Here is a 56541-nt window from a genome sequence, read left to right as displayed (position 1 = left end):
GCGCCCCGCGGCCTGATGGTCAGCTTCGGCAACGCCTCCGGCGCGGTCACCGGGGTCAACCTGGGGATCCTCTCGCAGAAAGGCTCGCTCTATGTCACCCGGCCGACCCTGGCCACCTACGCCGCCTCGCCCGAGGCCCTGCAGGATATGGCCGATCAGCTGTTCGAGCTGATCACCGATGGCCGCATCCAGGTGGACATCGGTCGGCGCTATCCACTGGCCGAGGTGCAGGAGGCGCATCGGGCGCTGTCGGGTCGTGAGACCAGCGGCTCGACCATCCTGCTGCCCTGAGGCAAAACGCCCGCACGCCTGGCCGGGAAATCGTGACAGCCATTAAGTTTCCTGCAGCCAGGCGGCACGACGGGGGTAAACGCCGGTCTATGTCGGACAGTCAGGTCGTCACGGCCTTGACGTTCTTTCAAGAATCGGCCGGATCGCTGCCCTTGTCATGCCTATCTCCAGCCCCCTCGCCAGCCTGCTCGACACCGCCACGGACACGGCGCTGATCACCCTGACCGCCGACGGGCGGATCGGGCAGTGGTGCCCGGCCGTCGCCCGGCTGCTGGGCTGGACGGCGCAGGACTGGCTCGGTGAATCCATCGTCGGCCTGCTGCTCCCGGAGCCGCCGGCCGACGGCTGGCTGACTGCCCTCGAACGCTGCCAGACCCAGGGCCTGCGCCACCGCGACGGTCACCTGGTACGCCTCGACCTGCACCTGGTGCCGCTGCGCCGGGCGGATGTCCCCGTGGGCTGGCTGCTGCACGTCTGGCAGGCCCCGGCGAGCCGGGCCCGGTTTGCCGCCCGGCGCAGTGCCGAGCGCGACCTGCCGCAACGCCTGCAGGCGCTCGGCGAATGGTCACGGCGTCTCAGCGGCACCACGGATCTCGCCGCCCTGCGGCTGTGCGCCACCCAGGCCCTGCGCGACCTGACCGACGATCCCCAGGCGCGGCTGCTGTCCGTGGCCGAGGCCGGCAGTCCGCCAACGGGTCAGTTGCTCATCCCATTCGGCCCGGCCACTCAGCCCCTGGGCTATCTGCAGCTGGGCAGCGCCGTCGAGGCGGACACCCGGCTGCTGCTGGATCAGTTGGCCCTGCTGCTGGGTGCCCTGCTGGTGCGGCAGCAGACCCAGGATCAGGCCCGACACCTCGAACGGCGCCTGTCGCTGGAACAGGGCCTGTTGGCCAGCGTGCTGCAGCAGGCACCCCTGGGCATCTCCATCACCGAGGCCGGCAGCGAAGAAGCGGTGATGCTCAACGACCGAGTCGACATCCTCCTCGGCAAGCGTCCGGCCGGCGAGACGCTGGACGAGCGCTATGGCGCTATCGGCGCCCTGCACGCCAATGGTCAGCCCTATGCGGTGGACGACTATCCCACGGTACGGGTGCTGCGCAGCGGCCAGGCAGTGGCGCCGGAGTTGATGCGCTATCGGCGACCCGACGGCAGCATCCGGCTGCTGGAAGTATCCAGCGCACCGGTCCGCTCGGCCACCGGCGAGGTGATCGCCTCGGTCACCCTGTTCGATGACGTCCAGCAGCGGGTCGATGCGGAAACCGCCCTGCGCGAACACAGCGCGCGCCTGGCCAGCCTGATCAACCAGGCGGCGGTCGGCATCTGCCAGACCGACGCCCGCGGGCGCATCCTGCTCGCCAATCGACGCTATTGCGAATTGCTCGATCGCAACGAGGTGGGGGTGCTGGAACAGACCCTGCAGGCCCAGACCCATCCCGAGGATCGGGCCGTCCTGGAGCGCCATCTCGACACCCTGCGCGAGCGCGGCGACAGCTTCAAGCTGGACCAGCGTTTCCTGCGCCCCGACGGTTCGGTGGTCTGGGTCAGTCTGCATGGCTCGCCGCTGCAATCGGAAATCGGCCAGGAACTGTCGGTAAGCCTGGTGGTGGTCGATCTCACCCAGCGCAAGCAGGCCGAAGCCGCGCTGCACCTGTCCAACCAGCGCTTCCGCAATGCCGTGGAGGCGGTGCAGGGGGTGGTCTGGACCACCAATGCCCAGGGCCATCTGCTTGGCGAACAACTCGCCTGGAGCACCCTGACCGGGCAGAGCTATGCCCAGTATCAGCAGGACGGCTGGGCCGATGCCCTGCATCCCGAAGACTCATCCCGCACCCTGCGTCGCTGGCGCCTGGCGGTGCAGCAGCAGGTGGACTTCCACGACGAACACCGCCTGCGCTGTCGCGACGGCCAGTGGCGCACCTTCAGCGTGCGCGCCCTGCCGGTGCGGGAGAACGGCGTGGTCTGCGAATGGGTGGGCGTGCACACCGACGTCAGCGAGATCCGCATGGCCGAGCACCGCCTGCGGCGCCTGGCCGAATTGCTGGAACAGCGGGTCCACGAGCGCACCGTCGAGCGTGACCGCATGTGGCGCGTGGCCGACGACCTGCTCGGCGTCATCCAGGGACAACGCTGGCTCAGCCGCAACCCCGCCTGGGGCCGCACCCTGGGCTGGGACGACGAGGAATTGCGCCACCAGCCGCCGACCTCGCTGGAGCATCCGGACGATCCACCGGTGTTTCCGCGTCTGGCCGCCCTGCGCCACGGCGAGGTGCTCAGCGATCTGCCCGGGCGCCTGCGCACCCGCGACGGCGCCTGGCGCCACATGATGTGGAAGGCCACCGCCGATCACGACGGACGCATCTATGTCTTCGGCCGCGACGTCACCGTCGAGCACGATGCCGCCCTGGCCCTGCAGAATGCCGAAGCCGCCCTGCGCCAGGCGCAGAAGATGGAAGCCATCGGCCATCTCACCGGTGGCATCGCCCACGACTTCAACAACCTGCTCACCGGTATCAGCGGTTCCCTGGAGTTGCTGCGCCGGCGTCTCGACCAGGGTCGTCACGACAACCTGCAGCGCTACCTGGACACCGCCGAGCAATCCGCCACCCGCGCCGCGGCCCTGACCCATCGGCTGCTGGCCTTCGCGCGCCGGCAGACCCTCGACCCGCGGCCGGTGGACGTCAACGACCTGATCCTGTCCCTGGAAGAACTCTTCCAGCGCACCCTGGGCGAACGCATCAGCCTGCGCAGCAGCCTCGCGCTGCAACTACCGCCGGCGCGCACCGACACCAACCAGCTGGAAAACGCCCTGCTGAATCTGGTGATCAACGCCCGCGACGCCATGCCCGAGGGCGGCCAGCTGACCCTGGAAACCGCCCTTGATCACCTCACCGACCTGGCCGCCGAACACGACCTGCCGCCGGGCGACTATGTGCGTCTGACCATCGCCGACACCGGCAGCGGCATGCCCGCCGAGGTGGTGGACCGCGCCTTCGATCCCTTCTTCACCACCAAGCCCATCGGCCAGGGCACCGGCCTGGGCCTGTCGATGCTCTATGGCTTCATCAAGCAGTCCGGTGGCCACGTGACCCTGGAGAGCGAATTGGGCAGTGGCACCCGGGTCAGTCTCTGGCTGCCCTGTGCCCAGCCCGAGCGGCCGGCGGCGAGCGCGACGCCCCAGGCGGCCATCGCCCAGAGTCGGGGCGAACGCCTGCTGCTGGTGGAAGACGATGTCTCGGTGCGGCTGCTGCTGCGCGAGATGCTCACCGAGCTGGGCTATCGCGTGCGCACCGCGGCCAGTGCCTCGGCGGCGCTCACCCTGGTCGACGGCGACCTGCCCTGTGACCTGCTGATCACCGATCTCGGCCTGCCGGATCTCGATGGCGCCGAGCTGGCAGGACGCCTGCGCGAGCGCTGGCCGGAGCTGCCGGTGCTGTTCGTCAGCGGTCACGCCGAGCGCCCGACGCCGAACGGCGAGCCCTCGCTGGCCAAGCCGTTCCAGATCGATGCCCTGGCGCGGTTGCTGCGCCAGCTGCTGGACTGACCTAGGGTCGGAAGACCTTGCCGGTCACCAGGTCGCGAATCACGCTGGGATTTTTGCGCCCGCCCAGTTCACCCGTGAGGATGCCGTCGAGGCCCTTGGGAAAGTATTGCTGAACCCGCAACCGCGTGCGGGCGGCCGGGCGACCGGCGGGATTGGCCGAGGTGGAGATCAGCGGCCCGGTCAGGGCGCAGAGTTCGCCCACCAGGGGATGCTCGGAGACTCGCAATGCCACGGTGGCGTGGGCGCCGGTCACCCAGCCGGGCAGGCGATTGTGGTGCGGCACCAGCCAGGTGTTGGGCCCCGGCCAGGTGCTGGCCAGCTTGGCCAGGGACTCTTCCGGCAGATCGTGCAGCAGGAAGTCGAACTGGCGGATGTTGTCGGCCACCAGGATCAGACCCTTTTCCATGGGCCGATGCTTGAGCATCAGCAGGCGATAGACCGCGGCCTGATCCCAGGGATCGCAGCCCAGGCCCCAGACGGCCTCGGTGGGGTAGGCCAGGACGCCCCCCTCGCGCACGATTCGCGCCGCCTGCCGCACTCGCCAGCTGTTGTGCATCGCCTTGCCTCCGCCAAATCCCTGAAGTCTACCCGAGCGCGCCGCCGATGCCAGTCATCCCCCGCTAGCCGAGGCGACACCAGCTGCCCTGCTGCGCCACGATCCGGCCTTCCAGCTCCAGCTCGGTCAGCTGGACCAGCACCTCCGGCAGCGACAGCTCGCAGAGCCGCGCCAGTTCTTCGCTGTTGAGCGGTCCGGCGGCCAGCTGGCGCAACAGGGGATGCTCCTCGACCGCCGCGGTGGTAGCGAGCGGGGCCAGGCTGCGCCAGCCCTGCAGGGCTTCGAGGATGTGTTCCACGCCTTCCACCAGCTGCGCGCCCTCGCGGATCAGCTGGTGACAGCCGCGAGCCCCGGGATGATGAATGGAGCCGGGCAGGGCGAACACCTCGCGGCCCTGTTCGGCGGCCAGGCGCGCGGTGATCAGCGAACCGCTGGAAGGACTGGCCTCCACCACCAGGGTACCCAGGCTGAGACCGCTGATGATCCGGTTGCGCCGTGGAAAGTTGCCGGCCTGGGGCGTGCAGTCCAGTGGCAACTCCGAGACCAGCACGCCGCCCTCGGCCAGCAGGCGCCGGGCGAGCCCCAGGTGCCGGCGCGGATAGAGCTGCCGCAGGCCGGTGCCGAGCACGGCGACCGTGCCGCCGCCGGCGTCCAGGGCGCCCTGGTGCGCCGCGCCATCGATGCCCAGCGCCAGGCCACTGGTGATGCAGAAGCCGGCCGCGGCCAGGCTGTGGGCGAAGCGCCGGGCATTGTCCAGTCCCTGGGCGCTGGCCTGGCGACTGCCGACCAGGGCCAGTTGCGGCCGTTCGAGCAACTCGATCCGTCCTTCGACGAACAGCAGCGGGGGTGGATCGGCGATCTCGGCGAGCAGCGCCGGATAGCGCTCGTCGCCCAGGCAGAGCAGGTGGCGTTCGGGGCCGTCCAGCCAGGCCAAGGCCTGGTCGACCCGTTCGCGGGTGGCGGGGCTGCGGCGGGCCTCCGCGGCCACCGCCGGCAGGCGCAGGGCGCGCCAGGCGGAGGCCGGGGCACTGAGGGCGGCGCTGGCGCTGCCAAAGGCGTCCAGCAGCAGGCGCTGGCGCACGGCGCCGAGTTCGGGGAGTGCGTGCAGGCGCAGCCGAGCGTCCAGCTCGGCAGGGGAGAAGCTGGCCATGGTGTCGTCCTTGAGGGTGGCCGGTCGCCGTCCTGGCGACCCGGGAGGGGGTTAGGGGTTGCGCACCTTGTCCATGATCGCCAGCTGGCGGGTGGCGGTCAGGATCAGGCCGTAGCTGATCTTGTCGTAGGTGCGAAACACCATCAGCAGGCCGGCGCGCTCGTCGGGGATCTTCACCAGCTCGCCGGTGATGCGATCACGCACCGTCTCGCCGGTCTTGTAGACCGCCAGCACGTTGCCCTCGGCCAGGCCGTCACGAGCGCCCTTGTTGAGGGTCACCACATCGAACTGGCCGACCTGGGTGACGCCACGCGGCACATCGAGGATCAGGCCGTTGATGTCGCGGGCCGGGGCGCTGGGCATGAAGGTGGAGTTCACCAGCCGCTCCTCGGTGGGGAACAGCCGGTCGCCCAGGCGCACCTCCTGGGTGGTGCGGGTCAGGCGCAGGGTGGCGATGTCGCCCTCCTGGGCGACCAGATCGGCGCTGCCGATGAAGTCGCCATTGATGCCGAGGAAGGCGCCGGTCTTGGGATCGACATAGGTCTTGCCCTGGCGGTAGATGCCATAGGCCGAGACCCCCGGCTGCAGCTTGCCGCGCACATAGATGCGATCGCCGGCGCCGCTCACCACCCGCTCGGCGTTGCCGGCCACCACATAGGGCGCCGCCTGGAACTGTTCGGCCGAATCGATGGCGCGATTCTGCAAGAGGAAGCTGTTGACCGCTTCCAGCGGAATGGCCGGGATGGCTTCGGCGATGGGCGTGCTGCGCACCGTGGGCGACAGCTTGACCGTGCCGCGCGAGGCGCCGCGGTTGAGCTGCAGGCGCGGCTGACCGTCGACATAGCTCAGTACCAGGGTGTCGCCGGGATAGATGAGATGGGGATTCTTGATCTGCGGATTGGCCTGCCAGATCTCCGGCCATTCCCAGGGTTTGCTGAGGAATCTGGCGGAGATGTCCCAGAGGGTATCGCCGCGAACCACGGTGTAGCTTTCCGGGTGATCCTGACGCAGGGTGACCGCTGCGTACGCCGACTGCAGGGCGCCCCCTGCAACCAGCAGCAGGGCGAACAAAGATTTCCTCATGCGTCGAATCCCTTTACACTCTTGGCCTTGAAGAACCGTCTTCACGCAAACGTCGGGGAATCGCCCCAGTCGTGCCCTGATCGCCACCTTTGTCGGCACCGGGCAGCGCAGGCGCTCATCCCCGTCGACCGACGTCATCCACCACTCGGGACCAGCCCGAGCCGGGTGGAAACAACGCTGCGGCATCTTAGCAGCGCCCCTTGACTGTATTCCACAAGTGCCCTCAACGCCATGGCGATCCTAGACATCCTCGAATTCCCCGATCCCCGCCTGCGCACCGTCGCCAAGCCCATCGACACGGTGGACGACGCCCTGCGCCAGACCATCGACGACATGTTCGAGACCATGTACGAAGCGCCCGGCATCGGTCTGGCCGCCACCCAGGTCAACGTGCATCGCCGCCTGGTGGTGATCGACGTCAGCGAAGACAAGAGCGAGCCGCTGGTCTTCATCAATCCCGAGGCCGAGCCGCTCACCCAGGAACTGGGCGAGTACCAGGAAGGCTGCCTGTCGATTCCCGGCTTCTACGAAAAGGTCTGCCGCCCCGAGCGCGTCCGGGTCAAGGCCCTGGATCGCGACGGCAAGCCCTTCGAGCTGGAATGCGACGGCCTGCTGGCGGTGTGCATCCAGCACGAGATCGATCACCTCGACGGCAAGCTGTTCGTCGACTACCTGTCGCCGCTCAAGCGCGATCGCATCAAGAAGAAGCTCGAAAAGCAGCAGCGCCACAAGGCCTGATCGCCCTGGCGGACGGCGTCTTCGGCGTCCGCCGCTCGCCCTTTCCGCCAGGTCCGCCATGTCCAGATCCCTCCGCCTCGTCTTCGCCGGAACCCCGGAATTCGCCGCCGTGCACCTGCAGGCGCTGATCGATGCCGGTTATCCCATCGCCGCCGTCTATACCCAGCCGGATCGCCCCGCCGGGCGTGGCCAGAAACTGGCCATGAGTCCGGTCAAGCAGCTGGCGCTGAGCCACGGCATTCCCGTGCAGCAGCCGCCGACCCTGCGCGATCCCGCGGCCCAGGCCACCCTGGCGGCGCTGGAACCCGATCTGCTGGTGGTGGTGGCCTACGGCCTGATCCTGCCCCAGGCGGTGCTCGACATCCCGCGCCTGGGCTGCATCAACAGCCATGCCTCGCTGCTGCCGCGCTGGCGCGGCGCGGCGCCCATCCAGCGCGCCCTGGAGGCCGGCGATGCCGAATCCGGGGTCACCGTGATGCGCATGGAAGCCGGTCTGGATACCGGTCCCATGCTGAGCAAGGTGAGCACACCGCTGACCGCCGACGATACCGGCGGCAGCCTGCACGATCGCCTGGCCAGCCTGGGCGCCGCCGCCGTGGTCCAGGCGCTGCCGGGTCTGGCCGACGGCAGCCTGGCGGGCGAGGTGCAGGACGATGACCTGGCCACCTATGCGCACAAGCTCAACAAGGACGAGGCCCGGCTGGACTGGGGCCGTCCGGCGGTGGAACTGGAGCGCCGTATCCGCGCCTTCGATCCCTGGCCGCTGTGCCACACCGCCCTGGCCGGCGAACCGCTCAAGGTCTGGGCCGCGGAGCTGGCCGCAGGCCAGGGCGTTCCCGGCATGGTGCTGGATGCCGATCGCTCCGGCCTGCTGGTCGCCTGCGGTGAAGGCGCCCTGCGCCTGACCCGGCTGCAGCTGCCCGGGGGCAAGCCGCTGGGCTTCGCCGATCTCTACAACGCCCGTCGTGAGCGCTTCGCCCCCGGTCAGGTGCTGGGTCTATGAATCCGCGGCTGGCAGCTACCCGCGCCCTGGCGGCGGTCCTCGCCGGCCGCGCCTCCCTCGGCAGCAGCCTGCCCGAGCAACTGGCCAAGGTCGATCCGCGTGACCGCGCCCTGGCCCAGGATCTGGCCTTCGGCACCGCCCGCTGGCAGCCGCGCCTGTCGCTGCTGGCGGAAAAGCTCATGGATAAACCCTTCAAGGCCGGCGACCGCGATCTCGAAGCCCTGCTGCTGATCGGGCTCTACCAGCTGTTCCATACGCGCATCCCCGCCCACGCCGCCATCGGCGAGACGGTGGGCTGCGTCGACAAGCTGAAGAAATCCTCGGCCAAGGGCCTGCTCAACGCCGTGCTGCGCCGCGCCCAGCGCGAATACGACAGCCTGCTGCCGGCCCTGGAGCATGACCCGGCGGCGCGCCTGGCCCATCCGCGCTGGCTGCAGAAAGCCCTCAAGGCGCGCTGGCCGGAGCACTGGGAAGCCATCGCCACGGCCAACAACCTGCACCCGCCGCTGATCCTCAGGGTCAATCGTCGCCAGGGCAGTCGCGATGCCTATCTGGCCGAGCTGGCCGCCGCCGGTATCGACGCCGTGCCCTGCGCCTTCAGCGCCGACGGCATCCGCCTGCTGCAGCCCCAGGACGTCACCGCCCTGCCGGGTTTTGCCGCGGGTCGCTTGAGCGTGCAGGACGAAGCCGCGCAGCTGGCGGCCGAACTGCTGGAACTGGCGCCCGGCCAGCGGGTGCTGGACGCCTGCGCCGCGCCCGGGGGCAAGACCTGCCATCTGCTGGAACGTGAGCCGGGGCTGGCCGAGGTGGTGGCGCTGGACGCCGATGCCGGCCGCCTGCAGCGGGTCGAGCAGAATCTGGCGCGTCTGGGCCTCACCGCGCGCACCCTGGCTGCCGATGGCCGTGCCGTGGCCGACTGGTGGGACGGCACGCCCTTCCAGCGCATCCTGCTGGACGCCCCCTGCAGCGCCACCGGGGTGATCCGCCGCCATCCGGACATCAAGCTGACCCGCCAGGCCAGCGACATCGCGCCCCTGGTGCAGCTGCAGGGCGAGTTGCTGGACGCCCTCTGGCCGACGCTGGAGGTGGGCGGCATCCTGGTCTACGCCACCTGTTCGGTGCTACCGGAAGAAAACAGCAGTAACCTCGCCGCCTTTCTCGCCCGCACCCCTGGCGCCCGCGAACTGGACATCCCCGCTACCTGGGGCCTTGCCCAGCCCCATGGTCGCCAGCTCCTGCCGCAGCCCGACGGCCATGACGGCTTCTACTACTGCAAGCTGATCAAGATCGCCAAGTAGGAGACCTCGCCATGCTCGAATCCCTGGAGAAGATGCTCGCCCGCGGCCAGGACAACGCCCTGCTCAGATTCGGTCTGGGCAAGGGCTATCTGGATGCCGGAGAGCCGGCGCGGGCGATCGAGCACCTGGCGCGCTGCGTGGAATTCGATCCGGCCTATTCGGCGGCCTGGAAACTGCTGGGCAAGGCCCATGAGGGGAGTGGCGACCTGGCCAGCGCCGAGGCGGCCTGGACCCAGGGCCTGCAGGCGGCGCAGGCCAGGGGCGACAAGCAGGCGGAAAAGGAGATGACGGTGTTTCTCAAGCGCCTGGCGCGCCGCGCTCAGTCCTGATCGCGCAGGAATCTGAGGCCCGCGCCGTCACCGTCGGTGCGCATGACTTCCATGGTCACCTTGGGCGCTTCGATCGGCAGGTCGAGCACCTGGCCGACCACGCGGGTGCCCTGCGGCAGCCGGGTCAGCTCGGGGTGCACCACATAGACGCCGCCATCGGACAGGTCGCGGGTCTCGCCGACGATCTCGCCATCCGGATAGGCGATCCACAGCCGGCACTTGAGCGGGGTACGGGTATGCTGGCGCTGATCGCGCGAATTCATCGCCTGACTCCCTGGCTTAGGCGCTCCCTTGAGGTCCTGGCAGCTTCCGGCAAAGCCCGGCGCCTGTCAGCCGCGCACCGACCGAACGGTGCTGGCGAAGCGCCGAGCGATAGCTCATGGGATGACCGCTCGAGGTTCAGCGCCCGGGCATGACCCGGGCTGGCAAACGGCCTAGTACCACTTCTCCTCGCCATCCGGGCGATTCTTGAACCTCTTCATGCTCCACATGTACTGGGTCGGATAGCGCCGCACGTAGCCGGCCAGTACCTCGCTCATGGCGGCCACCGAGACCTCCGGATCCGGGTCGTACATGGCCGCGGGCGCGGCTTCCAGGATCACCTTGTAGCCGCTGCCGTCCGCCAGGCGCACGGCATGGAAGAACACCCCACGGGCCTTGCCGCGCGCCAGCAGCGAGGGCACGAACTTGCTGGTCAGGGCGGTGGTGCCGAGGAAGGGCACGAAGAGGCCGGCGCTGCGACTCGGCTCGGGATCGGCCGGAATGCCCACGGCGCCGCCGCGCCGGACTTCCTTGATCACGCTGATGATGCCTTCCGGGGTGGAGGGCGCCACCCGATTGCCCAGCTGTACCCGCTGGCGCTTGAGCAGCTCGTCCACCGCCTTGAGCTTGGGCGGCCGGTAGAAGATGATCGGCTTGGCGTGGGAGCAGTAGAAGTGGTTGAGCAACTCCCAGTTGCCCAGGTGGCTGGTGATGCCCACCACGCCATCGCCGGAGGCCAGGGCTTCCTGCAGGACGTCCATCCCTTCCACCTCGCGCACCAGGCGCAAGGAACGCTGCGGCGACCAGATCCAGGCGCAGGCGCTTTCGGTCAGGGTCTTGCCGATGCCGCGCAGGCACTCGCGCGACAGCCGTTCCAGACCGGCGGCATCGAGTTCGGGAAAACAGTGGGCGAGGTTGATGCGGGTGACCTTGCTGGCGCGGGTCGGCAGCTTCCACATGCACCAGCCGATGAATCCACCCAGGCGCTGCACCAGCGGCCAGGGCAGCAGGGCGAAAAGGCGCAGGAAGGCGATCATCAGCGCGCCTTTGAATCTTTCCAAAAGAGGGGCTCCTGTCTGAATGCCCAGACAGTTTACCGTCTACAGACCCCGGAAACGTTAAGAAAACGTAAGGTTCGCGCCAACTGGCAGCTATACATTCGACTTTTCCTGCAGCTCTGCCGACGCAGACGCCAATTCGCCATGGCGGTCGCAGTCGAGGGTATGGTCCATGACCAGGCCCATGGCCTGCATGAAGGCATAGCAGATGGTCGGCCCGACAAAGGTGAAACCGGCCCGCTTGAGCGCCTTGCTCATGGCCTCGGCTTCCGGGGTGATCGCCGGCACCTCGCTACGATCACGGAAACGATTGATGCGCGGAGTACCGCCGACAAAGGACCACAGCCAGCCGGCAGGGTCTTCGAGGCGCAACCAGGCCTGGGCATTCTGACGAGCGGCGCGCAGCTTGGCGCCATTGCGGATGATGCCCGGGTCCTGCATCAGCACCGCGATCTCGGCATCGCTCAGTTGCGCCAGGCGCCTGGGATCGAAGCCATGCAGCACCTGACGATAGCGCTCGCGCTTCTTCAGCACGGTGATCCACGACAGTCCGGCCTGGAAGCCCTCCAGCAGGAGGAATTCGAAGAGCACCGCCGGATCGCGCTGGGGCACGCCCCATTCGTGGTCGTGATACTCGATGTACAACGGATCGGCGGTGCACCAGAAGCAACGCGGCATGGCAAAGACTCGGTCGAGGAGGGAAGGCCTCACCTTAGCGCAATTGCCCGACAGCGGAGGCGAGTCATAACCGCCTCTGGAATGGGTAGTATGGCGAATGCTCTGAACGCACGTTTCTAACAGGCCGCAGGCGCTGCTACCGTAGGAGCAGCTACCTTTATCGCGGCCATGGGCCGCTCCTACAGGCCAACCCGTATCTGTAGGAGCGGCCCATGGCCGCGATAAAGCGCGCAGCCGGCCATCCCCGCCAAATACCGCCGGGCAGCCCTACGAGCCCATGCGGTCCCTCCCGGCTTTCGGCTATACTCCCCGGCTTTTCGTCGCAGCCGAACGGGTATTTTTCGTGAGCCAGTCCAAGCCCACCGTGCGCACCTTCCAAGACTTGATCCTGGCCTTGCAGCAATACTGGGCCGAGCAGGGCTGCGTGGTACTCCAGCCCTATGACATGGAAGTCGGCGCCGGTACCTTCCACACCGCCACCTTCCTGCGCGCCATCGGTCCCGAGACCTGGAACGCCGCCTATGTGCAGCCCAGCCGCCGCCCCACCGACGGCCGCTACGGCGAGAACCCCAATCGCCTGCAGCACTACTACCAGTTCCAGGTGGTCTTGAAGCCCAACCCGGACAACTTCCAGGAGCTCTACCTCGGCTCCCTGGCCGCCATCGGCCTGGATCCGCTGGTGCACGACGTGCGCTTCGTTGAGGACAACTGGGAATCGCCCACCCTGGGCGCCTGGGGTCTGGGCTGGGAAGTCTGGCTCAACGGCATGGAAGTCACCCAGTTCACCTACTTCCAGCAGGCCGGCGGTCTCGAGTGCTATCCGGTGACCGGCGAGATCACCTATGGCCTGGAGCGCCTGGCCATGTACCTGCAGGGCGTGGATTCGGTCTATGACCTGATCTGGGCCGACGGCCCCTTCGGCACCGTGACCTACGGCGACGTCTTCCACCAGAACGAGGTGGAGCAGAGCACCTACAACTTCGAGCACGCCAATGTGCCCAAGCTGTTCGAACTGTTCGACTTCTACGAGTCCGAGGCCAATCGCCTGATCGCCCTGGACCTGCCGCTGCCCACCTACGAGATGGTGCTCAAGGCCTCCCACACCTTCAACCTGCTGGACGCCCGCCGGGCCATCTCGGTGACCGAGCGCCAGCGCTACATCCTGCGCGTGCGCACCCTGGCGCGCAGCGTCGCCCAGGGCTACTTCAAGGCCCGGGCCCGGCTGGGCTTCCCGCTGGCCAGCCCCGCGCTGCGTGACGAGGTCCTGGGTCGCGACGATGTCCAGGCGCTGCTCAAGGAGGGCGAATGATGAGCACCACTCTGGATTTCCTGGTCGAACTGGGTACCGAAGAACTGCCACCCAAGGCGCTCAAGACCCTTGGCGACAGCTTTCTCGCCGGCATCGAGAAGGGTCTCAAACAGGCCGGTCTCGGCTATGCCGGCGCCCGCGCCTATGCCGCGCCGCGCCGTCTGGCGGTGCTGGTCGAAGCCCTGCAGACCCAGCAGCCCGAACGTAGCGTCAACCTGGACGGCCCGCCGCTCCAGGCCGCCTTTGGCGCCGATGGCCAGCCGACCCAGGCGGCCCTGGGTTTCGCCCGCAAGTGTGGCGTCGACATCAGCGCCATCGACCGCAGCGGTCCCAAGCTGAGATTCTCCCAGAGCATTCCCGGTCAACCGGCGGCCAGCCTGCTGCCCGGCATCGTCGAAGCCTCCCTGGCCGAGCTGCCGATTCCCAAGCGCATGCGCTGGGCCGCCCGCCGCGAGGAATTCGTGCGCCCGACCCAATGGCTGGTGATGCTGCTGGGTGACGAGGTCATCGACTGCGAGATCCTGACCCGCCGCGCCGGCCGTGAGTCCCGTGGCCATCGCTTCCACCATCCCGACGCCGTGCGCATCAGCGCGCCGGCCCACTATGCAGCCGACCTGCGCGCCGCCCATGTGCTGGCCGACTTCGCCGAACGGCGTCAGCTGATCGAGTCCCGCGTGGCCGAACTGGCCGCGGCGGAGCAGGGCAGCGCCGTGGTGCCGCCCGCGCTGCTGGACGAGGTGACCGCCCTGGTGGAATGGCCGGTGCCGCTGGTCTGCGCCTTCGAGGAACGCTTCCTCGAGGTGCCCCAGGAAGCCCTGATCACCACCATGCAGGACAACCAGAAGTACTTCTGCCTGCTGGACGCCCAGGGCAAGCTCCTGCCGCGCTTCATCACCGTGGCCAACCTGGAGAGCAAGGATCCGGCGCAGATCGTCAGCGGCAACGAGAAGGTGGTCCGCCCCCGTCTCACCGACGCCGAATTCTTCTTCAAGCAGGACCAGAAGCAGCCGCTGGAAAGCTTCAACGAGCGCCTCAAGAACGTGGTCTTCCAGGCCCAGCTCGGCACCGTCTACGACAAGGCCCAGCGCGTCGCCGCCCTGGCCGCCTTTATCGCCGAACGCATCGGCGGTGATGCCGAGCGCGCCCACCGCGCCGGTGTGCTCGCCAAGTGCGACCTGGCCACCGAGATGGTCGGCGAATTCCCGGAGATGCAGGGCATCGCCGGCTACTACTACGCCAAGAAGGGCGGCGAGGCCGACGACGTGGCCCTGGCGCTCAACGAGCAGTACATGCCGCGCGGCGCCGGCGCCGAATTGCCGCAGACCCTGACCGGGGCCGCCGTGGCCCTGGCCGACAAGCTCGACACCCTGGTCGGCATCTTTGGCATCGGCATGCTGCCCACTGGCAGCAAGGACCCCTTCGCCCTGCGGCGTCAGGCCCTGGGGGTGCTGCGCATCCTCATCGAGAAGGGCCTGGAGCTGGATCTGCCGGCCGCCGTCGCCTTCGCCATCGCCGGTTACGGCGAGCGGGTCAAGGCCGCGGGGCTGCAGGAGCAGGTGCTGGACTTCGTCTTCGACCGGCTGCGTGCCCGCTACGAGGACGAAGGCGTCGACACCGCCGCCTACCTGGCGGTACGCGCCCTGCGTCCGGCTTCGGCGCTGGACTTCGATCAGCGCGTCCAGGCCGTGCAGGCCTTCCGCCGCCTGCCCGAGGCCGAAGCCCTGGCCGCCGCCAACAAGCGCGTCTCCAACCTCCTCGGCAAGTTCGAGGGCACGGTCGCCACCCAGGCCGATGCCGCTCTGTTCGAGACCGACGCCGAGCGCACCCTGGCCGCGGCCATCGCCGATGCCGAGCGAGAAGCCGCGCCCCTGGCCGAAGCCCGCCGTTATCGCGAAGCCCTGGAGCGCCTGGCCAGCCTGCGCGCCCCGGTGGATGCCTTCTTCGACGAGGTGCTGGTCAACGCCGAGGACGAGCGCGTCCGCGCCAATCGCTATGCGCTGCTCGCCCACCTGCGTGGCCTGTTCCTGGGCATCGCCGACATCTCGGTGCTGGGCTAGGGCATGAAGCTGATCGTGCTGGACCGCGATGGCGTCATCAATGTCGATTCCGATGACTACGTGCGCAGCGCCGAGCAGTGGCAACCGCTGCCCGGCAGCCTCGCCGCCATCGCTCGCCTGAACCGGGCCGGTTGGCAGGTGGCCGTGGCCACCAACCAGTCCGGCCTGGCCCGCGGCTACTTCACGGAAGACGACCTGACGGCCATGCACGAGAAACTGCAGCGGCTGCTGGCGGAGGAGGGCGGTCGGGTCGACCTGATCCTGCACTGCCCCCATGGCCCGGAAGCGGGCTGCGACTGCCGCAAGCCGCTGCCCGGCCTGTTTCGCGCCATCGCCCACCACTATGGCCGTGCCGACCTGAGCGGCGTGCCGGTGGTGGGCGACAGCCTGCGCGATCTGGAAGCCGGCGTGGCCCTTGGCTGCACGCCCTGTCTGGTGCGGACCGGCAAGGGTGAACGCACCCTGGCCAAGCCTTTGCCAGCCGGCACCCGGGTCTTCGTCGACCTGGCCGCGGTGGCTGATCACCTGCTCGAGGAAGCGCCCTGATGCGGCTCTTGCGTACCCTGTTGTTCTATGTGCTGCTGGGAACCAGCGGCATCCTCTGGTCCTGCGTCAGCCTGCTGATCGCGCCCTTCCTCGCCTATCGCGCCCGCTATCGGCTGGTGGTCAAGGCCTGGACCGGTTTCGCCGTCTGGCTGGCCAAGGTCATCTGCGGCATCCGCTACGAGATCGAAGGCCTGGAAAACGTCCCGGCGCAGCCCTGCGTGATCGTGGCCAACCACCAGAGCACCTGGGAAACCTTTTTCCTGTCCGCCCAGTTCGAGCCCACCTCCCAGGTGATCAAGCGCGAATTGCTGCGGATCCCCTTCTTTGGCTGGGCCTTCTCGCTGCTCAAGCCGATCGCCATCGACCGTGACAACGGCAAGCTGGCCCTGCAGCAGCTGACGGAGCAGGGCGGTCGCTACCTGGCCCAGGGTTGCTGGGTGCTGATCTTTCCCCAGGGTACCCGCATCGATCACGGCCAGATGGGCAAGTTCTCTCGCGGTGGCGCCGCCCTGGCCTGCAGCCTGAACGTGCCCATCCTGCCCATCGCCCATGACGCCGGTGCCTACTGGCCCAATCGCTCCTGGATCAAGTCGCCGGGGACCATCAAGGTCAGCATCGGTCCGCTGCTCCATCCCCAGGGTCAGGATCCGCGCGCCATCGTCGATCTCAATGCCCGCTGCTTCGCCTTCATCGAACAGGCTCTGGCGACCAAGCCCGACGCCAGTCCCGCCCGCGCTGCGTAGCCTGACCGCCAGGCCGCGAGGCCTGGCTGTTTCCACCCCTTTTCCGCCCTTTTCCCACAGGCTTATCCACAGGCCAGATCAAGCCTTTGGTGTGGGCGGATTTTGGCCCGCTACCTCGGATGAGTCTTCATCCACAAGTACCGACAAGCTTATTCCCAGGCTTATCCACAGGATCATCCGTTATAGCCTGTGTCTCTATGCCGCATGGCACGGCCTCTTTACGCAAATTTTCTGTGGTGATCAAAAGCGGCTGAGGAAAACTATCCACAAAACCTCTGGCTATAAGATGAACGGCGTTCACTCCCGGGGAACGAAACGCTGCGGTTCTCTAGGCAGAATGTTTTCCACAAAAAAGCCCCGCATGGCGGGGCTTGTGCATAACCGCGGGATCAGACGTCGAGGTTCGACACGGCCAGGGCGTTGCTCTCGATGAAGTCGCGGCGCGGCTCCACCTGGTCGCCCATCAGGGTGTTGAAGATCTGATCGGCGGCGATGGCGTCCTCGATGGTCACCTGCAGCATGCGGCGCACGTTCGGGTCCATGGTGGTTTCCCACAGCTGATCCGGATTCATCTCGCCCAGGCCCTTGTAGCGCTGGATGTTGAATCTCTTGCTGGTCTCCACCATCAGCCATTCCCAGGCCTCCTTGAAGGTGCTGACCGGGCGCCGGCGTTCGCCGCGCTTGGCGTAGGCGCCTTCCTCCAGCAGGTTGTCCAGCTGGGCGGCCAGCTCGGTCACCAGGCGGTAATCGTTGCTGCCGAAGAAATCCCGGTTGAAGGTGACGTAGCTGGACAGGCCGTGGGCACGGGTCTCGACCTCCGGCAGCCACAGGCTGCGCTCGCGGTCTTCGCGCAGGCTCAGGGTGTAGGTGGTGCCATTGCGCTCGGCAGCCTTCAGGCGCGTCTCCAGGCCGGCCAGCCACTGGCGCATGGCCGCCTCGTCACCCAGCTGCTCCACGCCCACGCGGGGCAGGTACAGCAGGTGCTCGCTGACATCGGCCGGATAGAGGCGCGACAGGCGCTTGAAGGTCTTCATCACCTGGCGATAGCTGTTCACCAGCTTCTCGAGTTCCACGCCGGACAGGCCCGGGGCGTTCTCGTTGACGTGCAGGCTGGCTTCCTCGAGGGCGGTCTGGGTCAGGTATTCCTCCATCGCCTCGTCGTCCTTGATGTACTGCTCCTGCTTGCCACGCTTCACCTTGTACAGCGGCGGCTGAGCGATGTAGATGTAGCCCCGCTCGATCAACAGCGGCATCTGGCGGAAGAAGAAGGTCAGCAGCAGGGTACGGATGTGCGAACCGTCGACGTCAGCATCAGTCATGATGATGATGTTGTGGTAGCGCAGCTTGTCGATATTGAACTCTTCGCGACCGATACCGCAGCCCAGCGCGGTGATCAGGGTGCCCACCTCCTGGGAGGAGAGCATCTTGTCGAAGCGGGCCTTCTCGACGTTGAGGATCTTGCCCTTGAGCGGCAGGATCGCCTGGGTGCGCCGGTTGCGGCCCTGCTTGGCCGAACCACCGGCGGAGTCACCCTCCACGATGTAGAGTTCGGACAGCGCCGGGTCCTTTTCCTGGCAGTCCGCCAGCTTGCCGGGCAGACCGGCGATGTCCAGGGCGCCCTTGCGGCGGGTCATCTCCCGCGCCTTGCGCGCCGCTTCCCGGGCCCGGGCCGCGTCGATCATCTTGCCGACCACCGCCTTGGCCTCGTTGGGATTCTCCAGCAGGAAGTCGGAGAAGTACTTGCCCATCTCCTGCTCCACAGCGGTCTTCACCTCGGAGGAGACCAGCTTGTCCTTGGTCTGGGAGGAGAACTTGGGATCCGGCACCTTGACCGAGATGATGGCGGTCAGGCCTTCGCGGGCGTCGTCACCGGTGGTGGCCACCTTGAACTTCTTGGCCAGGCCCTCGGCCTCGATGTAGTTGTTCAGGTTGCGCGTCAGTGCCGAGCGGAAGCCCGCCAGGTGGGTACCGCCATCGCGCTGGGGAATGTTGTTGGTGAAGCAGAGGATGTTCTCGTTGAAGCTGTCGTTCCACTGCAGGGCCACTTCCACGCCGACGCCATCGTCGTCGCGCTGCACTTGGAAATGGAACACCTCGTTCACCGCGGTCTTGTTGGTGTTGAGGTAGTCGACGAAGGCACGCAGGCCGCCTTCGTACTTGAACAGCTCTTCCTTGCCGCTGCGCTCGTCGCGCAGGACGATGCCGACACCGGAGTTGAGGAAGGACAGCTCGCGAATCCGCTTGGCCAGGATGTCCCAGCTGAACTGGATGTTGCTGAAGGTCTCGGCGGACGGCTTGAAGTGCACCTGGGTACCGGTGGTGTCGGTCTCGCCGATCACCGCCAGCGGCGCCTGGGGCACGCCATGCACATAGACCTGCTCCCACACCTGGCCGGCGCGGCGAATGGTCAGCCGCAGCTCCTCGGACAGGGCGTTCACCACCGAGACGCCCACGCCGTGCAGGCCGCCGGACACCTTGTAGGTGTTGTCGTCGAACTTACCGCCGGCGTGCAGCACGGTCATGATGACCTCGGCCGCGGAAACGCCTTCTTCCTTGTGGATATCCACCGGGATGCCGCGACCGTTGTCGCGCACGGTGATGGATTCGTCCATGTGGATGGTGATGCTGATCTCGCTGCAGAAGCCGGCCAGGGCCTCGTCGATGGAGTTGTCCACCACCTCGAAGACCATGTGGTGCAGGCCGGTGCCGTCATCGGTGTCGCCGATGTACATGCCGGGGCGCTTGCGCACGGCATCCAGTCCCTTCAGCACCTTGATGCTGGAAGAGTCGTAGGTATTGGTCTCGCTCATGCTTGGCTCCCGCTAGTGTGGGTCTGCTTGATATGGCCGTGTTCCACGTGGAACACGCTGACCTCTGTCTCCGGCCGCCAGGCGGCCTGTAGCGTCTCGCGCTCGACACAGGTGATGAAGACTTGGCACTCCAGTGCCTCCAGCAGCCGGCACAAGGCCAGCCGGTGTCCCTCGTCCAGTTCCGAGGGCAGGTCGTCGATGAGATAGACGCACTGGCCCCGCTTGACCTGGTTGACCAGCCGCCCCTGGGCGATGCGCAGTGCGCACACCACCAGCTTCTGCTGGCCGCGCGACAGGATGTCCGCCGCGTTGTGATTGCCGATGCGGATCCGCAGGTCGGCGCGTTGGGGACCGGCCTGGGTATGCCCCAGCTGCAGATCCCGCGGCAGGCTGTCCGCCAGCACCTCGCGCAGATCGCGCTCGCGGTCCCAGCCGCGGTAGTAACTCAGGGTCAGGCCGTCGAGCTGGATCAGCTCGGCCAGCACTGCGGTGAATTCCGGTTTCAGGCGCTGGATGTAGGCCTGGCGAAAGCCATCGATCTCGGCACTGGCCAGGGCCAGTTCCTGATCCCAGGCGGCCTGCGCCGCAGGGTCGATTTTACCACGTCTGAGCCAGTGATTTCGCTGCCTGAGCGCCTTTTGCAGGCGTTGCCATAGGGGCAGAAAACGCTGTTCCTCGTGGAACACGCCCCAGTCGAGAAACTGCCGTCTGATCTTGGGACTGCCTTCGAGCAGCCGGAAGCCGTCAGGGTTGATCAGCTGCAGCGGCAGCACCTCGGCCAGCTGCGCCGCACTGCGGGCATTCTCGCCATTGATGCGGATCTGATAGTCGCCGCCGCGCTCGCGCTGGATGCCCAGGTTGCAATCCTGGCCCCCGGGCAGCCGCACCTGGCCGAACACCGTGCAGCTGGCCTGCTCGTGCTGGATGACCGGCGCCAGCTTGGTGCTGCGAAAGGAGCGGGCGAGGCCCAGCAGGTGGATGGCTTCCAGCAGGCTGGTCTTGCCGCTGCCGTTGGCGCCGTGCAGCAGGTTGACCCGGGGCGAGGGCTGAAGCGCGACCGCCTGCAGATTGCGCAGGCGGTCGGCGTTGAAGCGGATCAGCGTCATCGAGCGGCGATCAGAGGCGCATCGGCATCACGACATAGGAGGAATCGTCGTTGCCCGCCTCCTGCAACAGCGCACTGCTGCTGGAATCGGACAGGGTGATGCGCACCTGGTCGGTGGTCATCACGCCGAGCACGTCGAGCAGGTAGCTGACGTTGAAGCCGATCTCCAGGCTGCCGCCGTCGTAATCGACCTGCAGTTCTTCCTCGGCCTCTTCCTGCTCCGGGTTGTTGGCCTGGATCTTCATGAAGCCGTTTTCCAGCTGCAGGCGGATACCGCGGTACTTCTCGTTGGAGAGAATGGCGGTGCGGCTGAACGCCTCGCGCAGGTGCTGACGTTCGCCCAATACCAGCTTGTCGCCATGCCGCGGCAGGACGCGCTCGTAGTCGGGGAACTTGCCGTCCACCAGCTTGGAGGTAAAGGTGAAGTCCCCGGTGGTGGCGCGGATATGGTGCTGGCCCAGCACCACGTTGACCGGCTCTTCCGGCTCGGTGAGCAGGCGCGACAGTTCCAGGATGCCCTTGCGCGGCACGATGACCTGGTGCTTCTCGGCCTGGTCGACGTCGGCTTCCAGCATGCACATGGCCAGGCGGTGACCATCGGTGGCCACGGCGCGCAGGCGCCCGGTGCTGGCTTCGAGCAGCATGCCGTTGAGGTAGTAGCGCACGTCCTGCTGAGCCATGGCGAAGCCGGTGCGCTCGATCAGGCGGCGCAGGCGCCCCTGGGGAATGCTGAACTTCAGCGAACCCGGACCTTCCTCCACGGTGGGGAAGTCGTTGGCCGGCAGGGTGGACAGGGTGAAACGGCTGCGTCCGGCGCGGATCAGCAGCTTCTGCTCCTCGGTGCGGATGTCGATCAGCGCATCGGGCTGCAGGCTCTTGCAGATATCCATCAGCTTGCGCGCCGGCACGGTGATTTCGCCGGCTTCGGCGGCTTCTTCCAGATCGACCCGGCCAACCAGCTCGACTTCCAGGTCGGTACCGGTCAGCGACAGCCGCTGGCCTTCCACGACCAGGAGTACGTTGGACAGCACCGGCAGCGTTTGCCGACGTTCCACGACACCGGCCACCAGCTGCAGCGGTTTCAACAGGGCTTCGCGTTGAATGGTGAAATGCATGGTCAGGTCCTTGCCAGGGCCGCGTCCGTCAGGTCGTCAGGGTACGCAGCAGGTTCTTGTAATCCTCGCGGATATCCGCGTCGGATTCCCGAAGTTCGGCGATCTTGCGACAGGCGTGCAACACCGTCGTGTGATCGCGTCCGCCAAAGGCGTCGCCGATTTCCGGCAGGCTGTGGTTGGTCAGCTCCTTGGACAGCGCCATGGCGACCTGCCGCGGCCGGGCGACCGAACGCGAGCGGCGTTTGGACAGCAGATCGGCGATCTTGATCTTGTAGTACTCGGCCGCGGTGCGCTGGATGTTGTCGATGCTGACCAGCTTGTCCTGCAGCGCCAGGAGATCCTTGAGCGATTCGCGGATCAGCTCGATGGTGATGTCGCGGCCCATGAAGTGGGCATGGGCGATTACCCGCTTGAGCGCGCCTTCCAGTTCCCGCACGTTGGAGCGGATGCGCTGGGCAATAAAGAAGGCGGCGTCGTGGGGCAGGTCGACCTTGGCCTGGTCGGCCTTCTTCATCAGGATCGCCACCCGCGTTTCCAGCTCCGGGGGCTCCACCGCCACGGTGAGACCCCAGCCGAAGCGCGACTTGAGCCGCTCTTCCAGGCCGTCGATCTCCTTGGGATAGCGGTCGCTGGTGAGGATCACCTGTTGTCCACCTTCGAGCAGGGCATTGAAGGTGTGGAAAAACTCTTCCTGCGAACGCTCCTTGCGGGCGAAGAACTGGATGTCGTCGATCAGCAGCGCGTCCACCGAGCGGTAGAAGCGCTTGAATTCGTTGATGGCGTTGAGCTGCAGCGCCTTGACCATGTCGGCGACGAAGCGCTCCGAGTGCAGATAGACGATCTTGGCGTTCGGATTGCGCTTGAGCAGGTGGTTGCCCACCGCGTGCATCAGGTGGGTCTTACCCAGACCCACGCCCCCATAAAGGAAGAGCGGGTTGTACCCGTGCTTGGGATTGTCCGCCACCTGCCAGGCCGCGGCGCGGGCCAGCTGGTTGGACTTGCCCTCGACGAAGTTCTCGAAGGTGAAGGTGCGATTCAGGTAGCTCGTGTGCTTGAGCGCACCCTCCACCTGCACGGTGCGTTCGGTCTTGACCGCCGGCTCGTCGGCCTCGGCCAGTTCCGCGGTCACGTCTTCCAGGGCGACGCCCGCGGTGACGATGTCCGACTGGATCGGTTGCGGAGCCTGCACCGGAGGAGGCAGCGGGGTGCTCTGGCTGCTTGGCGTCTGCGCCGGACGCGGCTTGTTGCTGCGCTTGCTGCCGATCAACAGGGACAGCACCGGGGCGATGCCGTCGTCGGCATGTTCCTCGAGCAATTCGAGGATGCGGCTCAGGTACTTCTCGTTGACCCAGTCGAGCACGAAGCGATTGGGCGCGAACACCCGCAGCTCATCCCCTTCCGCTTCCACCTGCAGTGGCCGGATCCAGGTATTGAATTGTTGCGAAGGCAGCTCATCGCGCAGCACATCCACGCAACGTTGCCAGAGTTCGACCGACACAGCGTCTCCCAAGAACTGGAGCGGCCCGGACGGGCCATGAGCAAACGCCCATTGTATCCCTCCCCACCCGGGTTATCCACATGACCGCGCAGTTTCCCGGCAGATAGCCGTCACGACGGTAATGGGCGGACTCACGACCGTCAGCTCTGTGGATAACGCCGTCTGACCTCTCTGGACATCCCGGGGCTTTTCGCTGTGGATAATCCGACTGTGCGTAACCGCCTTGCTTATCCACAGCCTCTCAGCAGGCAGAGCACCCGAACTGCACCTGTTGAAAACAGACTTTCCGTCCCCGCTCCGAGCAGAGCCCGTCTGGCCTGGCACAATCTATCCACAGAAATCCGCTGCACCATACATATTCACTTCAACAGTCTTTTAAAACCTTCTGACCTGTTGATTTTATTTGCCTGGTCTCCTGTCAGCCGGTGCTGGTTGGAAATTGACCTGTACCGAGGCTTTCTCTAGAATCGCCGGTCTCTTTGCGCGGGGCACTCATGCCTTGCCGCTTTCACCTAGGTAAAAGTCCATGAAACGCACCTTCCAACCCAGCACCCTGAAGCGCGCCCGTGTCCACGGTTTCCGTGCTCGTATGGCAACCAAGAACGGCCGTCAGGTTCTGTCCCGTCGCCGTGCCAAAGGCCGCAAGCGTCTGGCGATCTGATTGCCCGGTCAGGTGGTGAGTCAGGGTTTCGGTCGGGACAGGCGCTTACTGAGCTCCCAACAGTTCCAAGCGGTCTTTGACTCTCCCACCCACAAGGCATCCGGCAAGCACCTGCTGCTGCTCGCCCATGCCAATGGGCTCGACCATTCCCGCCTCGGGCTGGTCATCGGCAAGAAGAGCGTCAAGCTTTCTGTCGAGCGCAATCGCATCAAGCGGGTCATCCGGGATTCCTTCCGTCTGAATCAGGACCGCCTGGGCAGCTTCGATCTGGTCTTCGTCGCCCGCAAGGGACTTGGCGAAGTCGACAATCCCGAATTGCACGATCAGCTGCTGCAACTGTGGAAACGTCTCAATCGCCAGGCGAGCAAGACCGTTGCCCACCCAATCGACAGTCCCGACGGTGCTCATGCGTAAACCGGCCCTGCTGCTGATTCGCTTCTACCGTTACGCCATCAGCCCCATGATGGCCAGTCACTGTCGTTTCTATCCGACCTGTTCCGGTTACGCCCTCGAAGCCATCGAGCGCCACGGGCTGCTGCGTGGTGGCTGGCTGACCACACGGCGACTGTGCCGGTGCCATCCCTGGCACTCAGGCGGATATGATCCCGTTCCTCCCGCAAAGAACCCAGCCCCGACCTCTTCGATGGCCGAGTAAACATGGATATCAAGCGCCCGCTACTCATTGCCGCCTTGGCGATCGTGTCCTACACCCTGGTTTTCCAGTGGAACAAGGATTACGGCCAGGCCGATCTGCCCACGGCCAAGACGCAGACCAGCGTCCTGCCGGGCGATACCCCCAACGTGCCCACCGACGTACCGGCCGATGCCAAGGCCGCGGCGCCAGTGGACAACTCGGCCGCCCAACCGAGCACCGCGCTCATCAAGGTGCGTACCGACGTCCTGGATCTGGCCATCGATCCGCGCGGTGGTGACATCGTCCAGCTCGGACTGGTGCAGTACCCCCGTCGCCAGGACCACCCCGACGTTCCCTTCATGCTGTTCGACAACGGCAACGAGCGTCTCTATCTGGCCCAGAGCGGCCTGACCGGTGCCAACGGACCCGACGCCAACAGCGCCGGTCGTCCGCTGTACACCTCGGCGCAGTCCAGCTACGTGCTCGCCGATGGCCAGCCGCAACTGGTGGTGGATCTCAAGTACCAGGCCAATGGCGTGGACTACACCAAGAGATTCACCTTCCACCGGGGCCTGAAGGTCGATTGTTCGGACGCCGAGAAGGCGCAGAAGAAGATCACCTGCATCAATCCGGACGCCTACCAGATCCAGGTCAGCTACCTGATCGACAACCACAGCGCCAACGCCTGGAACGGCGTGCTCTACGCCCAGCTCAAGCGTGACAAGAGCGGCGATCCCTCGGCCACCACCGCCACCGGCGTGTCCACCTACCTGGGCGCCGCGGTCGGCACCCCGGCCGAGCCCTACCGCAAGGTGTCCATGAGCGACATGGACAAGAACCGCCTGCAGGAATCCGTGCAGGGCGGCTGGGTGGGTTGGCTGCAGCACTACTTCGTCACCGCCTGGGTGCCGAACAAGGATGAGCAGCACCAGATCACCACCCGCAAGGATGCCCAGGGCAACTACATCGTCGGCTTCACCGGTCCGCAGTTCAGCGTGCCGGCGGGTGGCAAGGGCGAGACCTCGCTGACCCTCTATGCCGGTCCGAAGATCCAGGAGCACCTCAAGACCCTGTCCCACGGCCTGGAACTGACCGTCGACTACGGCTTCCTGTGGTTCATCGCCCAGCCGATCTTCTGGCTGCTGCAGCATATCCACAGCATCCTGGGTAACTGGGGCTGGTCGATCATCGTCCTGACCATCATCATCAAGATGCTGTTCTTCCCGCTGTCCGCCGCCAGCTACCGTTCCATGGCGCGCATGCGTGCCGTCGGCCCGCGACTGCAGGCGCTGAAGGAACAGTATGGCGACGATCGCCAGAAGATGTCCCAGGCGATGATGGAGCTGTACCGCAAGGAGAAGATCAATCCCCTGGGTGGCTGCCTGCCCATCGTGGTGCAGATGCCGGTGTTCCTGGCGCTGTACTGGGTGCTGCTGGAAAGCGTCGAGATGCGCCAGTCGCCCTGGATGTTCTGGATCACCGACCTGTCGGCCAAGGATCCCTTCTTCATCCTGCCGATCATCATGGGCGGTACCATGCTGGTGCAGCAGATGCTGAACCCGGCACCGCCGGATCCCATGCAGGCCAAGGTCATGAAGATGATGCCGATCATCTTCACCTTCTTCTTCCTGTGGTTCCCGGCCGGTCTGGTGCTGTACTGGATCGTCAACAACTGCCTGTCGATCCTGCAGCAGTGGTACATTACCCGGAAGATCGAGGCGGCCAGCAAGAAGGCCTGACCCCGCTCACCCTGTCCACACGACGCCCCTTGATTGGGGCGTCGTGCTTTCTGGAGGATCGTCATGTCCCTGCCTTCCGACAGCATCGCCGCCATCGCCACCGCCACCGGGCGCGGCGGGGTCGGCATCGTCCGCGTCTCCGGTCCCCTGGCCGCCCCGCTGGCGCGGGCGATCTGCGGCCGCGAGCTGCCGCCTCGGCATGCCCACTACGGCAACTTCCTCGCCGCCGACGGCAGCGTGCTGGACGCCGGCATCGCGCTGTTCTTTCCCGGTCCCAACTCCTTCACCGGCGAAGACGTGCTGGAACTCCAGGGCCATGGCGGCCCGGTGATCCTCGACCTGCTGCTGCGCCGCACCCTGGAAGAGGGTGCGCGCCTGGCCCGCCCGGGTGAATTCAGCGAACGCGCCTTTCTCAACGACAAGCTCGACCTGGCCCAGGCCGAAGCCATCGCCGACCTCATCGAGGCCAGCACCGAACAGGCGGCGCGCAATGCCCTGCGTTCGCTGCAGGGCGAATTCTCGCGCCGGGTGGAGAGCCTGGTCGAACAGCTGATCCGCCTGCGCATCTATGTCGAGGCGGCCATCGACTTTCCCGAGGAAGAGATCGACTTCCTCGCCGATGGCCGGGTCCAGGGCCTGCTGGAGGGCGTCCAGGCCGAACTGCACGAGGTCCAGCGCGAAGCCAACCGCGGCGCCCTGCTGCGCGACGGCATGACCGTGGTGATCGCCGGTCGCCCCAATGCAGGCAAGTCCAGCCTGCTCAACGCCCTGGCCGGGCGTGAGGCCGCCATCGTCACCGACATCGCCGGCACCACCCGGGATGTCCTGCGCGAACATATCCACCTCGATGGCATGCCGCTGCATGTGGTCGATACCGCCGGGCTGCGCGACACCAGCGACCGGGTCGAGCAGATCGGGGTCCAGCGCGCCCTGGATGCCATTGCCGGCGCCGACCGGGTGCTGCTGGTGGTGGACGCCAGCGCTCCGGAAGCCCGGGATCCCCAGGCGCTCTGGCCGGAACTGCTGAGCACCCGGCCGCCGCTGGACAAGCTGACGGTGATCCGCAACAAGGCCGACCTCACCGGTGAGCCCACCGGGCTGCTGGCGACCGAGCCGGTCGAGATCAGTCTCAGCGCCACCGATGGCGCCGGTATCGAAGCCCTGCGCGAGCATCTCAAGGCCTGCATGGGCTTCGAACAGACCACCGAAGGCGGCTTCAGCGCCCGCCGCCGCCATCTGGATGCCCTACAGCGGGCCGCCAGCGCCCTGGACCACGGCTATCGCCAACTCACCCTGGCCGGCTCCGGCGAGCTGCTGGCCGAAGACCTGCGCCAGGCCCAGCAGGTGCTTGGCGAGATCACCGGCGCCTTCAGCTCCGACGACCTGCTCGGGCGCATCTTCTCCAGCTTCTGCATCGGCAAATAGCCTCCCTTCCGCCGTTCCCGGCCTGTGCAACGCAGGCCTTGGCTGTCCTCATCTCCCCTTTCCAGAGTCCTGTTGATAACCCTGCCTGAGGTCTGCCCATAAATCGGTGCACGAACTGTCCATGACTGGCGTTGTGGATAAGCGGGCAAAGGGTCCACAGGATGCTGAGAGCTTGTATTCATCCACAGCACAAGACGTACACGGGGTTCAGGTTTTCCCCAGCCCAGCGCTGACGAGGGCTGCATAAGCTTATCCACAGCGAAGGGCCTGCATATACATAAGCTCTATATCAGTCCTTTTAAAACTTTCTTCCCTATTGTTTATATTGGGTGTCTGCCAGGCCGGCTGATCATTTTTTGGCCAGAGCCCCCTTCTGCAAGCGACGTCCAGGCCTTATACTTGCCGGCTTTCCTTTGAATTCCTGCCAACAGGCACGAGGTGCGTGGTGGACTTTCCTTCCCGTTTCGACGTCATCGTGATCGGCGGCGGCCATGCCGGTACCGAAGCGGCCCTGGCGGCCGCTCGCATGGGTGTGCGCACCCTGCTGCTCACGCATAATGTGGAAACTCTCGGCCAGATGAGCTGCAACCCCGCCATCGGCGGCATCGGCAAGAGCCATCTGGTCAAGGAGATCGATGCCCTGGGCGGCGCCATGGCCGCGGCCACGGATCTCGCCGGCATCCAGTTCCGCATTCTCAACAGCCGCAAGGGACCTGCCGTGCGCGCTACTCGCGCCCAGGCTGATCGCGTGCTGTACAAGGCGGCCATCCGCTACACGCTGGAAAATCAGCCGAACCTGTGGATATTCCAGCAGGCCTGCGACGACCTCATCGTCGAAGGCGATCGCGTCGCCGGCGTGATCACCCAGATGGGCCTGAAATTCCATGCCGACAACGTGGTGCTCACTGCCGGGACCTTCCTCGGTGGTCTTATCCACATCGGTCTGCAGAACCACAGCGGTGGACGAGCCGGAGACCCGCCGGCCATCGCCCTGGCCCAGCGTCTGCGTGAACTGCCGCTGCGGGTATCGCGACTGAAGACCGGCACGCCGCCGCGCATCGACGGCCGCTCGGTGGACTTCTCGGTGATGACCGAGCAGCCTGGCGACACTCCCTTGCCGGTGATGTCCTTCCTCGGCAATCGCGAGCAGCATCCGGCGCAGGTCAGCTGCTGGATCACCCACACCAATGCCCGCACCCACGACATCATCCGCGCCAACCTGGATCGTTCGCCCATGTACTCCGGCGTGATCGAAGGAGTAGGGCCGCGCTACTGTCCGTCCATCGAAGACAAGATCCACCGCTTCGCCGACAAGGACAGCCATCAGGTCTTTCTCGAGCCCGAGGGTCTGACCACCCACGAGCTCTATCCCAACGGCATCTCCACCTCGCTGCCCTTCGATGTGCAGCTCGAGGTGGTGCGCTCCATGCGCGGCATGGAGAACGCCCACATCCTGCGACCCGGCTACGCCATCGAATACGACTTCTTCGATCCGCGGGATCTCAAGTACAGCCTGGAAACCAAGGTCATCGCCGGCCTGTTCTTTGCCGGCCAGATCAATGGCACCACCGGCTACGAAGAAGCCGGCGCCCAGGGGCTGCTCGCCGGTGCCAACGCCGCGTTGCGCGCCCAGGGCCGCGAGGCCTGGTGTCCGCGCCGCGACGAGGCCTACCTCGGCGTGCTGGTGGACGACCTCATCACCCTGGGCACCCAGGAGCCCTATCGGATGTTTACCTCGCGCGCCGAATACCGGCTGATCCTGCGCGAAGACAACGCCGACCTGCGCCTGACCGAGAAGGGTCGCGAGCTGGGCCTGGTGGACGATCAGCGCTGGGCGCTGTTCGAAGCCAAGCGCGAGGGCATCGCCCTGGAAGAGCAGCGCCTCAAGGCGACCTGGATCCGTCCGGGCACGCCCCAGGGCACGGCGGTGGCCGAACGCTTCGGCACCCCGCTCAACCACGAATACAACCTGCAGAATCTGCTGGCCCGCCCGGAGATCGACTACGCCGGCCTGATGGCCGCGGTGGGCGAAACGCCGGCCGAGACCCAAGTCGCCGAGCAGATCGAGATCAAGACCAAGTACGCCGGCTACATCGATCGCCAGCAGGACGAGATCCAGCGGCTGCGCGCCAGCGACGCCGTGGCGCTGCCCGCCGAGCTGGACTACGCCAGCATCTCCGGCCTGTCCAAGGAGATTCAGCACAAGCTGGCCCAGGCCCGCCCCGAAACCCTCGGTCAGGCCTCGCGCATTCCCGGGGTCACCCCGGCGGCGGTCTCGCTGCTGCTGATCCACCTGAAGAAGCGCAGCGCCGGTCGCAGCCTGGAGCACAGCGCCTGATGGCCAGCGCGATTCAAGCCAACGAACTGCGCCAGGGCGCCGAGACGCTCGGCGTGGCGCTGTCCACCGCCGTGGAAGAGCGCCTGCTGGGCTACCTCGACCTGCTGGTCAAGTGGAACAAGGCCTACAACCTCACCGCGGTGCGCGATCCCAACGAGATGGTCTCGCGGCACCTGCTGGACAGCCTCAGCATCGTCCCCTACGTGGGCGCCGGGCACTGGCTGGACGTGGGCAGCGGCGGCGGCATGCCGGGCATTCCCCTGGCGATCCTCTTTCCGGAGTCGCGCTTCACCCTGCTCGACAGCAACGGCAAGAAGACGCGCTTCCTGACCCAGGCCAGGATCGAGCTGGGGCTGGCCAATCTCGAGGTGGTGCATGCCCGCGTCGAGGCCTACCAGCCCGCCGCGCCCTTCACCGGCATCGTCTCGCGGGCGTTCAGCGCCATCGACGACTTCGCCACCTGGACGCGCCACCTGGGCGACAACCAAACACAGTGGCTGGCGATGAAGGGGCTGCACCCCGACGACGAGCTGGCCAAGCTACCAGCGGATTTCCGGGTTGCGGCGGCGCACGTCCTCGCGGTTCCCGGTTGCCAAGGCCAGCGGCACTTGCTGATACTGCGCCGCACGAACGGAGAGGGGTAAGGCGGTACATGGCCAAGGTTTACGCGATAGCCAACCAGAAGGGCGGGGTGGGCAAGACCACGACGTGCATCAATCTCGCCGCTTCTCTGGCCGCCACCAACCGGCGCAAGGTGCTGCTGATCGACCTCGATCCCCAGGGTAACGCCACCATGGGCAGCGGGGTGGACAAGCATGCCCTGGAGCATTCGGTGCTGGACGTCCTCACCGGCGCCTGCGGCCTGCTCGACGCCATGCACTTTTCCGAGCACGGCGGCTACCAGCTGCTGCCCTCGAACCGCGACGTCACCGCCGCGGAAGTCGAGCTGCTGGAGATGAGCGGGCGCGAGAGCCGCTTGCGCGATGCCCTGGCCCCGGTGCGGGACAATTACGACTACGTGCTCATCGACTGCCCGCCGTCGCTGTCCATGCTGACCATCAACGGCCTGGTGGCCGCCGATGGCGTGATCATTCCCATGCAGTGCGAATACTTCGCCCTGGAAGGCCTGACCGATCTGATCGGCAGCATCCAGCACATCGCCCAGCGGCTGAATCCGCAGCTGAAGATCGAAGGGCTGCTGCGCACCATGTTCGATCCGCGCATCGGCCTGGCCAACGACGTCGCCGCCCAGCTCAAGCAGCACTTCGGCGACGAGCTCTACGAAACCATCATTCCGCGCAACGTCCGCCTGGCCGAAGCCCCCAGCTACGGCATGCCCGCGCTGGTCTACGACAAGAGCTCCAAGGGGGCCGCGGCCTATCTGGAGCTGGCCAGCGAGCTGGTCAAACGTCAGCGCAAGGCGGCTCGCGTCGCCAAGACTGCCTAAGGAATCCCCATGGCTGTGAAGAAACGAGGTCTGGGCCGCGGTCTCGACGCCCTGCTCGGCGGTGCCAGCGTCAAGGTCCTGCAGGAGCAGGCCGCCGCCACCCCGGTCAGCGAACTGCAATCGCTGCCGGTGGACATCATCCAGCGCGGCAAGTACCAGCCGCGCCGGCACATGGATCCGACCGCTCTGGAAGAGCTGGCCAACTCCATTCGCGTCCAGGGGCTGATGCAGCCCATCGTGGTGCGTGCCATCGGCGAAGGCCGTTACGAGATCATCGCCGGTGAACGCCGCTGGCGCGCCAGCCAGCAGGCCGGCCTGGACCGCATCCCCGCGCTGGTGCGCGATGTGCCCGACCAGGTGGCTATCGCCCTGGCGCTGATCGAGAACATCCAGCGGCAGAACCTCAATCCGCTGGAAGAGGCCATGGCCCTGCAGCGGTTGCAGGACGAATTCGAGCTGACCCAGGCCCAGGTGGCCGAAGCCGTCGGCAAGTCGCGCTCGGGCGTGACCAACCTGCTGCGCCTGCTGGCCCTGGCCGAAGACGCCAAGGACCTGCTGGCCAGGGGCGAGCTGGAGATGGGCCATGCCCGCGCCCTGCTCGGCCTGCCCAAGGCCCGCCAGGCCGAAGGGGCGCGGCACGTTGTCGCACGGGGGCTCACCGTCCGCCAGACCGAAGCCCTGGTGCGCCAGTGGCTCAGCGGCGCGGAGCCGGTCGAGAAGGCGCCTGCGGTGGATCCGGACATCAGCCGGCTGGAGCAGCGTCTGGCCGAACGTTTGGGCGCCAACGTGCAGATCCGCCATGGCGAGAAAGGCAAGGGTCAACTGGTGATCCGTTACACCTCTTTGGACGAACTTCAAGGCGTACTGGCGCACATTCGCTGACACAAATGCCTGCAAGGCTGGGCGGCAATCTGTCCGGGGTGGCTTGAACCACTCCAGACGCGCCCCTATACTTTGCCCGCTTTTTGTCGGCACAAAGCATGCCAGTGAAAACAACTATTATGCCGACACCAGAGGACTTCGAGCCGATGGACCGCCGCACGCCCAAACGCCTGCCCTTCCATCACCAGCCTGCCTTTCGCCTGCTGCTCGTCCAACTGGCTGTCGCGTCGTGTGCCGCCGTTGTCTTGTCTTGCTTCGTCGGTAAGGTCGCCGGTTATTCCGGATTGTTGGGCGGGCTGATTGCCTGGCTGCCCAATCTGTATTTTTCGTTCAAGGCGTTCCGCTATCGCGGCGCCCATGCCGCCCGAGACATCGTCCGTTCTTTCTACTCGGGCGAGGCGGGCAAACTGATTCTCACGGCAGTGCTCTTTGCACTGACGTTTGCCGGGGTAAAACCGCTTTCGGCTCCTGCACTGTTCGGCGTCTACCTGTTGACGCTGATGGTCAATGCCGGCGCGCCCCTGCTACTGAAAAAACCGACTAGACCTTAAGGCATTCGAGGCACACATGGCAGCAGACTCCGCTTCGGGCTACATCCAGCACCACCTGCAGAACCTGACCTATGGTATGCATCCGGTGAACGGCTGGAGCTTCGCCCACACCCCCGCTGAAGCTAAGGAAATGGGCTTCTGGGCCTTCCACGTGGACACCCTCGGCTGGTCGGTCGCCCTCGGCCTGATCTTCCTGGTGCTGTTCCGCAGCATCGCCAAGAAGGCCACCAGCGGTCAGCCCGGCGGCCTGCAGAACTTCGTCGAAGTGCTGGTGGAATTCGTCGACGGCAGCGTCCGTGACACCTTCCATGGCAAGAACGCCCTGATCGCGCCCCTGGCCCTGACCATCTTCGTCTGGATCTTCCTGATGAACCTGATGGACCTGGTGCCGGTGGACTGGCTGCCGTCCGTGGCCGGCATGCTGTTCGGCGAGCACACCTACTTCCGCGTGGTGCCCACCACCGACCCGAACGCCACCCTGGGCATGGCCCTGTCGGTGTTCGGCCTGATCATCTTTTACAGCATCAAGATGAAGGGTCTCGGCGGCTTCTTCGGCGAGCTGACCCTGCACCCGTTCAGCAGCAAGAATCCGCTGCTGCAGATCATCCTGATTCCGATCAACTTCCTGCTCGAATTCGTCACCCTGATCGCCAAGCCGATCTCGCTGGCGCTGCGACTGTTCGGCAACATGTATGCGGGCGAGCTGATCTTCATCCTGATCGCCATCATGTTCGCCAACGGTCTGGCACTGGGCGGTCTGGGTATCGTGCTGCAGTGGGCGTGGGCGGTGTTCCACATCCTCATCATCACCCTGCAGGCCTTCATCTTCATGATGCTGACCATCGTCTACCTGTCGATGGCGCACGAAGAAAGTCACTAAGGAATGGCCCCCGGGCGCTGCTGACGGCGTCCGGAGGCGGTTCTGCCGTGAGTCCCGGCGGGCCCTGTCCGCCGGGTAACTTGGGAAAACTTTTTCGCTTCAACCTTAACCAAGACGACTAAAAAAGTCGGGAGGAAAGATGGAAACTGTAGTTGGTTTGACCGCGATCGCCGTTGCTCTGCTGATTGGCCTGGGCGCTCTGGGTACCGCCATTGGCTTCGGTCTGCTGGGTGGCAAGTTCCTCGAAGGCGCCGCTCGTCAGCCGGAAATGGTTCCGATGCTGCAAGTCAAGATGTTCATCGTCGCCGGTCTGCTCGACGCCGTGACCATGATCGGTGTTGGTATCGCCCTGTTCTTCACCTTCGCTAACCCCTTCGTTGGTCAGATCGCCGGCTGATCACCCTCGCGGGTGTAGGCAGGACTGATGGACAACGAACGAGCGAGGTGTTGGCGTGAACATTAATGCAACCCTGATAGGCCAGTCCGTTGCCTTCTTCATCTTCGTGCTCTTCTGCATGAAGTACGTGTGGCCGCCGATCATCTCGGCGCTGCGTGAGCGTGAGAAGAAGATTGCCGATGGCCTTGACGCTGCCAACCGCGCGGCTCGTGATCTGGAAGTGGCACAGCAGCAAGCCAACCAGAAAGTGAACGAAGCCAAGGGTCAAGCAGCCGAGATCATCGAGCAAGCCAACAAGCGTGCCGCTCAGATCGTCGAGGACGCACAGGCCAAGGCCCGTGCCGAAGGCGACCGGATCAAGGCGCAGGCTCAGGCGGAAATCGAGCAGGAAATCAACACCGCGAAGGACGCTCTGCGTGCTCGCGTCGGCGTGCTGGCCGTGGCCGGCGCCGAGAAGATCCTCGGATCGACCGTTGATGCCAATGCTCATGCCCAGTTGGTCGACCGACTGGCAGCGGAAATCTAAGCGAGGCCACCAATGGCAGAACTGAACACGCTGGCCCGGCCCTATGCCAAGGCGGCTTTCGAGTTCGCACAGTCCCAGCAGCAGTTGACCCAATGGTCGGCCGCGCTAGGGCTGCTCGCCGCGGTATCCCAAGATGGGACCGTGCGCCAGCTGCTTCAGCAGCCGCAGTTGACTGCGGACGCCAAGGCCGGATTGCTCATCGACGTATGTGGCGATCAGCTGGATGCACAGTCCCAGAACTTCGTTCGGACCGTGGCAGAAAACGACCGGATCGACCTGTTCCCGGCCATCGCCGAGATCTACGAGGCGTACAAGGCCGAGCAGGAAAAATCCATTGAGGCGGAAGTCACCAGTGCTTTCGCCTTGAGCGACGAACAGCAAGACAAACTCGCCAAGGCTCTCAGCGCAAGGCTAGGTCGACAAGTGCGACTAAATGCATCCGAGGATGCGAGCCTGATCGGTGGTGTGGTTATCCGCGCCGGCGACTTGGTAATCGATGGCTCCGTTCGCGGCAAGCTCGCGCAACTGGCCGAAGCGTTGAAACCTTGAGTTTGAAGGGGCAGTAGCATGCAGCAACTCAATCCTTCCGAAATTAGTGAAATCATCAAGGGTCGCATCGAGAAACTCGACGTGACCTCGCAAGCCCGCAACGAAGGCACCATCGTCAGCGTGTCTGACGGTATCGTGCGGATCTTCGGTCTGGCCGACGTCATGTACGGCGAAATGATCGAATTCCCCGGCGGCATCTACGGCATGGCGCTGAACCTGGAGCAGGACTCCGTCGGCGCCGTGGTCCTGGGTAGCTACCTGGGTCTGGCCGAAGGCATGAGCGCCAAGTGCACCGGCCGCATCCTGGAAGTCCCGGTTGGTCCGGAACTGCTGGGTCGTGTCGTCGACGCCCTGGGCAACCCCATCGATGGCAAGGGTCCGCTGAACGCCAGCGCTACCGACGCCGTCGAGAAGGTCGCACCGGGCGTGATCTGGCGTCAGTCGGTCGACCAGCCGGTGCAGACCGGCTACAAGGCCGTCGATGCCATGATCCCGGTAGGCCGCGGTCAGCGCGAGCTGATCATCGGTGACCGTCAGATCGGCAAGACCGCCATGGCGATCGATGCCATCATCAACCAGAAGAACAGCGGCATCCGCTGCGTCTACGTCGCCATTGGTCAGAAGCAGTCGACCATCGCCAACGTGGTGCGCAAGCTGGAAGAGAACGGCGCTCTGCACAACACCATCGTGGTGGCAGCCAGTGCGTCCGAATCGGCGGCTCTGCAGTTCCTGGCACCCTACTCGGGTTGCACCATGGGCGAATACTTCCGCGACCGCGGTGAAGACGCCCTGATCGTCTATGACGATCTGTCCAAGCAGGCCGTGGCCTATCGCCAGATCTCCCTGCTGCTGCGTCGTCCGCCGGGCCGTGAAGCCTATCCCGGCGACGTGTTCTATCTCCACAGCCGTCTGCTCGAGCGCGCCTCCCGCGTCTCCGCCGACTACGTCGAGAAGTTCACCAACGGCGCCGTGACCGGCAAGACCGGCTCGCTGACGGCACTGCCGATCATCGAGACCCAGGCCGGCGACGTGTCCGCCTTCGTTCCGACCAACGTGATCTCCATCACCGACGGCCAGATCTTCCTGGAAGCCGGCCTGTTCAACTCGGGCATCCGCCCGGCGGTCAACGCCGGTGTCTCGGTATCCCGTGTGGGTGGTGCGGCCCAGACCAAGATCATCAAGAAGCTGTCCGGCGGTATCCGTACCGCGCTGGCCCAGTACCGTGAACTGGCGGCCTTCGCCCAGTTCGCCTCGGACCTGGACGAAGCCACCCGCAAGCAGCTCGAGCATGGTCAGCGCGTCACCGAGCTGATGAAGCAGAAGCAGTACGCGCCCATGTCCATCGCCGAGATGTCCCTGAGCCTGTACGCCGCCGAGCGTGGTTTCCTGAGCGATGTGTCCCTGGACAAGATCGGTAGCTTCGAGCAGGCCCTGATCGCCTACTTCAACCGCGATCACGCCGACCTGATGGCCAAGATCAACGTGAAGGGCGACTTCAACGACGAGATCGACGCCGGCATCAAGGCGGGAATCGAGAAGTTCAAGGCCACGCAAACCTGGTAAGCCGCGACGGGGGCGCCAGCCCCCGTTTGCCAACCCGATAGGTGTCACATGGCAGGCGCAAAAGAGATTCGCGGCAAGATCGCGAGCATCAAAAGCACACAGAAGATCACCAGCGCCATGGAAAAGGTTGCGGTCAGCAAGATGCGTAAGGCTCAGGCCCGCATGGCTGCCAGCAAGCCTTATGCCGAGCGCATCCGCGCTGTGATCGGCCACCTGGCCAACGCCAACCCCGAGTACCGCCATGCCTTCATGGTGGAACGCGAGGTCAAGCGCGTCGGTTACATCGTGGTCAGCTCCGATCGGGGTCTGGCCGGTGGTCTGAACACCAACCTGTTCAAGGCTCTGGTCCGCGACATGAGCGACCAGCGCGGCAAGGGTGTGGAAATCGATCTGGCGGTGATCGGGGCCAAGGGTGCCTCCTTCTTCCGCAGCTTCGGCGGCAACGTGGTCGCGGCCATCAGCCACCTCGGCGAAGCCCCGGCGATCGGCGATCTGATCGGCAGCATCAAGGTGATGCTGGATGCCTACCTGAACGGCCGTATCGACCGTCTGTACGTGGTGTCCAACGTCTTCGTCAACACCATGACCCAGAAGCCGACCATCCAGCAGCTGGTGCCCCTGGTACCGGCCGAGGGCGGTGAGCTGCAAGGCAAGCATTGGGACTACCTCTACGAGCCCGACGCCAAGACCCTGCTCGACGGTCTGCTGGTGCGCTACGTGGAATCACAGGTGTACCAGGCCGTGGTCGAGAACGCTGCCAGCGAACAGGCCGCGCGGATGATCGCGATGAAGAACGCCACCGACAACGCCGGCGATCTCATCAAGGAGCTGCAGCTGGTCTACAACAAGGCTCGCCAGGCTGCGATCACCCAAGAAATTTCGGAAATCGTCGGCGGCGCCGCCGCGGTCTGACGGACAGCTTAAACATTCGAGGAACGCGAAATGAGTAGCGGACGTATCGTACAAATCATCGGCGCCGTGATCGACGTGGAATTCCCGCGCGACGCGGTACCGCGCGTCTTTGACGCCCTCAAGGTGCAGGGTGCCGAAACCACCCTGGAAGTCCAGCAGCAGCTGGGCGACGGCGTGGTCCGTACCATCGCCATGGGTAGCACCGAAGGCCTCAAGCGCGGCCTGAACGTGGGCAACACCGGCGAGGCCATCAAGGTCCCGGTCGGCGTCAAGACCCTCGGCCGCATCATGGACGTCCTGGGCAACCCCATCGACGAAGCCGGCCCCATCGGCGAGGAAGAGCGCTGGGAAATCCACCGCAAGGCCCCGTCCTATGCAGAGCAGGCCGGTGGTAACGACCTGCTGGAAACCGGCATCAAGGTCATCGACCTGGTCTGCCCCTTCGCCAAGGGCGGCAAGGTCGGCCTGTTCGGCGGCGCCGGCGTGGGCAAGACCGTCAACATGATGGAGCTCATCCGTAACATCGCCATCGAGCACAGCGGTTATTCCGTGTTCGCCGGCGTGGGCGAGCGTACCCGTGAAGGGAACGACTTCTACCACGAGATGAAGGACTCCAACGTTCTGGACAAGGTCGCCCTGGTCTATGGCCAGATGAACGAGCCGCCGGGCAACCGTCTGCGCGTGGCCCTGACCGGTCTGACCATGGCCGAGAAATTCCGTGACGAAGGCCGTGACGTCCTGCTGTTCGTCGACAACATCTACCGCTACACCCTGGCCGGTACCGAAGTGTCCGCGCTGCTGGGTCGTATGCCGTCCGCGGTGGGCTACCAGCCGACCCTGGCCGAGGAGATGGGTGTCCTGCAGGAGCGCATCACCTCCACCAAGCTGGGTTCGATCACCTCCGTCCAGGCCGTCTACGTCCCTGCGGATGACTTGACCGACCCGTCCCCGGCGACCACCTTCGCCCACCTGGACGCCACCGTGGTTCTGTCCCGTGACATCGCCTCCCTGGGTATCTACCCGGCGGTCGATCCCCTGGACTCCACCTCGCGCCAGCTGGACCCGAACGTGATCGGCCAGGAGCACTACGACACCGCTCGCGGCGTCCAGTACGTGCTGCAGCGCTACAAGGAGCTGAAGGACATCATCGCGATTCTGGGCATGGACGAACTGTCCGAGTCCGACAAGCAGCTGGTATCCCGCGCTCGTAAGATCCAGCGCTTCCTGTCCCAGCCGTTCTTCGTGGCCGAAGTCTTCACCGGTTCGCCCGGCAAGTACGTGTCCCTCAAGGACACCATCGCTGGCTTCTCCGGGATCCTGCGTGGCGACTACGATCACCTGCCCGAGCAGGCGTTCTACATGGTCGGCAGCATCGACGAAGCCATCGAGAAAGCCAAGAAACTGTAACTGCCGCGCCCGGCGACGGGCGCTCTTAGAGGCACGCTATGGCCAAGACAGTCCAATGCGACATCGTCAGCGCGGAAGGGGAAATCTTCTCCGGCGCGGTGGAGATGATCATCGCCCACGGCCACCTGGGTGATCTGGGTATCGCCCCGGGCCATGCGCCGCTGCTCACCGATCTGAAACCGGGCCCCATCCGCCTGGTCAAGGCCGGGGGCGCCGAGGAGGTGTTCTACATCTCCGGCGGTTTTCTGGAAGTGCAGCCGAATGTCGTCGAAGTGCTGGCCGATACCGCCAGCCGCGCCGGTGACATCGACGAAGCTGCCGCTCTGGAAGCCAAGCAGCGCGCCGAGGCAGCACTGAGCGACAAGGGCACGGAGTTCGACTACACCGCTGCCGCCACTCAGCTCGCCGAAGCCGCCGCCCAGCTGCGCACCATCCAGCAGCTCAAGCGGCAGGCCAAGCGCTAAGCGCAAGGTCAGGCTGTAACGACAAGGGTAGCTTCGGCTACCCTTTTCTTTTGTCGTCCGAAAAGTGGGCGAGAAATTTCGCGTGGTCGGACTTGGAAGGCGCCTGTCGCCTTCGGTCGCCGGCTCGTCTCTTCCTCCTGTCTCCGAGGTTCCGATGTCCCTGGAAATCGTCATCCTGGCTGCTGGCCAGGGCACCCGCATGAGATCCGCTCTACCCAAGGTGCTGCATCCCGTGGCCGGTCGCAGCATGCTGGGGCATGTCCTCGACCGTGCCCGTGAGCTGCAGCCGGCCGGCATCCACGTCGTCATCGGCCATGGCGCCGACCAGGTCCGCAGCCAGCTGGCCGCCGACGACGTCAGCTTCGTGGTCCAGGCCGAGCAGCTGGGCACCGGCCATGCCGTCGCCCAGGCGGCGCCGGCGCTGACGGCGGAGCGGGTGCTGATCCTCTATGGCGATGTACCCCTGATCCAGACCGAGACCCTGCAGCGCCTGCTGCAGCAGGTGGATGACAGCCATCTGGCGCTGCTGACCGTGGAGCTGGACGATCCCACCGGCTATGGCCGCATCCTGCGCGATGAGCAGGGGCGGGTAACCGCCATCGTCGAGCACAAGGACGCCAGCGACGCCCAGCGCGCCATCCGCGAAGGCAATACCGGCATCCTCGCGGTACCCGGTCGGCGGCTGGCGGACTGGCTGGGTCGCCTGTCCAACAGCAACGCCCAGGGCGAGTACTACCTGACCGACGTCATCGCCCTCGCGGTGGCGGACGGCCTGACCATCGCCACCAGCCAGCCGGCGGACGCCATGGAAGTGCAGGGCGCCAACGATCGCCGGCAACTGGCCCAGCTGGAGCGGCACTTCCAGCAGCGCGCCGCCGAGCGCCTGATGCTGCAGGGCGTGACCCTGCTGGATCCCCTGCGTTTCGATCAGCGTGGCCAGGTCGAGGCGGGTCGCGACGTCTCCATCGACGTCAATGTCATTCTTGAAGGCCGGGTGGTGCTGGAAGACGGCGTGAGCATCGGTCCGAATTGCGTGATCAAGGACAGCGTGCTCAAGCGCGGCGCCATCATCAAGGCCAACAGTCATCTGGACGGCGCCGTGGTCGGGGAGGGCGCCGACGTCGGTCCCTTCGCCCGTCTGCGCCCGGGCAGCGAACTGGGCAGCAAGGCCCATGTGGGCAACTTCGTCGAACTCAAGAACGCCCATCTGCAGGACGGCGCCAAGGCCGGTCACCTGACCTATCTGGGCGATGCCAGCATCGGTGCCGGCAGCAACATAGGCGCAGGCACCATCACCTGCAACTATGACGGCGCCAACAAGTTTCGAACCGAAATCGGCGCGGATGTCTTCGTGGGTTCCAACAGCTCGCTGGTGGCGCCGGTCAGCCTGGGCGCCGGCGCGACCACGGCGGCAGGCTCGGTCATCACGGCGGACGTGCCGGCTGATACCCTGGCGCTGGGGCGGGCGCGGCAGGTCAACAAGACCGGCTGGCAGCGACCGAAGAAGGCCCCCAAGGCTTGACGCCGGCCTGCTATTAGGTTTTGATTCGATCCATTATCTTTCGAATCGAAATCTATGACCCGTCGCAACACCGCCCAGCGTCGCCATGCCATCCTTGCCCAGCTCCAGGAGCAGGGCGAGGTCAGCGTGGACGAACTGGCCCGCCAGCTGGAGACCTCCGAGGTCACCATCCGCAAGGACCTGGCCGCCCTCGAGCGCAATGGGCTGCTGCTGCGCCGCTACGGCGGTGCGATGGCCATGCCCCAGGAGCTGCTGGCCGAGGCTCCGCCCCAGGCATCGCCCTTCAAGCAGGCCATCGCCCGGGCCGCGGCCCGGCGCCTGCGCGAACATGCACGGATCATCGTCGACTGCGGCAGCACCACGGCAGCGCTGATCCCGCAACTCGATCGCCGTCCCGGCCTGGTGGTGATGACCAATTCCCTGCAGGTGGCCATGGCGCTGCGTGAGCTGGAACAGGAACCCATGCTGCTGATGACCGGCGGCACCTGGGATCCGCACTCGGAATCCTTCCAGGGGCAGGTCGCCGAGCAGGTACTCAGATCCTACGACTTCGACCAGCTGTTCATCGGCGCCGACGGCCTCGATCCGGAGCGCGGCACCACCACCTTCAACGAGCATCTGTCGCTGTCGCGGGTAATGGCCGAGGTGGCGCGCGAGGTGGTGGTCATGGCCGAGGCGAGCAAGCTGGGCAGGCGAATTCCCAATCTGGAACTACCTTGGGAAAGGGTGGACGTGCTCATCACCGATGAGCGACTGCCCGCCGAGGCGGCCCGGGCGATCGAAACCCAAGGGGTGCAGGTCATCTGCGCCCCGGTGGATAACTAGACAATCAGGTCATCCACAGCCGGCCCCGCCGGGTCGTTGTGGATAAGACAGGCAAGGGGAGGTAAGCATGTGTGGAATCGTCGGCGCCATTGCCGAGCGTAACATCACCGCCATTCTGGTCGAGGGTCTCAAGCGCCTGGAATACCGTGGCTACGACAGCGCCGGCCTGGCCCTGCTGGATGCCCAGGGCGAGTTGCAGCGCCTGCGCCGCATCGGCAAGGTCAGCGAACTGGAAGCGGCCCTGTTGGCCGATCCCCTGGCCGGTCGCCTGGGCATCGCCCACACCCGCTGGGCGACCCATGGTGCGCCCACCGAAGCCAATGCCCACCCGCATTTCTCCCAGGGTGACGTGGCGGTGGTGCACAACGGCATCATCGAGAACCACGAGGCCCTGCGCGCCCAGCTCAAGGCCCAGGGCTATGTCTTCACCTCCCAGACCGACACCGAGGTCATCGTCCATCTGCTGCACCTGAAGCTGCAGGACAGCGGCGACCTGACCACGGCGCTGAAGGCGGCGGTCAAGGAGTTGCACGGCGCCTATGGCCTGGCGGCGGTCTGGCGCCAGCAGCCGGATCGCCTGGTGGCGACCCGCAGCGGCAGTCCCCTGGTCATCGGCCTGGGTCTGGGCGAGAACTACCTGGCCTCCGACCAGCTGGCGCTGCGTCAGGTGACCGATCGCTTCGTCTACCTGGAAGAGGGTGACGTGGCCGAGATCCGCCTGGATCAGATCACGCTCTGGGACATGAGCGGCGCGCCGGTCCAGCGCGAGACGGTGCAGTACCACGAAGGTAGCGAGGCCGCCGACAAGGGCGCCTATCGCCACTTCATGCTCAAGGAGATCCACGAGCAGCCCAGTGTGGTCCAGCGCACCCTGGAAGGCCGTCTGGGTGACGGTCAGGTCTTGCCCGAGGCCTTCGGTCCGGCGGCATCCGAGTTGTTCGCCAAGGTCCGCCAGGTCCAGATCGTCGCCTGCGGCACCAGCTTCCATGCCGGATCGGTGGCGCGCTACTGGATCGAGGAATACGTCGGCATCCCCTGCCAGGTGGAGGTGGCCAGCGAATTCCGCTATCGCCGCGTCGCCGTCAGCCCGGACACCCTGTTCGTCACCATCTCCCAGTCGGGCGAGACCGCCGATACCCTGGCCGCGCTGCGCATGGCCAAGCAATCCGGCTATCTGAGCAGCCTGGCCATCTGCAACGTGGCGACCAGCTCCCTGGTGCGCGAATCCCAGCTGAGCTTCCTGACCCAGGCCGGTCCCGAGATCGGTGTGGCCTCGACCAAGGCCTTTACCACCCAGCTGGTTTCGCTGCTCCTGCTGACCCTGAGTCTGGGTCGCTGCCAGCAGCGTCTGGCTGCCGCCGTCGAAGCCGAGCTGGTGGCCGAATTGCGCCGGCTGCCGGCGCGGCTGGACGAAGCCCTGGCCATGGACAAGACCGTGGAAAAGCTGGCGGAATCCTTTGCCGAGAAGCACCACACCCTGTTCCTGGGGCGTGGCGAGCAGTACCCGGTGGCCATGGAGGGTGCGCTCAAGCTCAAGGAGATCTCCTACATCCACGCCGAGGCCTATCCGGCCGGTGAGCTCAAGCACGGTCCGCTGGCGCTGGTGGATGCCGACATGCCGGTGGTGACGGTGGCGCCCAACAACGAGCTGCTGGAAAAGCTCAAGTCCAACCTGCAGGAAGTGCGCGCCCGTGGCGGTCAGCTGATCGTCTTCGCCGACGAGCGTGCCGGCTTCGAGGAAGGCGAAGGCACCCGCATCGTGCCCATGCCGCACATCCACGATGCGCTGTCGCCGATCCTCTACACCATCCCGCTGCAGCTGCTGTCCTACCACGTCGCCGTGTTCAAGGGCACCGACGTGGACCAGCCACGCAACCTGGCCAAGTCGGTGACCGTGGAATAACGGGTTCCACGTGGAACCTCAGGGCACGCGCCAGCTGCCCTGATTCTGCTGCCGGCAGGCGACAGCCAGGAAGCGGCCGTCGCCGGGTTCGCCGTAGTAGTGGATATCCTGTCGATAGGGCACGCCCGGACTGCGGGCGCCCTGGCAGATGCCGATCTCGCCGACCGGACAGCGGTCGACGAAGCGGACCTCGGTCTGCTGATCCTTGAGCTGCGGCTGGCAGAAGCCGTCGCGAAACAGCTGGGCGGGGATGTCGATATTGCTCTGGCAGACCTGCACGTCCACACTGCCCTGACGACTGCGGATCACGCAGGCATCGGCGAGCGCCAGTGACGGCAACAGCAGCAGCGGGATCAGCAATCGCCACATTCCAGCCCATCTCCCTGATGAAATCGCCACTCTAGCATTCGACCCTCCCGCCATGCGCCTCGCCGATATCAAGACCCATGTGATCGCCGGCCCTCTGGGCGCCGGCAAGACCACCCTGATCCGCCAGCTGTTCGCCCAGCGCCCCGCCCACGAGCGCTGGGCGATCCTGGTCAACGAATTCGGCCAGGTCGGACTCGACGCGGCGCTCATGACCCGGGACGACGATGGCCTGGCGATCGCCGAGGTCCCGGGTGGCTGCCTGTGCTGCGTCCAGGGCGTGCCCCTGCAGGTAGCCCTCGCCCGACTGCTCAGACGGGCACGACCGCAGCGGCTGTTCATCGAGCCTTCCGGCCTGGGCCATCCCGCCAGCCTCTATCGGCAACTCCAGGCGCCGCCCTGGACGGGGGTGCTGAGTCTGCAACCCCTGATCTGGGTGGTGGATGCCAGGCAACTGCTGGAGGGCCAGCCCTTGCCGGACGCCCAGCAGCAGGCGCTGGGCCAGGCCGGCCTGATCGTGCTCAACAAGAGCGCGGGCCTGGAGCGGGCAGGCTTGCCGGCGCAGTTGGGCGATCGGCCGCTGTACTGGACCGAAGGCGGGCGGATCGCCCTGGCCGACCTGCCCCTGGCCGACGGTGAAACCTCGAGCGACGGCGAGTTGCCCGAGCCCGAGGCGGCGTCCGCTCCGCAGGCGCTGTTGCTGCCCGGACGCCCGCTGCGCTTCAGCCATACCCTGGAGGGCCACCACGCCGTCGGTTGGCGCTGGCATCCCAGCCACAGCTTCGACGGCCCGGCATTGTTGGCGCTGCTGGGCGGTCTCCCCGGGCTGCTCAGGCTGAAGGCGGTGCTGCAGCTGGCGGAGGGCTGGCAGGCCTACAACGGTCTGGCCGGGCAGGGCGCCTGGGAGCCGACCCTTTGGCGACGCGACAACCGGCTGGAGTTGATCCTGGAGGAAAAGCCGAACCTAGAGGCCCTCGAAAAAGCGCTGGGCGGGACCATTCGCGACATTTGAGGTTGCCAAATTTGTTCAGCTAATGATAATGATTATTAAATTTACTTCCTCTGCGTATTGCTCCCATGGCTCCGACGTCTCTTGCCAAGCCTGAACCTCTCGTAGTCGCTGCGCATACCGATGGCGATGAGCTGGAATCCGTCCAGGGACCCGTCAGGGCCGCCCAGGCAAGCGATGTGGAGCCCGTGGCAGGGGTCAATGCCAAGCGTAGCGAACCCTCGGCCACCATTCTGTCGTTCCGCATGCCCGAGCGTAACGAAGAGATCCTGACCCCGGTATTGACCCCGGTCGGCGCTGCGGAACCGGGCGAGCAGCCACCCCGGGGTCGCGGCTGGGGGGCCGCCTCGGCGCTGTCGCTGATCATGCACGCCAGCATGGCCGCGGCGCTGTTCCTGGTGGTCCAGGCGCCACCGGAGCTGAAGATCGCCAAGGGCGACGAACCCATGCAGGTCAGCTTCATCCAGTTGCCCAAGCCGGTACCCGAGCCGCCCGCGTCGACTCCGGCACCGCCCGCGCCACCGCCGCCGCAACCCGAACCGCCGCCACCGGAGCCGCCCAAGCCCGTGGAACCGCCGAAACCGGTGGAGCCGCCCAAGCCGGTGGTGGAAAAGCCCAAACCCAAGCCGAAGCCCAAGCCGGTCGAGCACAGCCAGCAGAAGCCGCTGCCGAAAAAGGTCGAGCCCGCGCCGGAGCCGGTGGCTCAGGCCGCACCGGCGCCGGCCCCCGCGCCTGCGGCCACGGCTGCGCCCAGTCAGCCGGCGCCGGCCGCCGCACCGTCCGGTCCGCCGAAGACCGCCGGCCTGCCCACCGGCAGCATCGACGACGCCGACATCCGACCGATCAAGATGACGCCGCCGGAGTATCCGGAAATGCTGCGTCGTCGTGGTGTGGGTGGCGAGGTGCGGGTGATGTTCACCGTGACCGCCGACGGTCGACTGGCCGACATCCAGGTGCTGGAAGCCTCCAACAAGCAACTGGAGCGCGCGGTGCTCGATGTGCTGGGCGAATGGCGCTTCGCCCCCCGGGTCTCCGGCGGCCAGATCGTCCCGCGCAAGGCCACCAAGACCTTCAACTTCAAGATCCAGCGCCGCTAGGTCGCTAGGCGGCGGAGCCCCTGGGCTCCGCCTCGGACTCCCCGGGCCGCTCCAGGCCCAGATAGCGGAACATGCCAAGGGCGATCTCGCGTTCGCCCATGATCACCTCGTCCACGCCATGACGCTCCAGATGGCGGATCTCGTCTTCGTGATGGGCGCGGGCGAGGATAGGCAGTTCCGGCGCCAGCTCGCGGGCTCGGCGCGCGATCTCGGCGGCCTCGAAGCCGTTGGGAATCGCCAGCAGCAGGGCCCGCGCCTCCTCGAGCTTGGCCCGTGCCAGCACCTTGTCCTGGGTCGCGTTGCCGAGGATCGCCTTGAATCCCTGCTGGCGTAGCGCCGTGACATGTTCCGGTTCGTCCGAGATCACGATCAGCGGCGGATCCTCGCGATCCATACGATCGCAGAGATAGCGGCCCACCCGTCCATAGCCCACCAGCACCAGGTGACCCCGTTGCGCCACTGGCTCGGGTTCGTCGTCCAGCTCTGGCGCATGCTTGCCCTTGGCATTGATCAGCCGGCGGCCTTCGCGACGCTCCATCCAGGGCTGCAGCAGGTCGATGCCGTGAAACAGCAGCGGATTGAGGATGATGGAGATGATGGCGGCGGCCAGGATGAGGTCGTGAGCGCCCTGGTCGAGCAGTTTCAGCGACAGGCCGAGGCTGGCGAGGATAAAGGAGAATTCGCCGATCTGCGCCAGGCTGGCGGCGATGGTCAGGGCCACGCTCAAGGGGCGGCGATAGGCCAGGACGATCAGGGTCGCGGCGATGGACTTGCCAAAGACGATCACCGCCACCGTGGCCAGCACCGCCAGGGGTTGTTCCAGCAGGATCTCCGGATCGAACAGGCAACCCACGGAAAAGAAGAACAGCACGGCGAAGGCTTCGCGCAGGGGTAGCGAATTCTCCGCCGCGTCGTGGCTGAGTTCCGATTCGTTGAGCACCACGCCGGCAAAGAAGGCGCCCAGGGCGAAGGACACCCCGAACAGCGACGCCGAGCCATAGGCGATGCCCATGGCGATGGCCAGGGTCGCCAGGGTGAAGAGTTCGCGCGAACCGGTACGGACCACCCGGGCCAGCAGCCAGGGGATGACGCGCCGGCCCACCAGCAGCATCAGCGCGATGAAGGCACCGACCTTGAGCGCGGTGAGGCCCAGCTCCAGCCCCAGGCTCTGGCCCGATTCTTCGCCGCTGTCGCCACCCAGCGGCCCGGCCAGCGCCGGCAGTACCACCAGGGCCAGCACCATCAGCAGGTCTTCCACGATCAGCCAGCCCACGGCGATGCGACCACGTCGGCTTTCCACCATCTGGCGTTCTTCCAGGGCCCGCAGCAACACTACGGTACTGGCCACCGACAGCGACAACCCGAACACCAGGCCGCTACCCAGCCCCCAGCCCAGGAAGTGGCTCACCCCCATGCCCATCAGGGTGGCGGCGGCGATCTGCACGATGGCGCCGGGGATGGCGATGCGTTTGACCGCCAGCAGATCCTTGATGGAGAAGTGCAGACCCACGCCGAACATCAGCAGGATGACGCCGATTTCGGTCAGCTCCTTGGACAGTTCGAGATCGGCGACGAAGCCGGGCGTGAAGGGGCCGGCCGCGACCCCGGCGAGCAGATAGCCAGCGATGGGCGGCAGGCGCAGACGGGTGGCGAGGATGCCGAAGGCAAAGGCCAAGACCAGGCCGATCGCCAGGGTGGATATCAGAGGGGTGTCATGGGACATGCTGGCTCCAAGGATTTGGATTGCCAGATCCTGGAGCCGCTGCCGTCGAACGACGGCGACCTAGCCGGCAAAACTCAAAAGGTTTCCTTGAGTGCCTGATAGCGCTCTTGAAGTTCCCGACGGATCTGCCGGCGCTGCTGGGCCTGCACACAGCGCCGCTTCTCGTCCGCGGTCACGGGTTCCAGCTGGGGCACGGGGCAGGATTTGCCGTTCTCGTCCACCGCCACCATGGTGAAGAAGCAACTGTTGGTGTGGCGCACCGAACGCTGCTGGATGTTCTCGGTGATGACCTTGACGCCGATTTCCATGGAGGTGGTCCCGGTGTAGTTCACCGAGGCGAGAAAGGTCACCAGTTCGCCGACATGCACCGGTTCGCGAAAGATCACCTGATCCACCGAGAGGGTCACCACATAGCGTCCGGCATAGCGGCTGGCGCAGGCATAGGCCACTTCGTCGAGGTGCTTGAGCAGGGCGCCGCCGTGGACATTGCCGGAAAAGTTGGCCAGGTCCGGGGTCATCAGGATGGTCATGCTCAACTGGTGGTTGCCGGCTTCCATGGGCGAATCCTCGAGGGGGAAATCCTGTAGACGGCGCACCGGCGCCGTCTGTCACAGCCGTCAACGGCCGGCGGACAGCCCGAAGTCGATGGGCAGGTCGGCGCCGGAAATGGCCGCCGCCTGGGGCTGGCAGAGGAAGTAGACGAATTCGGCCACCTCTTCCGGCTGGATGAAGCGCGCGGTTTCGCCCTGGGGATAGCGATTGAGCAGGTTGCGGCGATAGCCGGCCGGATCGCCACTGCCATAGTGGGCGGCCTGGAAGTCCAGCATGGGGGTGTCGATGTCCCCTGGCGAGACGGCATTGACCCGCACCCCATCGCGCGCCAGTTCCACCGCCAGATTCTGGCTGAAGAAGCGCACCGCGGCCTTGGCCGCGCCATAGGCCGCCGCGCCGGCGATGGGCTGGCGTCCGGCGCCGCTGGCGACGTTGATGATGACGCCGCGATTTTCCTTGAGGAAGGGGATGGCCGCCGAGCACATGAAGAAGGTGGCCTTGAGATTGACCGCCATCACCAGGTCGTAGTCGTCCTCGGTAAAGGTCTCGACCTCGCCTTCGCGCCAGATGCCCGCCGCGTTGATCAGGGCATCCAGACGCCCGGTACGGGCCATGACCTTGCTGACCAGGGAACGGCAGCCCTCGGCGCTGGAGATATCGGCGGTCACGCTGGAATCCAGGCCGACGATGCCGTTGAGGCCATGCAGGCCCTCGGCATCGCGGTCGGCGGCGGCGACGCGCCAGCGACTCTGGGCGAAGCGTTGCGCCAGGGCGCGGCCGAGGCCGCCCGCGGCACCGGTGATCAGGACGACGGGAGTGCTCATGACGCATCCTCCGTAAGTGATGGCCTTATCCAGACCCATGCGCAGCGGGGTCGTTCAGTAGCGGGCCGGTCAGCTTTCCAGCCAGACGTCGCGCGCCCAGACCCAGACCGAATCCCAGGATTCGTCGGTCAGGTCGCCGTCTTCCCACAACAGTACCTCGCCTTCCTGGCTGACGCAGTAGTAGCCGTCGTCGCTGGCGCAGAGGGGAATGTACTCGCGCGGCAGGCCTTCGTCCCAGGCGGTGGCGGCCACTTCCGGCAGGTAGGTATGGGACTGGGGATCGGTAACGGTCACCGGCTCGATGCGGCCATAGACCACGTCGCTGACGGTCAGCAGGAATTCGCGGAATTCCGGCGGCAGGCTGATGAGCAGTTCTTCCTCGATCTCGACCAGCAGGTCTTCGTCGGGCAGCTCCAGGGGTACGGGAACGGGTTCGTTTTCTTCACGCAGGCGTTCGATGACGTCTTCCATAGCAGGCCTCTCTCGAAATGCGCACCGGATAAAGGGAAAAGAGGCGCGCAAGGTTAGCAGTTCAGTCCGGGATAACGGCAGCTTCCGTGCGGACTTGATAGCGGTTTCGAGAGATGTTCGGCAGGCGGCGCCCATGAAAAAGCCCGGCTTAGAGCCGGGCTTTTCGGTGACGCGCCCTTATCAGGCGTTCTGGCGGATACCGGCCAGCAGCCAGGGCTGGTTCTCGCCGGCCATGCGCTCCATGCGCCAGCTTTCGCTGAACGGCTGGCCCTGGTCGAAGCGCGATTCCTTGGATACACCGTTGAAGGTGATGGTGGCGATGGTCTTGCCCTGCAGATCCTCGACACCGTCGAGGGTGGCGTTCAGGTTCTCGATGTAGGTGGACTGGAAGCCCTCGCCCAACGCGGCGCGCTCGTCACGCAGCCACTGCAGCATCTGCGGGGTGACGAACTCGGAGATCTTGTCCATCTCGTTGGCGTCCCAGTGCTGCTGCAGGTTCATGAAGTGCTCGCGACCGGCGGCCACGAAGCGCTCGGCATTGAACCAGCTCGGTGCGTTGATCACCGGCGCGGCGCCAGCGGCGGCACCGCCGAACAGACCGCCATTGTTGGGCTGGTTGGGCATCTCGCGCTGCATCGGCGCATGACCGGCGACGGCGGGCTGCGGACCGGCCTGCTGCTTGCGACGGGCGATCAGGCGGAAGATCACGAAGGCGATGAGCGCCAGGATCAGGAAGTCAAAGAACTGGAAGCCTTCGAAGCCGTCACCCATGAACATGGAGGCGAGCAGACCACCGGCGGCGATACCGGCCAGCGGGCCGAGCCAGCGCGAGGCACCACTGGGACGGGCAGCGGCGGCGGCGCCAGCACCGGCGGCGGGCGCGGCCATGCCCGGCTGCTGGGTTGGCGCGGCCTGGCGGGTCTGGTGAATGGGCGCGGCGCCAGCGGACTTGCCGGCGCCCATGCGTTTGGCATTGGCATCCAGGCTGAGCGTGAGGCCCAGGCACAGGATCATGAAGAAGCTCATCAGGCGTTGCATGTGGTGTTCTCTCTGTGAAGAGTCTGGTGTTGGATACATCTTGCGCTGCCCGGTCAAGTACAGCCAGCGTGAATTGTTTCGGTATTTTGCCCTGTCGGCGTTACCTGGAAGCAGGCCGCCAAGTGCTTGCGACCGTTGAAAATTTCCAAGCACATCAATCTATTACAGATTTTTGCAAAATCCGTCACAAGAGTTTGCAGATGCTAGTCTTGGACTCCAGTCAGCGCAGGTGTCGGGAGAGTGCCCGGCCCGTCATAGGAGGGCCCGGCCGATGCATGCTCTAGCTTTTATCCAGGACATGGCCGTCATCATGCTGGTGGCCGGCGTGGTGACCATCCTCTTCCACCGCCTCAAGCAGCCCGTGGTCCTGGGCTACATCCTCGCCGGCTTCATCATCGGACCCCACACCCCGCCATTCGGTCTGATCCACGACGAAGAAAGCATCAAGACCCTCGCCGAGGTGGGGGTGATCTTCCTGATGTTCAGCCTCGGCCTGGAATTCTCGCTGCGCAAGCTGTTCCGGGTGGGCGCCACGGCCTTCATCGCGGCCTTCCTCGAGATCAGCCTGATGCTCTGGCTGGGTTACCAGGTGGGCCAGATGTTCGGCTGGTCGCACATGGATTCGCTGTTCCTCGGCGCCATCCTGGCCATCTCCTCGACCACCATCATCGTCAAGGCGCTCAACGAGCTGAAGATGAAGCACGAGCGCTTCGCCCAGCAGATCTTTGGCGTGCTGATCGTCGAGGACATCCTCGGCATCGGCATCATCGCCCTGCTGTCGGGCCTGGCGGTGAGCGGTTCGGTGGAACCGGGCGCGGTGGCCTCGACCCTGGGCAAGCTGAGTCTGTTCATGATCGTGGCGCTGGTGATCGGCATCCTGCTGGTGCCGCGCCTGCTGGCCTACGTGGCCAAGTTCGACAGCAACGAGATGCTGCTGATTACGGTGCTGGGGCTGTGCTTCGGCTTCTGCCTGCTGGTGGCCAAGCTGGAATACAGCGTGGTGCTGGGTGCCTTCCTGATCGGCGCCATCATGGCCGAGTCGCGGCAGCTGCTTAAGATCGAGAAGCTGGTGGAACCGCTGCGCGACATGTTCAGCGCCATCTTCTTCGTCGCCATCGGCCTGCTGCTCGATCCCAAGGTGCTGGTGGAATACGCCTGGCCGATCACCGTGATCAGCGTCGCCGTGGTGCTGGGCAAGATCCTCGCCTGCAGCCTGGGGACCCTGATCGCCGGCAACGATGGCCGGACCTCGCTGCGGGTCGGCATGGGCCTGGCGCAGATCGGCGAGTTCTCCTTCATCATCGCCACCCTCGGGATCACCCTGGGCGTCACCAGTCATTTCCTCTATCCGGTGGCGGTGGCCGTGTCGGCGATCACCACGCTGCTGACACCCTATCTGATCAAGGCCGCCGATCCGCTGGCGCTGTGGATCGGCCGCTGGTTGCCGCAGCCCATGCAGCGGGTGCTGGGCATCTATGGCGAATGGCTGCGCAGCATCCAGCCCCAGGGCGAGAAGGCGGTCCTGGCCGGCATGATGAGGCGCATCCTGCTGCAGGTGGGCATCAACCTGTCGCTGGTCATCGCCATCTTCCTTGGCGGCGCCTATTTCGCTGGCGGCCTGGCCGGCTGGCTCAGCACCTGGATCACCGATCCCGATCTGCAGAAGGCCTGTATCTGGGGCGGGGCCCTGCTGCTGTCGCTGCCCTGCCTGATCGCCGCCTATCGCAAGCTCAAGGCCCTGGCCATGCTGATGGCCGAACTCAGCGTGCGGCAGAACCAGGCTGGCCGCTATACGCAGCCGGTACGGCGACTGGTCAGCGAGCTGATCCCGCTGCTGTCGCTGGCCGGCATCCTGGTGCTGCTGGCCGCGCTGAGCAGCAGCATCCTGCCGCGTGGCGAGCTGCTGCTGCTGATCGGCCTGGTCGCGGTGGTGGTGATCGCGGTGCTGTGGCGCTGGTTCATCCGCGTCCATTCGCGGCTGCAGATCGCCTTCATCGAGACCCTGGAACAGGACAAGGGCGGACACCCTTAGGCCGCTTTTGCGGAATCCAGCCATTGCCCACCGGGGATCGACGCGGCAGAATCGCTCTAAGTCGGCCGTTTGAATAAGCGGATCGATGGCAAGGGAATGCGCAATGCAGGAAATGGGCTTGGCCGCTTTCTGCCGTCCGGCAATCTCCCACCGGCGGTCAGGCTCTTTTCCTGCGCCCTTTTAAGAGGCTGTTCAAAGTTTCGCGAGCTAGAGCGAAACAAGGCGGAAAGACCCGAGGAAGCGGAGTTTACGAGTGGTAAATGAGCATTCCGAGGGGCTTTTCAACGCAGTTTGGCCGACGCGCAGCAAACTTTGTATAGGCTCTCAGGGCCGCCAGGCCAGCAGCAGCACGCCCCCACCGATGGCGGCGATGCCGCACCACTGGCGCAGGTCCAGGCGCTCACCCAGCAGCGCCACGCCAAAGATCGCCACCAGCACCACGCTCAACTTGTCCACCGGCGCCACCAGCGAGGCGGGGCCCAGCTTGAGCGCCCGGTAGTAGCACAGCCATGACAGGCCGGTGGCCACGCCCGAAAGCAACAGGAACAGATAGCTGCGACCGGCGATGCTGGCCAGGGGTTGCGCCTGCCCGGTGGCCAGGACGATGACCGCCAGGACCACCACGACCACCAGGGTGCGCAGCAGGGTGGCGAAGTCCGCGTTGACGTGTTCCACGCCCAGCTTGCCGAAGATGGCGGTGAGGGCGGCGAACGCCGCCGCCAGGAGCGCCCAGAACAGCCAGGAGGTGGTCATGGCTAGAGCGGTTCGAGCTTGGCGTAGCTCACCATCAGCCACTTGCTGCCTTCGGACTTGAAGTTGACCTGCACCCGGGCATGGGCGCCGGAGCCCTCGTAGTTGAGGATGACACCGTCGCCGAACAGGGCGTGGCGCACCGGCTGACCGAGACTGAAGGTGGTCTCCGGCACCGGGGCCTGGGCGAAGGGACTGGGTCGGCTGCCGGCGAAGGGCTGCTTGACCGCATTGGACAGCCGCACTTCCTGGATCAGGCCGTCCGGTACCTCGCGGACGAAGCGCGAGACCTTGTTGTAGGTCTCGCTGCCATAGAGCCGGCGGGTCTCCGCATAGCTCATCACCAGGCGGCGCATGGCGCGGGTGATGCCCACGTAGGCCAGGCGGCGTTCCTCTTCCAGGCGGCCGGGTTCTTCCAGGCTCATCTTGTGCGGGAACAGGCCTTCTTCCATGCCGGCCAGGAACACCAGGGGGAATTCCAGGCCCTTGGCGCTGTGCAGGGTCATCAGCTGGACACTGTCTTCGTGGCTGTCGGCCTGGGTGTCACCGGATTCCAGGGCGGCGTGGTCGAGGAAGGCCGCCAGGGGCGTCATCTCCTCGTCACCGCTGAAATCGAAGGAGCGCGCGGCGCTGACCAGTTCTTCCAGGTTTTCCACCCGCGCCTGACCCTTCTCGCCCTTTTCTTCCTTGTGGAAGGTGACCAGGCCGGTCTGCTCGATGATCTGCTGCACCAGGCTGTGCAGGGACAGGTCCTCGGCCTTGAGCGCCAGGGTGTCGACCAGCTCGACGAAGGCATTGAGCGCCGAGGCGGCGCGACCCGACACCGCGCGGGCGCCGACCAGGTCGTGCAGCGCCTGCCACAGCGAGGTGTTCTGCGCGCGGGCGGCGCCGCGCAGCGCCTCCACGGTCTTTTCGCCGATGCCGCGCGGCGGCACGTTGATCACCCGCTCCAAAGCGGCATCGTCATGGCGATGCTGGATCAGCCGCAGGTAGGCCATGGCGTTCTTGATCTCGGCGCGCTCGAAGAATCTCAGACCGCCATAGATGCGATAGGGGATCTTTTCGCGCAGCAGCGCCTCTTCCAGCACTCGGGACTGGGCGTTGGAGCGGTAGAGGATGGCCATCTCGCTGCGCCGGGTGCCCTTCTTGAACTCGCTCTCGATGGTCTCGACGATGTAGCGCGCCTCGTCGTGCTCGTTGAAGCCGGCATAGAGGGTGATGGCCTCGCCTTCGCCGGTGTCGGTCCACAGCTCCTTGCCGAGGCGGCCGAAGTTATGGGCGATCAGGCCGTTGGCGGCCTTGAGGATGGTGTCGGTGGAGCGGTAGTTCTGCTCCAGGCGGATGATCTCGGCCGAGAAGTCCTCGTTGAACTGCTGGATGTTCTCGATCTTGGCGCCGCGCCAGCCATAGATGGACTGGTCATCGTCGCCCACCACCATGAGGCTGGCGCCATTCTGGGCGAGGTGCTTGAGCCAGGCGTACTGGACGGCGTTGGTGTCCTGGAATTCGTCCACCAGCAGGTGCTGGAAGCGCCGCTGGTAGTGTTCCAGCAGGCTGGGATTGTTGCGCCACAGATCCAGGGCGCGCAGCAGCAGCTCGGAGAAGTCGATCACCCCGGCGCGGGCGCAGGCCGCCTCGTAGGCTTCGTAGATGCTGCGCATGGTGCTGAGGAAGAGATCGCCGGCGGCCTGGATGTGCTGCGGCCGCAGGCCTTCGTCCTTCTGGCCGTTGATGAACCACTGCGCCTGGCGTGCCGGCCAGCGCTGCTCGTCGAGGCCCAGTTCGCGGATCACCCGCTTGACGATGCGCTGCTGGTCGTCGCTGTCGAGGATCTGGAAATTCTGCGACAGCCCCGCTTCCTGCCAGTGCGCCCGCAACAGGCGGTGGGCCAGGCCGTGGAAGGTGCCGACCCACATGCCCTGGGGACTCATGCCGAGCAATTGCTCGATGCGGTGGCGCATCTCGGCGGCGGCCTTGTTGGTGAAGGTCACCGAGAGGATGGAGTGCGGCGAGGCCCGTTCGACCTGGATCAGCCAGGCGATGCGGTGCACCAGCACCCGGGTCTTGCCCGAGCCGGCACCGGCCAGGACCAGTTGGCGACCCAGGGGCGCGGCCACGGCCTGACGCTGGGCATCGTTGAGGGAATTGAGCAGCAGGGAAATGTCGTCGTTCATCGCCGCATTCTACCGATGCGGCAGAAGGAGCGCCAAACCGGACGGATGGGAGGCGAGGCGGGTGGCGCAGGGCAGCGGACCCCCCGGCCAGCGGGGCTGGCGGGGGGCAGAGTAATGCTTGCAGTCGGCGCCTCAGGCGGCGATCGGCGAGCGCCAGTCGTCGGAACCGGAGGTGCCGGAGACCTCGTGGGTCCAGACGATCTTGCGGTAGGTGAAGTAGACGTCTTCCAGGTGGGTGAAGTGCGCCATGCTCGGGTCCTGGCAGTTGGGCATGCGCGACTGGACGTCGACGATGATGGCGTCCTCGAGTTCGATGGTGAAGTAGTGCTCCTGGGTGCCGGTGGCCGAGGTGCGGTACCACTCCAGGCGGCACTTGCCGAGGCGTTCGCCGGAGGTGAGGGCGTTGAAGATCAGCGGCGAGGCCTTGTCGAACACCTTGGTGATCATCAGCGGCTTGTGCACGCGCTGGCCGGTGGGCTGACCCGACTGGGGATCGCGGGGAATGATCACCTGATGGTTGAAGGCCTGGACCAGGATCTGGTCTTCGTGACCTTCCTGGAAGATGTTGCCGACCGAGTCTTCGGTAAAGGTGCCGGCGGTGATCAGGCCTTGCTTGGTGCCTTCGAGGGACAGGTACGCGGGGGTTGGCATGGTGCTCTCCTTGCCTGGTGATGGGCCTTCATGGCCCGGGTACTAGGAGCTAACAAGGGC

Annotated in this window: 53 protein-coding genes (1 of these 53 only partly in view); 34 read left to right on the top strand and 19 right to left on the bottom strand. The window is 65.8% G+C overall.

Annotated elements, in window-relative coordinates:
* Positions 1-291 carry the 3' portion of an NADPH:quinone reductase gene (locus tag OXS31_RS00525; RefSeq protein ID WP_027598738.1) on the top strand. The gene continues 687 nt to the left of window position 1, outside the view, so 291 of the gene's 978 nt are visible here — the last part of the coding sequence; the start codon falls outside the window, past its left edge; the stop codon is at positions 289-291.
* A gap of 157 nt (positions 292-448) precedes the next feature.
* Positions 449-3832 (top strand): PAS domain S-box protein, encoded by a 3384-nt coding sequence (locus OXS31_RS00520; protein WP_027600513.1) that lies wholly within the window; start codon positions 449-451, stop codon positions 3830-3832.
* A 1-nt stretch (position 3833) separates the two neighbouring features.
* Here OXS31_RS00520 and OXS31_RS00515 read toward each other — a convergent pair whose 3' ends face one another.
* The 3 genes from OXS31_RS00515 to OXS31_RS00505 form a co-directional block, all read right to left on the bottom strand.
* The gene (locus OXS31_RS00515) at positions 3834-4388 is read right to left on the bottom strand and encodes a Sua5/YciO/YrdC/YwlC family protein (protein ID WP_027600512.1); all 555 of its coding nucleotides are present in this window, start codon (positions 4386-4388) and stop codon (positions 3834-3836) included.
* Between the two features lie 64 nt (positions 4389-4452).
* Entirely contained in the window at positions 4453-5538 is a 1086-nt protein-coding gene (dprA, locus tag OXS31_RS00510; RefSeq protein WP_027600511.1) for a DNA-processing protein DprA, read from the bottom strand.
* A gap of 51 nt (positions 5539-5589) precedes the next feature.
* Complete coding sequence (locus tag OXS31_RS00505) at positions 5590-6621, bottom strand: LysM peptidoglycan-binding domain-containing protein (protein WP_027598734.1); 1032 nt, start codon at positions 6619-6621, stop codon at positions 5590-5592.
* 231 nt (positions 6622-6852) lie between these two features.
* Here OXS31_RS00505 and def point away from each other — a divergent pair, with 231 nt between their 5' ends.
* The 4 genes from def to OXS31_RS00485 are packed head-to-tail and all read left to right on the top strand — an operon-like array spanning position 6853 to position 9989.
* Positions 6853-7359 carry a peptide deformylase gene (def, locus tag OXS31_RS00500; RefSeq protein ID WP_007160149.1) on the top strand — a complete coding sequence of 169 codons (507 nt, stop codon included), beginning with the start codon at positions 6853-6855 and terminating at the stop codon, positions 7357-7359.
* A 58-nt stretch (positions 7360-7417) separates the two neighbouring features.
* A complete protein-coding gene (gene fmt, locus OXS31_RS00495; protein ID WP_027598733.1) occupies positions 7418-8362 on the top strand; it encodes a methionyl-tRNA formyltransferase in 945 nt (314 codons plus the stop codon).
* Positions 8359-9660 (top strand): 16S rRNA (cytosine(967)-C(5))-methyltransferase RsmB, encoded by a 1302-nt coding sequence (gene rsmB, locus OXS31_RS00490; RefSeq protein WP_144954704.1) that lies wholly within the window; start codon positions 8359-8361, stop codon positions 9658-9660. The genes fmt and rsmB overlap by 4 nt, the downstream gene beginning before the upstream one ends.
* 11 nt (positions 9661-9671) lie before the next feature.
* Positions 9672-9989, top strand: a complete 318-nt coding sequence (locus OXS31_RS00485) for a tetratricopeptide repeat protein (RefSeq protein WP_007160146.1) — start codon at positions 9672-9674, stop codon at positions 9987-9989.
* Here the strand turns inward: OXS31_RS00485 and OXS31_RS00480 are convergent.
* The 3 genes from OXS31_RS00480 to OXS31_RS00470 all read right to left on the bottom strand — a co-directional run bounded on the left by OXS31_RS00480 (position 9980) and on the right by OXS31_RS00470 (position 11986).
* Entirely contained in the window at positions 9980-10252 is a 273-nt protein-coding gene (locus OXS31_RS00480; protein ID WP_007160145.1) for a PilZ domain-containing protein, read from the bottom strand. The two genes, OXS31_RS00485 and OXS31_RS00480, sit on opposite strands and share 10 nt — an antisense overlap.
* 171 nt (positions 10253-10423) lie before the next feature.
* Entirely contained in the window at positions 10424-11311 is an 888-nt protein-coding gene (locus OXS31_RS00475) for a lysophospholipid acyltransferase (RefSeq protein ID WP_044341240.1), read from the bottom strand.
* Between the two features lie 90 nt (positions 11312-11401).
* Positions 11402-11986, bottom strand: coding sequence for a DNA-3-methyladenine glycosylase I (locus tag OXS31_RS00470; protein ID WP_027598729.1), 585 nt, complete (start codon positions 11984-11986; stop codon positions 11402-11404).
* 343 nt (positions 11987-12329) lie between these two features.
* On the opposite strand from OXS31_RS00470, the gene glyQ reads away from it, so the two are divergent.
* From glyQ to OXS31_RS00450, 4 genes are read left to right on the top strand one after another with little or no spacing between them, the layout of a single operon-like run.
* Positions 12330-13295: a glycine--tRNA ligase subunit alpha gene (gene glyQ, locus OXS31_RS00465; protein ID WP_027598728.1), complete on the top strand. Its 966-nt coding sequence runs from the start codon at positions 12330-12332 to the stop codon at positions 13293-13295.
* Entirely contained in the window at positions 13295-15352 is a 2058-nt protein-coding gene (gene glyS, locus OXS31_RS00460; RefSeq protein ID WP_027598727.1) for a glycine--tRNA ligase subunit beta, read from the top strand. Before glyQ ends, glyS begins: the two co-directional genes overlap by 1 nt.
* A gap of 3 nt (positions 15353-15355) precedes the next feature.
* Positions 15356-15898 carry a D-glycero-beta-D-manno-heptose 1,7-bisphosphate 7-phosphatase gene (gmhB, locus tag OXS31_RS00455; RefSeq protein ID WP_027598726.1) on the top strand — a complete coding sequence of 181 codons (543 nt, stop codon included), beginning with the start codon at positions 15356-15358 and terminating at the stop codon, positions 15896-15898.
* Positions 15898-16641, top strand: a complete 744-nt coding sequence (locus tag OXS31_RS00450; protein WP_027598725.1) for a lysophospholipid acyltransferase family protein — start codon at positions 15898-15900, stop codon at positions 16639-16641. The genes gmhB and OXS31_RS00450 overlap by 1 nt, the downstream gene beginning before the upstream one ends.
* Positions 16642-17030: 389 nt before the next feature.
* Here the strand turns inward: OXS31_RS00450 and gyrB are convergent, their stop codons facing one another.
* From gyrB to dnaA, 4 genes are read right to left on the bottom strand one after another with little or no spacing between them, the layout of a single operon-like run.
* A complete protein-coding gene (gyrB, locus tag OXS31_RS00445; protein ID WP_027598724.1) occupies positions 17031-19451 on the bottom strand; it encodes a DNA topoisomerase (ATP-hydrolyzing) subunit B in 2421 nt (806 codons plus the stop codon).
* Positions 19448-20557: a DNA replication/repair protein RecF gene (recF, locus tag OXS31_RS00440; RefSeq protein ID WP_007160137.1), complete on the bottom strand. Its 1110-nt coding sequence runs from the start codon at positions 20555-20557 to the stop codon at positions 19448-19450. The genes gyrB and recF overlap by 4 nt, the downstream gene beginning before the upstream one ends.
* 10 nt (positions 20558-20567) lie before the next feature.
* Positions 20568-21671 (bottom strand): DNA polymerase III subunit beta, encoded by a 1104-nt coding sequence (gene dnaN, locus OXS31_RS00435; RefSeq protein WP_007160136.1) that lies wholly within the window; start codon positions 21669-21671, stop codon positions 20568-20570.
* 28 nt (positions 21672-21699) lie between these two features.
* A complete protein-coding gene (gene dnaA, locus OXS31_RS00430) occupies positions 21700-23169 on the bottom strand; it encodes a chromosomal replication initiator protein DnaA (RefSeq protein WP_007160135.1) in 1470 nt (489 codons plus the stop codon).
* Positions 23170-23695: 526 nt separating this feature from the next.
* Between dnaA and rpmH the strand changes: the two genes are divergently transcribed.
* From rpmH to glmS, 21 genes are all read left to right on the top strand, one after another.
* Positions 23696-23830, top strand: coding sequence for a 50S ribosomal protein L34 (gene rpmH / locus OXS31_RS00425; protein WP_007160134.1), 135 nt, complete (start codon positions 23696-23698; stop codon positions 23828-23830).
* A 12-nt stretch (positions 23831-23842) separates the two neighbouring features.
* Positions 23843-24244 carry a ribonuclease P protein component gene (gene rnpA, locus OXS31_RS00420; RefSeq protein WP_007160133.1) on the top strand — a complete coding sequence of 134 codons (402 nt, stop codon included), beginning with the start codon at positions 23843-23845 and terminating at the stop codon, positions 24242-24244.
* Positions 24237-24485: a membrane protein insertion efficiency factor YidD gene (gene yidD / locus OXS31_RS00415; RefSeq protein WP_007160132.1), complete on the top strand. Its 249-nt coding sequence runs from the start codon at positions 24237-24239 to the stop codon at positions 24483-24485. Before rnpA ends, yidD begins: the two co-directional genes overlap by 8 nt.
* A gap of 2 nt (positions 24486-24487) precedes the next feature.
* Positions 24488-26203, top strand: a complete 1716-nt coding sequence (gene yidC, locus OXS31_RS00410; protein ID WP_027598723.1) for a membrane protein insertase YidC — start codon at positions 24488-24490, stop codon at positions 26201-26203.
* Between the two features lie 63 nt (positions 26204-26266).
* Positions 26267-27628 (top strand): tRNA uridine-5-carboxymethylaminomethyl(34) synthesis GTPase MnmE, encoded by a 1362-nt coding sequence (mnmE, locus tag OXS31_RS00405; protein ID WP_042134974.1) that lies wholly within the window; start codon positions 26267-26269, stop codon positions 27626-27628.
* Positions 27629-28073: 445 nt separating this feature from the next.
* Positions 28074-29966, top strand: a complete 1893-nt coding sequence (gene mnmG / locus OXS31_RS00400; RefSeq protein ID WP_027600505.1) for a tRNA uridine-5-carboxymethylaminomethyl(34) synthesis enzyme MnmG — start codon at positions 28074-28076, stop codon at positions 29964-29966.
* Positions 29966-30610 (top strand): 16S rRNA (guanine(527)-N(7))-methyltransferase RsmG, encoded by a 645-nt coding sequence (gene rsmG, locus OXS31_RS00395; RefSeq protein ID WP_058792147.1) that lies wholly within the window; start codon positions 29966-29968, stop codon positions 30608-30610. Before mnmG ends, rsmG begins: the two co-directional genes overlap by 1 nt.
* Before the next feature lie 8 nt (positions 30611-30618).
* On the top strand, positions 30619-31413 hold the full coding sequence (locus OXS31_RS00390) for a ParA family protein (protein ID WP_007160127.1): 795 nt from the start codon (positions 30619-30621) through the stop codon (positions 31411-31413).
* A gap of 9 nt (positions 31414-31422) precedes the next feature.
* Positions 31423-32295, top strand: coding sequence for a ParB/RepB/Spo0J family partition protein (locus OXS31_RS00385; RefSeq protein WP_027600502.1), 873 nt, complete (start codon positions 31423-31425; stop codon positions 32293-32295).
* A gap of 146 nt (positions 32296-32441) precedes the next feature.
* Entirely contained in the window at positions 32442-32846 is a 405-nt protein-coding gene (locus OXS31_RS00380; RefSeq protein WP_037006585.1) for a F0F1 ATP synthase subunit I, read from the top strand.
* A 16-nt stretch (positions 32847-32862) separates the two neighbouring features.
* Positions 32863-33726: a F0F1 ATP synthase subunit A gene (atpB, locus tag OXS31_RS00375; protein ID WP_007160124.1), complete on the top strand. Its 864-nt coding sequence runs from the start codon at positions 32863-32865 to the stop codon at positions 33724-33726.
* Between the two features lie 139 nt (positions 33727-33865).
* The gene (gene atpE, locus OXS31_RS00370; protein ID WP_003097235.1) at positions 33866-34123 is read left to right on the top strand and encodes a F0F1 ATP synthase subunit C; all 258 of its coding nucleotides are present in this window, start codon (positions 33866-33868) and stop codon (positions 34121-34123) included.
* Positions 34124-34178: 55 nt separating this feature from the next.
* Positions 34179-34649 carry a F0F1 ATP synthase subunit B gene (locus OXS31_RS00365; RefSeq protein ID WP_007160122.1) on the top strand — a complete coding sequence of 157 codons (471 nt, stop codon included), beginning with the start codon at positions 34179-34181 and terminating at the stop codon, positions 34647-34649.
* 12 nt (positions 34650-34661) lie between these two features.
* Positions 34662-35198: a F0F1 ATP synthase subunit delta gene (locus tag OXS31_RS00360; RefSeq protein WP_027598717.1), complete on the top strand. Its 537-nt coding sequence runs from the start codon at positions 34662-34664 to the stop codon at positions 35196-35198.
* 18 nt (positions 35199-35216) lie between these two features.
* Entirely contained in the window at positions 35217-36761 is a 1545-nt protein-coding gene (gene atpA / locus OXS31_RS00355) for a F0F1 ATP synthase subunit alpha (protein WP_007160120.1), read from the top strand.
* Positions 36762-36809: 48 nt separating this feature from the next.
* Positions 36810-37673, top strand: coding sequence for a F0F1 ATP synthase subunit gamma (gene atpG / locus OXS31_RS00350; protein ID WP_007160119.1), 864 nt, complete (start codon positions 36810-36812; stop codon positions 37671-37673).
* Between the two features lie 30 nt (positions 37674-37703).
* Complete coding sequence (gene atpD, locus OXS31_RS00345) at positions 37704-39080, top strand: F0F1 ATP synthase subunit beta (protein ID WP_007160118.1); 1377 nt, start codon at positions 37704-37706, stop codon at positions 39078-39080.
* A 38-nt stretch (positions 39081-39118) separates the two neighbouring features.
* Entirely contained in the window at positions 39119-39544 is a 426-nt protein-coding gene (locus OXS31_RS00340; RefSeq protein ID WP_007160117.1) for a F0F1 ATP synthase subunit epsilon, read from the top strand.
* A 154-nt stretch (positions 39545-39698) separates the two neighbouring features.
* Positions 39699-41066: a bifunctional UDP-N-acetylglucosamine diphosphorylase/glucosamine-1-phosphate N-acetyltransferase GlmU gene (gene glmU / locus OXS31_RS00335; RefSeq protein WP_027598716.1), complete on the top strand. Its 1368-nt coding sequence runs from the start codon at positions 39699-39701 to the stop codon at positions 41064-41066.
* A 54-nt stretch (positions 41067-41120) separates the two neighbouring features.
* Positions 41121-41891, top strand: coding sequence for a DeoR family transcriptional regulator (locus OXS31_RS00330; protein ID WP_144945523.1), 771 nt, complete (start codon positions 41121-41123; stop codon positions 41889-41891).
* 67 nt (positions 41892-41958) lie between these two features.
* Positions 41959-43794, top strand: coding sequence for a glutamine--fructose-6-phosphate transaminase (isomerizing) (gene glmS / locus OXS31_RS00325; protein ID WP_027598714.1), 1836 nt, complete (start codon positions 41959-41961; stop codon positions 43792-43794).
* Between the two features lie 18 nt (positions 43795-43812).
* Here the strand turns inward: glmS and OXS31_RS00320 are convergent, their stop codons facing one another.
* Complete coding sequence (locus tag OXS31_RS00320; RefSeq protein WP_044341248.1) at positions 43813-44163, bottom strand: hypothetical protein; 351 nt, start codon at positions 44161-44163, stop codon at positions 43813-43815.
* A gap of 52 nt (positions 44164-44215) precedes the next feature.
* Between OXS31_RS00320 and OXS31_RS00315 the strand changes: the two genes are divergently transcribed.
* Together OXS31_RS00315 and OXS31_RS00310 are read left to right on the top strand one after the other, a co-directional pair.
* Positions 44216-45172, top strand: a complete 957-nt coding sequence (locus OXS31_RS00315; RefSeq protein WP_044341249.1) for a CobW-like GTP-binding protein — start codon at positions 44216-44218, stop codon at positions 45170-45172.
* Between the two features lie 185 nt (positions 45173-45357).
* Positions 45358-46266, top strand: a complete 909-nt coding sequence (locus OXS31_RS00310; RefSeq protein WP_260984940.1) for an energy transducer TonB — start codon at positions 45358-45360, stop codon at positions 46264-46266.
* A gap of 4 nt (positions 46267-46270) precedes the next feature.
* Here OXS31_RS00310 and ybaL read toward each other — a convergent pair whose 3' ends face one another.
* From ybaL to OXS31_RS00285, 5 genes are all read right to left on the bottom strand, one after another.
* The gene (gene ybaL, locus OXS31_RS00305; RefSeq protein WP_144954710.1) at positions 46271-47989 is read right to left on the bottom strand and encodes a YbaL family putative K(+) efflux transporter; all 1719 of its coding nucleotides are present in this window, start codon (positions 47987-47989) and stop codon (positions 46271-46273) included.
* A 74-nt stretch (positions 47990-48063) separates the two neighbouring features.
* Positions 48064-48546: an acyl-CoA thioesterase gene (locus tag OXS31_RS00300; protein WP_007160109.1), complete on the bottom strand. Its 483-nt coding sequence runs from the start codon at positions 48544-48546 to the stop codon at positions 48064-48066.
* A gap of 60 nt (positions 48547-48606) precedes the next feature.
* A complete protein-coding gene (locus tag OXS31_RS00295) occupies positions 48607-49365 on the bottom strand; it encodes an SDR family oxidoreductase (RefSeq protein ID WP_027598710.1) in 759 nt (252 codons plus the stop codon).
* A 69-nt stretch (positions 49366-49434) separates the two neighbouring features.
* Entirely contained in the window at positions 49435-49836 is a 402-nt protein-coding gene (locus OXS31_RS00290; protein ID WP_007160107.1) for an SMI1/KNR4 family protein, read from the bottom strand.
* 180 nt (positions 49837-50016) lie between these two features.
* On the bottom strand, positions 50017-50874 hold the full coding sequence (locus OXS31_RS00285) for a TIM44-like domain-containing protein (RefSeq protein WP_042134953.1): 858 nt from the start codon (positions 50872-50874) through the stop codon (positions 50017-50019).
* 271 nt (positions 50875-51145) lie between these two features.
* Here OXS31_RS00285 and OXS31_RS00280 point away from each other — a divergent pair, with 271 nt between their 5' ends.
* On the top strand, positions 51146-52906 hold the full coding sequence (locus OXS31_RS00280; protein ID WP_027598708.1) for a cation:proton antiporter: 1761 nt from the start codon (positions 51146-51148) through the stop codon (positions 52904-52906).
* A gap of 324 nt (positions 52907-53230) precedes the next feature.
* Here OXS31_RS00280 and OXS31_RS00275 read toward each other — a convergent pair whose 3' ends face one another.
* The 3 genes from OXS31_RS00275 to OXS31_RS00265 all read right to left on the bottom strand — a co-directional run bounded on the left by OXS31_RS00275 (position 53231) and on the right by OXS31_RS00265 (position 56481).
* Positions 53231-53659, bottom strand: a complete 429-nt coding sequence (locus tag OXS31_RS00275; protein WP_044341251.1) for an EamA family transporter — start codon at positions 53657-53659, stop codon at positions 53231-53233.
* A 2-nt stretch (positions 53660-53661) separates the two neighbouring features.
* The gene (gene uvrD / locus OXS31_RS00270; protein ID WP_144954713.1) at positions 53662-55830 is read right to left on the bottom strand and encodes a DNA helicase II; all 2169 of its coding nucleotides are present in this window, start codon (positions 55828-55830) and stop codon (positions 53662-53664) included.
* Positions 55831-55962: 132 nt separating this feature from the next.
* On the bottom strand, positions 55963-56481 hold the full coding sequence (locus OXS31_RS00265) for an Hcp family type VI secretion system effector (protein ID WP_017639168.1): 519 nt from the start codon (positions 56479-56481) through the stop codon (positions 55963-55965).
* Positions 56482-56541 lie beyond the last annotated feature (60 nt).

This window comes from Pseudomonas sp. GM_Psu_1, assembly GCF_026544185.1.
GTDB classification, from domain to species: domain Bacteria; phylum Pseudomonadota; class Gammaproteobacteria; order Pseudomonadales; family Pseudomonadaceae; genus Chryseomonas; species Chryseomonas oryzihabitans.
This window is presented reverse-complemented; position numbering and strand designations above follow the sequence as displayed.

Bases quoted from the DNA above. Each gene is read 5' to 3' on its own strand.
- rsmG (WP_058792147.1), top strand. From the start codon at position 29,966: ATGGCCAGCGCGATTCAAGCCAACGAACTGCGCCAGGGCGCCGAGACG.
- OXS31_RS00320 (WP_044341248.1), bottom strand. From the start codon at position 44,163: ATGTGGCGATTGCTGATCCCGCTGCTGCTGTTGCCGTCACTGGCGCTC.
- OXS31_RS00515 (WP_027600512.1), bottom strand. From the start codon at position 4,388: ATGCACAACAGCTGGCGAGTGCGGCAGGCGGCGCGAATCGTGCGCGAG.
- OXS31_RS00275 (WP_044341251.1), bottom strand. From the start codon at position 53,659: ATGACCACCTCCTGGCTGTTCTGGGCGCTCCTGGCGGCGGCGTTCGCC.
- atpD (WP_007160118.1), top strand. From the start codon at position 37,704: ATGAGTAGCGGACGTATCGTACAAATCATCGGCGCCGTGATCGACGTG.
- rsmB (WP_144954704.1), top strand. From the start codon at position 8,359: ATGAATCCGCGGCTGGCAGCTACCCGCGCCCTGGCGGCGGTCCTCGCC.
- OXS31_RS00265 (WP_017639168.1), bottom strand. From the start codon at position 56,481: ATGCCAACCCCCGCGTACCTGTCCCTCGAAGGCACCAAGCAAGGCCTG.
- atpE (WP_003097235.1), top strand. From the start codon at position 33,866: ATGGAAACTGTAGTTGGTTTGACCGCGATCGCCGTTGCTCTGCTGATT.
- atpG (WP_007160119.1), top strand. From the start codon at position 36,810: ATGGCAGGCGCAAAAGAGATTCGCGGCAAGATCGCGAGCATCAAAAGC.
- OXS31_RS00380 (WP_037006585.1), top strand. From the start codon at position 32,442: ATGGACCGCCGCACGCCCAAACGCCTGCCCTTCCATCACCAGCCTGCC.
- ybaL (WP_144954710.1), bottom strand. From the start codon at position 47,989: ATGTCCCATGACACCCCTCTGATATCCACCCTGGCGATCGGCCTGGTC.
- OXS31_RS00285 (WP_042134953.1), bottom strand. From the start codon at position 50,874: ATGCAACGCCTGATGAGCTTCTTCATGATCCTGTGCCTGGGCCTCACG.
- OXS31_RS00385 (WP_027600502.1), top strand. From the start codon at position 31,423: ATGGCTGTGAAGAAACGAGGTCTGGGCCGCGGTCTCGACGCCCTGCTC.
- OXS31_RS00280 (WP_027598708.1), top strand. From the start codon at position 51,146: ATGCATGCTCTAGCTTTTATCCAGGACATGGCCGTCATCATGCTGGTG.
- recF (WP_007160137.1), bottom strand. From the start codon at position 20,557: ATGACGCTGATCCGCTTCAACGCCGACCGCCTGCGCAATCTGCAGGCG.
- gyrB (WP_027598724.1), bottom strand. From the start codon at position 19,451: ATGAGCGAGACCAATACCTACGACTCTTCCAGCATCAAGGTGCTGAAG.
- yidC (WP_027598723.1), top strand. From the start codon at position 24,488: ATGGATATCAAGCGCCCGCTACTCATTGCCGCCTTGGCGATCGTGTCC.
- dprA (WP_027600511.1), bottom strand. From the start codon at position 5,538: ATGGCCAGCTTCTCCCCTGCCGAGCTGGACGCTCGGCTGCGCCTGCAC.
- mnmE (WP_042134974.1), top strand. From the start codon at position 26,267: ATGTCCCTGCCTTCCGACAGCATCGCCGCCATCGCCACCGCCACCGGG.
- uvrD (WP_144954713.1), bottom strand. From the start codon at position 55,830: ATGAACGACGACATTTCCCTGCTGCTCAATTCCCTCAACGATGCCCAG.
- OXS31_RS00450 (WP_027598725.1), top strand. From the start codon at position 15,898: ATGCGGCTCTTGCGTACCCTGTTGTTCTATGTGCTGCTGGGAACCAGC.
- yidD (WP_007160132.1), top strand. From the start codon at position 24,237: ATGCGTAAACCGGCCCTGCTGCTGATTCGCTTCTACCGTTACGCCATC.
- glmU (WP_027598716.1), top strand. From the start codon at position 39,699: ATGTCCCTGGAAATCGTCATCCTGGCTGCTGGCCAGGGCACCCGCATG.
- OXS31_RS00520 (WP_027600513.1), top strand. From the start codon at position 449: ATGCCTATCTCCAGCCCCCTCGCCAGCCTGCTCGACACCGCCACGGAC.
- OXS31_RS00390 (WP_007160127.1), top strand. From the start codon at position 30,619: ATGGCCAAGGTTTACGCGATAGCCAACCAGAAGGGCGGGGTGGGCAAG.
- OXS31_RS00315 (WP_044341249.1), top strand. From the start codon at position 44,216: ATGCGCCTCGCCGATATCAAGACCCATGTGATCGCCGGCCCTCTGGGC.
- OXS31_RS00470 (WP_027598729.1), bottom strand. From the start codon at position 11,986: ATGCCGCGTTGCTTCTGGTGCACCGCCGATCCGTTGTACATCGAGTAT.
- rpmH (WP_007160134.1), top strand. From the start codon at position 23,696: ATGAAACGCACCTTCCAACCCAGCACCCTGAAGCGCGCCCGTGTCCAC.
- def (WP_007160149.1), top strand. From the start codon at position 6,853: ATGGCGATCCTAGACATCCTCGAATTCCCCGATCCCCGCCTGCGCACC.
- OXS31_RS00340 (WP_007160117.1), top strand. From the start codon at position 39,119: ATGGCCAAGACAGTCCAATGCGACATCGTCAGCGCGGAAGGGGAAATC.
- atpA (WP_007160120.1), top strand. From the start codon at position 35,217: ATGCAGCAACTCAATCCTTCCGAAATTAGTGAAATCATCAAGGGTCGC.
- fmt (WP_027598733.1), top strand. From the start codon at position 7,418: ATGTCCAGATCCCTCCGCCTCGTCTTCGCCGGAACCCCGGAATTCGCC.
- glmS (WP_027598714.1), top strand. From the start codon at position 41,959: ATGTGTGGAATCGTCGGCGCCATTGCCGAGCGTAACATCACCGCCATT.
- glyS (WP_027598727.1), top strand. From the start codon at position 13,295: ATGAGCACCACTCTGGATTTCCTGGTCGAACTGGGTACCGAAGAACTG.
- OXS31_RS00295 (WP_027598710.1), bottom strand. From the start codon at position 49,365: ATGAGCACTCCCGTCGTCCTGATCACCGGTGCCGCGGGCGGCCTCGGC.
- OXS31_RS00480 (WP_007160145.1), bottom strand. From the start codon at position 10,252: ATGAATTCGCGCGATCAGCGCCAGCATACCCGTACCCCGCTCAAGTGC.
- OXS31_RS00290 (WP_007160107.1), bottom strand. From the start codon at position 49,836: ATGGAAGACGTCATCGAACGCCTGCGTGAAGAAAACGAACCCGTTCCC.
- OXS31_RS00360 (WP_027598717.1), top strand. From the start codon at position 34,662: ATGGCAGAACTGAACACGCTGGCCCGGCCCTATGCCAAGGCGGCTTTC.
- OXS31_RS00330 (WP_144945523.1), top strand. From the start codon at position 41,121: ATGACCCGTCGCAACACCGCCCAGCGTCGCCATGCCATCCTTGCCCAG.
- dnaN (WP_007160136.1), bottom strand. From the start codon at position 21,671: ATGCATTTCACCATTCAACGCGAAGCCCTGTTGAAACCGCTGCAGCTG.
- OXS31_RS00505 (WP_027598734.1), bottom strand. From the start codon at position 6,621: ATGAGGAAATCTTTGTTCGCCCTGCTGCTGGTTGCAGGGGGCGCCCTG.
- OXS31_RS00300 (WP_007160109.1), bottom strand. From the start codon at position 48,546: ATGGAAGCCGGCAACCACCAGTTGAGCATGACCATCCTGATGACCCCG.
- OXS31_RS00485 (WP_007160146.1), top strand. From the start codon at position 9,672: ATGCTCGAATCCCTGGAGAAGATGCTCGCCCGCGGCCAGGACAACGCC.
- atpB (WP_007160124.1), top strand. From the start codon at position 32,863: ATGGCAGCAGACTCCGCTTCGGGCTACATCCAGCACCACCTGCAGAAC.
- gmhB (WP_027598726.1), top strand. From the start codon at position 15,356: ATGAAGCTGATCGTGCTGGACCGCGATGGCGTCATCAATGTCGATTCC.